A 57,671-nucleotide genomic window follows, 5' to 3' on the forward strand; every position below is an offset into this window, starting at 1 on the left:
GGCCGTCCGGGCCGCTCGACTCGAGATCGAGTTCGTCGAATTCGTTCGTCCTGCCGAGCGGCGCCCCTTCCCGCTTGTCGCGTCCGATGACCGCTTCCTGTTCGTTCAGCACCGTGCGGTCCCACTGTTCGATGAGCATGCGGATGCGCCGTGCCACCAGATAGGTGCCGCCTGCGAGCCACGGCCGGTCGTCGCCGGATGCCACCCACACCGACTCGGTGAGCGCCTGGGGATCCTCCGCCTTGAGGTTGTTGGTGCCGTCCTTGAATCCGAACAGGTTGCGGGGTGTGGTCTGTGACGTCGAAGTCGAGGAGGTGCGACCGAATCCCAGTTGCGACCAGCGCACCGATGCCGTGCCGAAGGCGACCCGCGCGAGGTTGCGGATCGCGTGGACCGCGACCTGCGGATCGTCGGCGCAGGCCTGGATGGCGATGTCGCCGCCGCTGCGGGCCGGATCGAGGTTGTCGGCGGGAAAGTGCGGCAGATCCACCAGCGCGGCGGGCCTGAGGTCGGCGAGGCCGAAGCGGTCGTCGAACAACGACGGTCCGAAACCGATGGTGAGGGTCAACCGGGAGGCCGCAAGGTCCAGTGCTTCACCGGTGTCGCTCGGCGGTCGGTATCCGCCGTCGCCGGTCGCGCCGTTCTCGGTGGCTTCGAGGCCGGCAGTCATGCGTTCGGCCATCGCGGTCCACGTCGTCAGCAACGCGATCAGTTCGTTGCGGTCGCGGGTGGTCACATCGAAGGTGACGAAGTGCATGCGATCCTGCGCGGGAGTGATGATCCCGGCCTGATGTTCGCCGCCGAACGGGACCACGGCGTCGGCGGCGGCGTCCTCGGAGGAGGGCGCGGTGACACGACCGACCACTGCCCCGGTACCGGCGAGAACCACCCCCGCACCCGCGGTGCCGAGCAACCGACGTCGCGAGATGCCTGAGGGGGAGTCCGGTCGGGTCATAGTCCTGCGGCTTCCGCCACAACCCCTTGCACCTTGCTGACCTCGGCGGACAAGGCATCGATCAGTCGCGACAGTTCCTGGCGCTCCGGTTCGGGGACGGTGTCGTACGAGACGAAGCCTTCACCCTCTCGATACCGGGCCAGCGCTGCGTCGAGGTCCGCGAACCGGGCGTCGATGGCAGCACCGAGCGCCGGGTCCTGTTCGTCGAGGATCGGACGCAGTGCCGCGACCGCGGCCTGCGAACCGTCGACGTTCGCCTGGAAGTCGTACAGATCGGTGTGCGAGAAGATGTCCTCCTCACCGGTGATCTTCGACGTGGAGATCTCGTCGAGCAGCCCCTGCGCGTCGCCCGCGATGCGGGTCGGGTCGATGACGTAGTCCTCCGCGTTCACCAGACCTGCCAGCTCGGCGACGTCGGCGACGAGCCGGTCGGAGATCGCGCCGGTGTCGGGTTGCGGACCGGTCACCCACAGGTCCTTCTCGAGACGGTGGAAGCCCGTCCATTCCTGCCCCGGCTCGAGGTCGGCCTCACGCAGGTCCAGGCGCGGATCCAGGTCGCCGAAGCTCTCGGCCTCGGGTTCGATCCGTTCGAAGTAGGTGCGGGAGAGCGGGAACAGCCGCTTCGCCTCGGCGATGTCGTTCGCGCGGACCGCTGCCACGAACTCACCGGTGGTGACGACCAGCGCGTCGGTCTGGCTCCTGATGTAGCGGCGGTAGCCGTCCGCTGCCTCCGCGAGTTTCCCGTCGGCGTCCGTCGCCGCCTGCGAGTCGCCGGTCACGGTGAACGGTCGGCGAATACCGTCGCCCACCATGCCCGGCCGGCACGACAATTCGTAGTCGCCGGGTTCGGGGATGTTCACGATGAGTTGCCGGGTCAACCCCGGACCGATGTTCTCCACTTCGCCCAGTGCCCGGTCACCGGCCGCGAAGACGTAGAACTCGGTGACCTTCGAACCGTTGTTGGTGACGGCGAACGTCGAATGCCCCGTGACCCCCTCGGCGGCGGATACCTCGCAGGACGAGTCCGTCGCGGTGACCGACACGGCGTCCGTGTCGGAGGTCGCCTTCTCGGTGCACCCCGCAAGGGCGAACGGAAGGACGGCGGCCGTAGCGAGGAAGCAGGTGGTTCGGCGCATCTACGGAACCTTTCGAAGGCGAGATCGTGAGGTCGGGGCGGGATCACGTGGCGGCGGGTTGCTGCACCGATCGCGCATGCCGGTCGGCGGGGACGGGCCGGAGGAAGAGGAACAGGACGACCACCAGATAGGTGAGCCAGACGGCGAACTGGAGGACCGTCGGATCCGGGCGCAGGTTGAGGATGCCGCCGAGAACCGTGCCGTACCAACTGCCGGAATCGTAGTGATCGGAGACATCGAAGAGGGTCGCCGTGGCGCCCGGTAGTACACCGCCGATCTGCAGGGCCCGCACCCCGTATCCGAGAATTCCCGCAGCCACGACCACCAGACAGATCCCGGTGAGCTTGAAGAACTTCGCCATGTCGATCCGGACCGCACCGACGTAGAGCAGGACGGACAGCACGACGGCGAGTGCGATGCCGAGCAACAGGCCGACGAGTGGCCACGGGCTCCCTGCGGTGTTCTCGGCGTATCCGACCATGAGCAGTGCCGTCTCGAGGCCCTCCCGGCCGACGGCGAAGAACGCGAGGGACAGGACGGCGGAGGGCCCCACGATCAGGGCCTTCTCCATCCCGGACCGCAGTTCGCCGGAGATCGAGCGAGCAGCCGTACGCATCCACAGCACCATCACGGTGACGATGACGACCGCTACGAGGGAGGCGATTCCGGCGGCGATCTCCGCGGCGAGACCGTCGAGGGTGCTGGTACCGAGATGGATGATCAGGAACGTCGCGGCCACCATCGCGATTGCGCCCCCGACACCGCACCACACCCATTTGAGTGCGTCGCGGCGCTCCGCCCGGACGAGGAAGGCGACGAGGATGGTCACGACGATGCCGGCTTCGAGACCTTCGCGCAGGCCGATCAGGCCGGAGCCGGCCAGCTGGGTGGCGACGGAGGGCGCATCGGCGGCGAGCAGCGTCATGAACGCACCTACTCAGGTAAGGCGAACCTTCGATTCTGGAACGCCAACATACACCTGGAAGATGCTGCTGCGGGAGGGGCTTTCGGCCATCGCTTCACGGGAGGTGTCGGCGCTCGGGCGGAGTGCGGTTCGCCCTGCGTTGCGACAGGTCGATCACCGGCGCGATCGTGCGCGGCGCCTCGTGGAGGTCGCGGGCCGCGGCGACGCGGCCGAATACGAGGGCGACCACCGGGGATGCCGTGAACCATCCGAGCAGCGGCCAACCGATCCATGTCATATCCGGAGAACGGTTCGGGCGCACGGAGCGTTAACGGATCCGGTGCAGTTCACCCGGTGGTTCACCCCTCGCATGTCACTGCAGGGGCGTGTGAATACGGAAGTGACGAAATGGAGCGGATATCAGGACTTCGAGGATTCGAATGCGTCCATATCGACGAATATCAGCCGTCCGTCGTCGAGCGCCACGGCCCAGCGGCGTACGGGCGCCCAGTCGCGACCCAGCTTGTCGCCCACGGCTTCCTGTGCAGGACCGAAGTCCTCGACGATCGTGCCGGGGCATGCCTTGTCTCCCGCGACACCCGCGCGTACGACGACCTTCGAGCCCACAGCGGGCTTCGGAGGAGTATTCGACGATCCGGCCATAACTCGAATCATGCCATCAGTGGAAAGAAATGACCGGGCAAACACGGATTATCCGCATCGGGAGAATGCGGAGATTCGGGCGTAATATCCCTTTTGCGTGATTATTTCCTCGGGAAACGACTTCGCCCACGCCGGGTCGGCGTGGGCGAAGAGGTTCTCGAATCGGAGAAACAACGGTCGGTCAGCGCAGTGCGAGTTTCTCGCGCGCCTGATCGACGAACTCGGAATCGACCATGAGGTCGTAGCGGGAGGCCTCGATGCTCTTCCTCGAGACGAAGTCGCGGCGTCCCCCGGTGCTCCAGTGGGTGAAGAAGCCGAGTGATCCGCCCCATACCGCGCCGAAGGCGACAGCGGCGAGGATCACGGTGGCCATGCCGGTCGCCGGCAGGAGCAGTGCCAGGAGCAGGCCGAAGAGCAGGCCCGTCCAGACGCCTGCGGCGGCGCCGCGGAGGGCGGCCCTGCCGTTGGTCATGCGGCCTTCGATGTGTTCGACGGTGGTGACTCCCTGGCCGACGACCCGCAGGTACTCGACGGGAAAACCTTCGTCGGACAGGTGGTCGATGGCCCGCTCGACGGCGTCGTAGGTGCGGTAGCTCTCGAGGACGGTTTCGGATTCGGCGAGGTGCCCGGGTGTCGGTGCGTAGATATCTGTCATGCGTTCCCCTTCGTCGACGATTGGAACGATACGCTCATCGTAGCGTATCGTTTCGTAGTGTTTGATTCGGGGTCGCCTCTTCGGGGAGACTCGGGAATCCTGCGGGTGTATGCCCGCGCGAGGAGGATGTAGACATGGTCGGCGAGGTCGAGACGGAGTCCGTGGCCCTGACGCCGCGGCGTCCCGTCAAGGAGCGTGCCGGGACCGACGCACGCATCGTGAAGGCCGCGCTCGAGATCCTGCGCCTTCACGGACCCAACCGCGTCACCGTCGAGGCGGTCGCGGCACTGTCGGGCGTCGCGAAGACGACGATCTACCGGCGCTACGCGAACCGCGAGGAGATCCTCGACGCGGCGTTGCACTCGCAGGTCGCCTCACCGTGCGTTCCCGACGGGCTGTGCGTCTACGACCGCGTCAAATGGACCCTCGAGCTGATCCGCCGGGGACTGTCGAACGAGGTGGGCATGGGCAGTGTCAGCGCACTGCTCACCGACCAGGAACCCGGATTCACCGAGTCGATCCGCGAGATCATCAACGCCCGCAGCGAGGTCGTCGCCGACGTGCTCCGCACCGCGATCGACTCGGGCGCGATCCGCAAGGACCTCGACGTCGACACCGCCGTCTCGATGCTCGTCGGCGCGTATCTCGGCGCCTACCTGCGTCACGGCGAGGTGGGGGAGTCGTGGGCGGACGAGGTCGTCCACATCGTCTGTCCCGAACTGGAACCGGACACGAAGGGGCAGCGATCGTAGGTCGGCCGCCGCGGGTCGATCGGCCGTAGGCTCGACCCCGTGACCGAGTCGAGTCGATGCGTGGTGGCGGTCGTGGGATCGCTGAACCTCGACCTGACGGTCGTCGTGGCACGTGCTCCCGAAGAGGGCGAGACGGTACTCGGCCGGCATCTGCGCACCTATCCGGGAGGCAAGGGCGCGAACCAGGCCATCGGTGCGGCACGCCTGGCTCCCACCGCCATCGTCGGCGCCGTGGGCAGCGATCACGCCGCCGACGTGCTGCGCGGCGTGCAGCAGAGGGCCGGCGTCGACACATCCCATCTGCGCACCACACCGGGCCCGACCGGCCGGGCCGTCATCGTCGTCTCCGACGACGGACAGAACCGCATCGTCGTCGTACCCGAGGCCAATTCACTGCTGAAGGCCGAGGACGTGACCGCCGCACTCGATGCCCTCGATCCCGCGGTGGTGCTCACCCAGCTCGAACTGCTCCCCGCCGTGACCTGGGCCGCCGCCCGGTGGGCGCGCGATCACGACCGCCGGTTCGTGCTCAATCCGAGCCCGGTCGTCGACCTGGACGAATACGTCCTCGCCGGCGCCGATCCGCTCGTGCTCAACGAACAGGAAGCCCTGCACTACGCGGGTCTTCCCGCGGGGACCCCCTTCGACGAGATCGTGACCCGCCTGCTCGAACAGGTGCGCACCGTGGTGATCACCCGGGGCGGGGAGGACGTCGTGGTCGGAACCGAGGACGCGATCGAACACCTGCGGGTCCCGCAGGTCGACGTCGTCGACACCACGGGGGCGGGCGACCACTTCGCCGGCACGCTCGCTGCGCTGCTCGGCACGGGGGAGGACCTGTTCGCGGCAGCGCGCCGGGCCTCGGCCGACGCCGCCCGGCTGGTTGCATCCCGCCGCGCCGATCGCTGAGACGGCGGTAGCGGGAACCGCGTCAGGGCGGCGGAAGCAGCTCGCCCTTGCCGCTGCGCAACCAGCGGCCGGGAAGCCGGCCGGCGAGGTCGCCGAGCGGACCGACGGCCCCGCGCAGCAGCTCGACCGTCTCCTGCAACATGTCGATGCTCGCGTTCATCTGCGAGATGCCGGGCGTGAGATGCGCGAGTGTCTCCGAGAGCGAGACGATCTGATCGAGCGGACCGCCCTCGGCGAGCAGTCGTTCGAGGGCACCCCGCTCGGAGAGCAGGACGTCGAGCACGCCGCCCTGGGCGAGAGCCCGCTCGACGACCCCACCGGGCCGGATCGCGACATCGACGATGCCGCCCGGCGCGGTGAGCCGTTCCACCGCACCGTCCTGGGCGAGCAGCCGCTCGAGCGGGCCGTCGTGCGCGGTGAGGCGATCGAGCAGACCCTCTTCGGACACGAGGCGGTCGAGGGCGCCGTCGTCGGCGAGGATCCGGTCGAGAGGACCGCCCGGTGCGGTGAGCCGGTCGACGGGCCCGCCCGGTTCGAGCAACCGATCGAGCAGGCCACCCGGCTCGGTGAGTCGATCCACCGGCCCACCCGGCGCGAGCAGCCGGTCGAGGGGACCACCGGGACGCAGCGCGTGACCGAGTCCGCGGTCCTCCGACGTGAGCCTCGAGATCTGCTGCAGCAGGCCCACCGAGCTGCGGGTGTCGGGCAGGCCGACCGCGCCGAGCGCGGAGTAGGTGGTGGGCGACACCGCGACCCGCACGGTGCCGACGACCGTTTCGGCGACGCTCAGGGCGGCCTCGGCGGCGGTCAGACCCACACGCACCGGCATCACGAGTACGGACCCGAGGTTCATGGAACCGACTGTAACGGTCAGTGTCCGAGAACGTCAGTGTCGGAGAACGTCAGTGTCCGAGAAGGTCAGTGCACGAGTTTGAGACCGACGACGCACAGCACGATGCCCGTGATGAGTGCGATCTTCAGCAGGGAGGCGGCCTCGGTGCCGGTGACCATCGCATATCCGACCGTGAGGGCGGCGCCGATACCCACCCAGACGGCATAGGACGTCCCGACCGGCAGCGTGCGCAGGGCGTAGGCGAGTCCGGCCATGCTCAGGACGAGAGCGACGACGAACACCAGTGTCGGTGTGAGCCGGCTGAAACCGGCGGATCTGCCGAGGGCTGTGGCCCACACGGCTTCGAGGACACCGGAGAGGACGAGAACGATCCAGGCCATGACGTACAACGCTCCTGCACCGTCTTGTCGCTGGCCGGGTACGGTGCGCTCGTCCGGGAGGCCGACCGGCGGCCACCTCCGTCGAGGTTAGGAATTCCGGGCGAGTATTGGCAAATTGCTCAGGACACGCGCAGCAGCTGTGATTCCTGCGCAATCACGGTGCACGAGCATCCGCCGTCCAGTTCGGTGCAGTCGAGAACGAGGGTGTGCCGCACGATCTCGAAGTCGACGCAGTCGGGTTCGGTGCAGGCGACCGGCGCGCCGGCGTGGATCACGAGGGTGCCGTGGCAGTGGTCGAGATCGTGGTTGCACTGTGAGCACGTCATGCACCACTTGATAGCACTGTCGTCGGACAGGTTCTCCGACGCGGGTCGTCGTGCCGTCCGGTTCGTCCGGTGCGCGGGCCCCGACGTCCCACGACTATCGTGAGCACGCGCAACAACCAGGTATTGCCGACTCGGGGAGGAGTCACACATGGGGATCACGGACGTGGTCGGGAAGGCCGCGCGGAACGCGTGGTCGTTGTTCGTCGCCGACGGAATCGCGCCGCCCCATCACACTCCCTCGGTGGTCGTCGGGGACGGTCGCCACCGCACGCTGCGTCGCTTCGGCCCGGAGAACGCCGGTCCGCCGGTGCTGCTCGTGACCCCGCTCGCCGCCTCGCCCACCTGCTTCGACCTGATGCCCGGCCAGAGTCTCGTCGAGCACCTCCTCGAGCTCGGCCGCAGCGTCTTCCTCGTCGAATACGGCGAGATGACCTCCGACGACCGCGACCTCGGACTCGAGTTCTGGATCGACGAGGTCATCCCCGAAGCGATCGCCCGCACGTCCGAACTGTGCGGGAACCGCGAGGTGGACGTCGTGGCATGGAGCATCGGCGGCACGCTCGCGATGCTCACCGCCGCGGCACATCCCGACCTGCCGATGCGGTCGCTGACGGCCTTCGGCAGTCCGCTCGACTACTCCGCGATCCCGCTGATGGCGCTGCCCCGGCTCGTCGGCCGGTTCGTCGCCGAGCCCGCACTCGGCCTGCTCGACGCCGTTTTCGGCGGAGTGCCCGCACCCATCGTCCGCACGGCCTACCGCCTCACCGCGATCGAACGCGAGATCCAGCGTCCGTGGTTCGTCGCGACGCACCTCGCCGACGCAGAGAAGCTCGCGCGGATGGAACGCGTCGACCGGTTCCAGGACGAGATCCACGGCTACGCCGGACGCGTGTTCCACCAGCTCGCGACGAACGTGACGGTCGACAACCAACTCGCCACCGGACGACTGCACCTCGGCGACCGGGTCGTCGACCTCGCCGACGTCACGGTCCCGGTGCTCGCGTTCGGCGGCGAGGACGACGTGCTCGCCCCGATCCCGGCTGTCGAGCCCGTCACGAGGCTGCTCGTCGGCACGCAGGTGCGCTTCGTCCGCGTCCCGGGAACGCACCTCGGCATGCTCACCGGCAGCGCCGCGCGCGACACCTCGTGGGTCGAACTGGACGCCTTCCTCCGCGAACCCACGAACAGCAACGCGCCGGCCGCCACGCTTCCCGTCGAACAGGAAGTCGTGACGACCGGCGCGTGAGTGCGGGCCGGTGAGTGCTACCGGCTAGTGCGTTCCGGTGGTCTCGGGGACCGACGCCTCCACCGCATCCGGCTCGGGCTCCGGGGCCCGCCGGACGAACAGCGAGCCGACGACGGCGATCACCGCGATCACCGCGCCCCATGTGAAGGCGCCGTGGACACCGTCCGCGAGGGCACCGGCGGGATCGCCGGCGCTCTCGGCGCCCGCGACGGTCGTGCGGGTCAGCACCGTGATGAACAGCGCCGTACCGGCCGCGCCGGCGACCTGCTGCATCGTGCTGACGATGGCACTGCCGTGGGAGTACAGCCGTCGCGGCAGCGCCCCGAGTGCCGAGGTCAGCAGCGGCGAGAACATCAACGCGAGGCCGATGTTGAGCAGCACGTGCCAGGCGATGACCGTGCCGATCGCGGTGGTCGCGTCGAAGGTCGTCATGCCCCACATCGCGACGCAGGCGATGATCGCGCCCGGTGCGACGAGCGGCCGCGGACCGAACCGGTCGAACAGGCGTCCGACGATGTAGCCGAGCAGACCCATGACCAGACCGCCGGGCAGCAGCATCAGGCCGGTGGTCAGTGTCGACTGACCCAGGACGTTCTGCAGGTAGATCGGCAGCAGGATGAGGGTGCCGAACAGCGACATCATGCTCACGGACACGAGTGCGACCGCGAGGGAGAACGCCGGGGTGCGGAACGCGCGCATGTCCAGCAGCGCGCCGTCGCCGAGGCGGATCTGACGCAGGACGAAGACCGTCAAGGACGCGATGCCGACGACCAGCGGCAGCCACGGTGGCATGAGCGGATCGCCCTCGGCGGCCTCACCGAGACTGCTCAGACCGAAGACGAGACCGCTGAACCCGAGGGCCGACAACACCACCGACGGAGCGTCGAGCGGCACCGCGACCGGTTCGGTGACGTTGCGGATCCAGCTCAGGCCGAGCGCCGTCGCGACGACCGCGATCGGCAGCACCAGCCAGAACATCCACCGCCAGCTCAGCTGGTCGAGCACGACGCCACCGATGGTCGGGCCGACCGCGGGAGCGACCGCGATGACGATCGAGATCACGCCCATCGTGCGTCCGCGACGATCGGCGGGAACCAGATTGAGCACCGTCGTGAACAGCAGCGGCAACATCACCGCGGTGCCCACGGCCTGGACGACACGACCCAGCACGAGGACCGGGAAGATCGGGGCGCTCGCGGCGATCAGGGTGCCGAGCAGGAAGCTGCCCATCGCGATCGCGAAGACGGTGCGCAGCGACAGCCGGGTGAGCAGGTAGCCCGTGATCGGGATGACGACGGCCATGGTCAGCATGAACGCCGTGGTGAGCCATTGGGCGGTGGCCGCGCCGACGTCGAACTCGACCATCAGCTTCGGCAACGCGACGCTCATGATCGTCTCGTTGAGGATGACGACGAATGCGGCCCCGACGAGAACGGCGATCAGCAGACCGGCGCGCGGTGCGGCAGCGGCCTGCGGCTCGGCCGTACCGGCCGGGGCTGGGGAACTCGGTGGAGTAGAAGACACGAGGAACTCAACGGGATACCGGTCGGAATTGTTCCGCCGATATCCCGTCGAGCGGAGATCAGTCCGGGACGTGCTCGCCGTGACCCTGTTCGCGCAGCGCGTCCTTGATCTTCCGATGCGCGCGGTCGAGCGATTCGGGCGACGGATCCTTCTCGGCCGTCGCGAAGTCGAAGTCGCCGAGGGAGTAGGCGGGGAAGACGTGCAGATGCAGGTGGGGGACCTCCAGGCCGGCGATCATCAGGCCGGCGCGCGGGGCGTCGAAGGCGGCGGTGACGGCGCGGCCGAGGATGCGGGCGACGTCGTTCACCTTCGCCCACAGGTCGTCGTCCACGCTCTGCCAGTGGTCGACCTCCTGCCGCGGCACGACCAGCACGTGCCCCTCGGTGAAGGGGTTGATGGTCAGGAAGGAGACGACGTCGTCGTCCTGCCAGACGAAGCGGCCCGGCAGTTCACCGGCGATGATCTTGCTGAACACGGAAGTCATACCGGGAGGATAAGGGACACCTGGTTCACCGGAGCTGTTCCCCGACATCGGCCGCGGCGACGGTGAGGACGAGCAGCGGCACGACCTTCTCCGGTGCGATCCGGTAGCGGTTGCGGCTCTCCTGCTCGACCACGCGCGCAGCCGACAGTGCCCGGAGATGGTGGTAGAGCCGGCCGGTCGACGTGAGGTCGGTGGCCTCCTGGAGTTCGGTGGCGGTGGCGGGACCGCGCAGCAGGGTCCGCACGATCGCCAGTCGCGCGGGGTTGCCCAGCGCGTCGAGGACGGCGGCGACGGGAACCGGATCGAGCGCGAGGGATGCACCCGCGTCGTACTCGATGTTCCAGCGGACGTTCCCGTGCAGGGAGACCGCGCCCCCGTAGGTCACGAACCCGGTGCCCGCCGCCACGGGACCGGCACCACCGGGACCGTCCCCGGCGCCCGGGCGGGTCGCGTCGCCCTCGAGGATCCGCACACGGCGTTCGAGATCCGCGAGCCGGGCCTCGTACTCGTCGTTCACGTCGCCGTCGCTCACATCGCGCAGCGTATCCGCTCGAGGAAATCGGGATCGTTCGCTGCCGCGGCGAGCATCTCCTGGTGGGCGAACGATTCGAGGGCTCCCGCGTAGTCGCTGTCCGACATGCCGGACGCGAGCATCACCGTGGTCGCGATCGTGCCGTCGTCGCGGCGGAAGGTGATCGCGTCGGTGAGGACGCCGGGCAGGCTGCCGCCCTTGAAACCGATTCCCTCGAATCCCGGAAGCGGGGACGGTTGCCATTCGAGGTGGGTGCGCGCGAGGTCGCCGCCGGCACCGAACGAGCCGTCGGCGATCGCGCGATGCAGGGCGGTGAGTTCGGCGGCCGATCCGGTGTTGTCGAAGCGCTGGACGCGGTCGACCCGGGCGAACAGATCCTCCGGCACCGGGTTCTGCGCCACTTCGGTGCGGTAGGCCGGGTCGGAGGCATAGCGGCGCGCGGCGTCCCGGACCGCCGACGAGTCGTCGAGTGTCGGGTCGAGCAGTGCGAGCGTGTTGCCGAGCATCGTCGGTGGCGTGAAGTCGTCCCAGCCGCCCTGGGCAGCGGCCTCGCGCAGGGCGTCGTCGCCGAGCCGGTCGCGCAGGTAGTCGGGGACGGCGTTGTCGCTCTCCTGGATCATCGCCGACACCATCTCGTCGAGGGTGACGGTGTCCTCCGGGTCGTTCACGCCGAGGCGTTCGAGAGCCCGGGGGTGTGCGCCGCCGTCGGTGCCGGGGAGATGCCAGCGTTCCCAGTCGGCGAGCGGTACGCGTTCGTCGGGGGAGAGTTCGCCGGCTGCGACGGCGCGGGCATAGGCGGCGAGATGCACGACCTTCACTGCCGACGCGAGCGGTTGCCGCTCCTCGGGTCGTTGTTCGAAGGTCCCGCCGTTGCCGTCGTCGACCGCGATGGCGACCGTGTCGGAGTTCTCGGCGAGGTAGCCGATCCAGCCTTCGGCGGTGGTCACGTCGGCGGCGGGGGTGGGCACGCATTCACCGGTCGGCGCGGAGGCTCCGGCACCGGAAGATGCGGCGACGTCGGGCTCCGAGGGGTCGGTCTGTCCGCATCCGGCGAGTGCGATCACGACGCTCGTCGCGGCGAGGGTGGTTCCGATCCTGTTCGGCATGGCGATATCCGTCCGTGTCGGGGTCGTTAGTTCGGAATTTCGAACTTACGAAATAACGATAGACCGGCCGGGTGGGCGTGTCGAGAGCTCACGGCGACTCCGACGTCGCGAGCGGTCGTATCGTCGGGCTCATGGGAGGTGACGGGAGCGTGCGGGAGGCGCCGCTGCGCGTGCTCGTGGATGAACTCGTCACGCACGTCCTCGTCGGGCTTCCCGCGGATCGGCGCACGGTGGTCGGTCTGTGTGGGCCGCCGGGTGCCGGGAAGAGCCGCGCCGCGGCGCTGCTCGTCTACGCCCTCCGGTGCGCGGGGGTCTCCACCGGGCAGGTGCCCATGGACGGCTATCACCTGTCCAACCGGCAGCTCGACACCTTCGGCGCGCGGGACCGGAAGGGAGCACCCGACACCTTCGACGTCGCCGGCTTCCGCGACATGCTCAGCCGGGTGCGGCAGTGCCGCGACGAGACGATCTACGCCCCGGATTTCTCGCGGCCGCTCGACGAACCGATCGCGGCGGTGCACGCCGTGCCGGCCGACGCGCGGGTGATCGTCACCGAGGGCAACTACCTGATGTTCGAGACCGGGGGATGGGAACACATCCGCCCGTTGCTCGACCTCGTCATCTACATCGACACACCCCGCCGCACGCTCACCCGACGTCTCGTGCGCCGGCACCGGCACCACGGGCGGGACGACGACGGAGCACGCGAATGGGTGCGGACCGTCGATCTGCCCAATGCGGAAGCCGTCCAGCGCACGCGCTCCCGCGCCGATCTCGTGTGGAGACCGGTCCCGTAGTCTGTCCTGCGTGCGCGTACTCGTTATCGGCTCCGGTGCCCGTGAACATGCTCTTGCTCTCGCTCTGTCCCGCGACCCGGGCGTGACCGCCGTGCTGGCCGCGCCGGGCAACCCCGGTATCGCGAACGTCGCCGAGCTGTTCCCGGTCGACGCGGCCTCCGCCGACAGCGTCGTCGCCCTCGCCACCGAGCAGAAGGCCGACCTCGTCGTCATCGGTCCCGAGGTCCCGCTGGTCCTCGGCGTCGCCGACGCCGTCCGCGCCGCGGGCATCCCCTGCTTCGGACCGTCGGCCGCCGCTGCACGCATCGAGGGCTCGAAGGCGTTCGCGAAGGACGTCATGGCCGCCGCCGGTGTGCGCACCGCCCACAGCGAGGTCGTCGACAGCCCCGCGACCCTCGACGAGGCGCTCGACCGGTTCGGACCGACCTGGGTGGTCAAGGACGACGGTCTCGCCGCCGGTAAGGGCGTCGTCGTCACTCCCGACCGCGCCGCCGCCCGCGACCACGCCGCCGAGATCCTCGAGAACGGGCACCCCGTCCTGCTGGAGTCCTTCCTCGACGGCCCCGAGGTCTCCCTGTTCTGCCTCGTCGACGGTGAGACGGTCGTGCCGCTGCTCCCGGCACAGGACCACAAGCGTGTCGGCGAGGGCGACACCGGCCCCAACACCGGTGGCATGGGCGCTTACACGCCGCTGCCGTGGCTGCCCGAGGGCAGCGTCGAGCGGATCGTCTCCGAGGTCGTCGAGCCCGTCGCGGCCGAGATGGTGCGACGCGGATGCGGTTTCTCCGGACTGCTCTATGCGGGTCTGGCGATGGGCGCCGAGGGCCCGGCCGTGGTCGAATTCAACTGCCGTTTCGGCGACCCGGAGACCCAGGCCGTGCTCGCCCTGCTCGAGTCGCCGCTGGGCGAGGCCCTGAACGCGGTCGCCACCGGCACGCTCGCCGAGCTCCCGCCGCTGCGCTGGAAGGACGGCGCCGCGGTGACCGTGGTGCTCGCCGCCGAGTACTACCCGTCCACCCCGCGCACCGGCGACGTGATCACCGGCGCCGAGGGCGACACCGTGCTGCACGCCGGCACGAAGCGTCGCGACGACGGTGCACTGGTCTCCGCAGGTGGGCGCGTGCTCAACGTGATCGGTGTGGGTGCCGACCTCGCGTCCGCGCGCGAGGCCGCTTATGATCGGCTCGCCGACGTCAAGCTGCCGGGCGGTCACTTCCGCCGCGACATCGGTCTGGCAGCCGTCGAGGGCCGGATCTCGGTCTAGCCTTTCACCCGCGTCCTTCACCTTGCACCTACCGGGTGTATGTTGCACACTCGGTGCATCTTTGATGCCGCCAGGGGTGACTGCATGGTTTCTCGAAGACGAACGCCGACGCCGGACCCGACACCGCTACGGCACCACCACGTCGTCGTCCACGGGCTGCCGGACGACGTCCTCGTCGAGCGCGACGTGCCCATCCGCACGGGCGACGGCACCGTACTGAGAGCCGACGTCTACCGCCCTGCCGACTCCGGTGAGCACGACCGCTGCCCCGTGCTGGTCGCCGTCACCCCCTACGGCAAGGACGCCGGCGTCGACCGCTATCCCGTCGACTTCGACGACCTCGCCGAATCCGGCAACCACGTCGGCGATCTCGAGATCAGCGACTGCACCTCCTTCGAAGCACCCGACCCCGCCTACTGGGTTCCTCGCGGCTACGTCCTCGTCGTCGCGGACATGCGCGGCCATCACGCGAGCGGCGGCCGCCCCCGCCTGCTGCTCGGCCGGGCCGCGCTCGACTGCGCGTCCGTCGTGGAATGGGCCGGTGGCCAGGAGTGGAGCAACGGCCGCGTCGGTCTCGCCGGCGCCGACTATCTCGCCACGCTGCAGTGGTACACCGCCGCGCTCAACCCGCCCTACCTTGCGGCCATCGCACCCTGGGAGGGTGTAAGCGACCCCTGCCGCGACATCCTCACCCAGGGCGGCATCCCCGAGACCCGCTACAGCGAGTTCTGGTACAGCGCGATGAACACCGGCGCCCGCTGTGGCGCCGCCTCCCTCCGGCGGTTCACCCCGTGGTTGCTGCGCCGGTTCCCCGACTTCTTCCGTCATGTCGCCCCGCCGCCCCGGCTCGAGGACGTCACCGTGCCCGCCCTCGTCGGCGTCGCGTGGTCCGATCAGGGCCCGCGCGCCCGCGGTTCGGTCGAGGGCTACCGCCGCATCGGGTCGGAGCACAAGTGGCTCTACACCCACGGCCGGAAGATGTGGCAGACCTTCTACGGCAACGAGGCCCTCGACTACCAGCGACGATTCTTCGACCGCTTCCTCAAGGACGAGGACAACGGCTTCGAGGACACCCCGCGCATCCGCCTCGAGACCCGCCACGACCTGCGCACCTATTCCGAACGCCTCGAATCCGAGTGGCCGGTGCCCGACACCCGCTACGTCGCACTCCACCTCGACCACGCGAACGCCGACCTGAGCACCACCCCGTGCGAGAGCCGCCAGTTCCGCCGCACCTTCCCCGTCGCGGGCGACGAACTCGTCTTCACCCACACCTTCGACGAGGACACCGAGATCACCGGGCACGCGGCGCTGCGTCTGTGGGTGCAGGCGAAGGACGCCAACGACATGGACCTGTTCGTCGGACTCGCCAAGCGCGACGAGCACGGCCGCGACGTGTGGTTCGAAGGCCACGGTGGATACGAGAAGGGATTCGTCGCCCATGGGTGGATGCGGGTCTCGCGCCGAGCGCTGGACCCGGAGGCCTCCACCGCCTACCGGCCCGTCCACGACCAGAAGAAGTACTGGCCGTTGCTGCCCGAGCAGATCGTGCCGGTCGACATCGAGATCATGCCGCACAGCACCTTCTTCGAGGCCGGATCGAGTCTCGTGCTCGTCATCGCCGGCCACGACCTCGACGAGAACCCGCGCGTCGGGCACGACCGCACCATCAACAAGGGCTTCCACATCGTGCACGCCGGCGGACAGTTCGACTCGCATCTGCTGTTGCCGGTCGTGCCGCAACCGGAGCCGGAACCCGACGAGACGGCCGCCGACGCGGAGGTCGTGCCCGCGAAGGTCGTCGACCGTCAGGACTATCCGATCGCGTGGGGCGCCCTCACCCGACTTCAGCGCGTCCGGCTCTGACGAACGACGCGCGCGTACTACCGTCGTCGACGTGCGCCCCGAATCCCAACGCTCCGGTATCGAGACGTTCCATGTCATGGATGTGTGGAAGGCGGCTGCCGAGCGGCAGCGCAGCCACGGCGACGTCCTGAGTCTCGCCGCCGGACAACCGTCGACCCCCGCACCCGCTCCCGTGCTCCGCGCCGCCAACCTCGCGATCGACGCCGAACTGCTGGGTTACACGGAGACCTTCGGCATCCTGCCGCTGCGCGAGGAGATCGCGGCGTACCACCGCCACAAGTACGGCATCGACGTCGACGCGGACGACGTCGTCGTCACCACCGGCTCCTCCGGAGCCTTCACGCTGGTGTTCCTCGCGGCCTTCGACGTCGGCGACACCGTGGTCGTCGCCCGCCCCGGTTATCCGGCCTACCGCAACACCCTCGCCGCGCTCGGCTGCCGCGTCGTCGAACTCGACTGCGGCCCGCAGACCCGTTACCAGCCGACCGTCGCGATGCTCGAGGAACTCGACGCTCCGCCCGCGGGAATCGTCGTCGCCAGCCCCGCCAACCCGACCGGCACGATGATCGAACCGTCCGAGCTCGCGGCGCTCGCACGCTGGTGCGACGAGCACGGCAGTTTGCTCATCTCCGACGAGATCTACCACGGCATCGAGTTCGGCACCGCCCGGTCCGAGACCGGTGAGGGCACCGGATCACCGGCGACCTCCACGGCGTGGGCGACCTCCCGCGACTCGGTGGTGATCGGCTCGGTGTCGAAGTACTTCTCGATGACCGGCTGGCGGCTCGGCTGGATGCTCGCGCCCGAGACGATGCGTCCGGCCCTGCAGCGACTCGCGTCGAACATGACGGTGTGCCCGCCGTCGATCTCCCAGTTCGCGGCGATCGAGGCGTTCGGGACCGAGGCCCGCACCGAACTCGACGGGCACGTCTCCCGCTACGCCGTGAACCGGGAGCTGCTGCTCGAAGGGCTGCCGGATCTCGGCATCACGAAACTCGCACCGGCCGACGGCGCCTTCTACGTCTACGCCGACATCGGCCATCTGCTCGACGGCGAGAACTCGACAGCGTGGTGCGCGCGGCTGCTCCACGACACCGGTCTCGCGCTCGCACCGGGCGTCGACTTCGACACCGTGCGCGGCGACGAGACCGTGCGACTGTCGTTCGCGGGATCGACCGCCGACGTCACCGCGGCGCTCGACCGGCTCGCGGGCTGGCTGCCCGTCTCCTGATCACGGGACTGCCGCGGGGCGGTCACCGCCCGTCGGCGATGATCCGCGCGATGTTCCGTTCGGCGAGCGCCGCGATGGTCAGCGACGGGTTGGCGGTGCCGGTGCTGCCCGGGATCAGCGCGCCGTCGACGACGTAGAGGCCGGGATGACCGTGCACGCGGCCGTAGCCGTCGGTCGCGTCGCCGAGCACCGCACCACCGAGCGGATGCGCCGTGAAGGTCGCGTTGACGTCCTCGGCCATCGGCGATGCGCCCGGAATCGTGCCCCCGGCCTGCGCCATCGCGTTGTGCACGACCCGCAGGGCATCGACGCTCTCGCGTTCGCCACCGGCCGGCCAGTTCAGGACCGCGCGATCGGCACCCGGGTCGTACGCGAAGTCGGCGCGGGTGGGGTCGAGGGTCATGCCGAGGGAGGCGAGCATTCCGACGTCCTTCGCGGTGCCCGCGACGAACCAGTTCTCGAGGCTCAGCGGCAGACCGGACTCGTCGACGATGCGCGACGCCGACGGCGCGCCCTGGTCGCCGCCGAAACCCTCGGTGAGCGCGAACGAACGGACGAGCACCGCGTCGCCGTTGGTGCCCCAGCCCCGCCCCACACGCTCGTCGAGGTTCGGCAGCGAACCGGTGTGCCGCGCCTTGACGAGCAGTTCGGTGGTGCCGATCGATCCGGCACCGAGGACGAGACGGTCGCACGTGATCGTGGTGGTGCGCAGCACCGCACCTGTCGGATCGACGGCCTGTACGTCGAGCCAGTAGCGGCCGTCGCCGTCCTGACCGACCGCGAGCACCCGGTGACCGTGGCACACCAGGGTGCGCCCGGTGGCCTCGGCCGCCGGGATGTAGTTCTGCGTGAGATCGAACTTCGCACCGTTCGAGTTGCCGAGATTGCTCTCGCCCGCGACGGCCGAGCGGCGGACCGAGCCGGCGAGTTCGGCGCGCACGACGTCCCAGTCCCAGATGCCGTCGATGCGGTGCGGGCTGTAACCGGCGGCGCGTGCGTCGTCGTCCCACCGCCGCGAGTGCGCGAACTCGGCGGCGTTGTAGATGTCGTCGGGCATCGGATCGAGGCGCAGCATCGAGCGCACCTTCGGGTACCAGGTGGACGCCATCTCGTCGTAGGAGAGACGGCCGCCGAAGACGTGCTCGAAGAAGTGCCGTTCGGGAGCGATCATCACGCCGGTGAACACGATCGATCCGCCGCCCACCGCGGCGCCGCGCCACACCGACATGTTCGGGTAGTCGACCACGTCGAGGACGCCGGCGAAGTCGTCGCACACCACCGGGATGCCCGTCGGGCCGGTGAACCGGGTGCGGTGGTGGTAACCGCGACCGTCGGCGAGCAGGTCGGTCGTGAAGATCTCGCGGTGCGGGTCGCGGGGCCAGCGCATGCCGCGCTCGAGCATCGTGACCCGGTTCCCCGCCTCGGCCAGGCGCAGCGCGGCGACGCTCGCCCCGAAACCGGAGCCCACCACGACGACCTCGGAATGCTCCGGCGGTGCGGGCGGTGGAACGAACAGCTCGGGCACGAGACGGCGGTACTCGTCGACCCCGACGGGCAGCGCATCCGCACGCGGGAGGCCGACACCGGACAGACCCGGGGCCGCGGCGCCGGCACCCGCCAGGGCGGCCCCGAGAAGCGAGGCCTGCAGAAAGCGTCGACGTCTCATCCGGTACGGCTCCGATCGTTCGATGACCTACTCGCGGGGCGGCGCCCGCCGAGGACTCGACACGCGCGGGCGGGCGCAATGGTACCGGTTGGTCTCCAATTCCGTTTTCCCCTGGTGAGACGCTCGGGACTGTCACCATGAGAAGGTGTCGATTGCTGCGACCCCGAAGGGCGAACGGCGCCGTCAGGCGCTCGTCGAGGCAGCGGCCGACCTCATCCTCGAAGGGGGCATCGACGCCGTCCGCCACCGGGCCGTCGCGACCCGCGCGGGCCTGCCGCTCGCATCGACCACCTACTACTTCCAATCGCTCGACGACCTCGTCGCGTGCGCGGTCGACTACAACAGCGAGCGGGAACTCGACACGATGCGGGAGCGTGTCCGCGACATCGAGCCGCTCCCGCGCAGTCTCGAGGGCACGGCCGATCTCATCGTCGACCTGCTGATCGGACCGCGGGACTGCGACGGCGGCATCGACCGCGAGCGCCTGATCTCCCGGTACGAGCGGTGCGTCGCGACGGCCCGCTATCCGGAACTGCGCGACGTGCAGGTACGCATGCGCGAACAGATCGACCATCTGCTCACCGACCTGCTCGAACGCTGCTGCCGATCGGTGCGGCCCCGCGAGGTGCGCCGGCTCGTGGCGGTCGTGGACGGCGCGGTCCTCGGCGGACTGGGCGAGCTCGATCCCGACCCGCGCTCGCTCGCGCGCGGCATCCTGCTCGACGTCGTGGAGAGCGTCGCGCCCCCGGTCGAGGATTGAGGTCGGGGAATACGGGAGCAGGCCCGGACCGTAAACTCACTTCTGTGAGCCACATCCCCAACGTCCTCGCCACCCGCTACGCCAGCCCCGAACTCCGGGACCTGTGGTCGCCCGAGTACAAGATCGTGCTCGAGCGGCAGCTGTGGCTCGCGGTGCTGCGGGCGCAGGCCGAACTCGGGATCGACGTTCCCGCCCAGGCGATCGCAGACTACGAACGCGTGGTCGAGCAGGTCGACCTCGAGTCCATCGCGCAGCGCGAACGCGTCACCCGGCACGACGTCAAGGCTCGCATCGAGGAGTTCAACGCCCTCGCCGGTCACGAGCACGTCCACAAGGGCATGACCAGCCGCGACCTCACCGAGAACGTCGAGCAGCTGCAGATCCTGCGGTCGCTCGAACACGTCCACTCCCACGGTGTCGCCGTGGCCGCACGCCTCGCCGAGCGCGCCACCGAGTACGCCTCGCTCGTCATGGCCGGCCGCTCGCACAACGTCGCGGCGCAGGCCACCACCCTCGGCAAGCGTTTCGCGTCGGCCGCCGACGAACTGCTCATCGCGCTGCAGCGCGTCCGGGAACTGATCGCCCGGTACCCGCTGCGCGGGATCAAGGGCCCCATGGGCACCGCACAGGACATGCTCGACCTGCTCGGCGGTGATTCCGCCAAGCTCGCGCAGCTCGAGCAGAAGGTCGCGCAGCATCTCGGCTTCGCGAACGTCTTCACGAGCGTCGGCCAGGTCTACCCGCGTTCGCTCGACCACGACGTGCTCTCCGCGCTCGTGCAGGTCGGCGCCGGTCCCGCGTCGTTCGCCCACACCATCCGGCTCATGGCCGGCCACGAACTCGTCACCGAGGGCTTCCAGCCCGGCCAGGTGGGCTCGTCCGCCATGCCGCACAAGATGAACACCCGTTCGTGCGAGCGCGTCGACGGCCTGCAGGTCGTCCTGCGCGGCTACGCGTCGATGGCCGCCGAACTCGCCGGTGCGCAGTGGAACGAGGGCGACGTCTTCTGCTCCGTCGTCCGCCGTGTGGCCCTGCCCGACGCCTTCTTCGCGATCGACGGCCAGATGGAGACCTTCCTGACGGTCCTCGCCGAGTTCGGCGCCTACCCGGCGGTGATCGAGAAGGAACTCGTGCGGTACCTGCCGTTCCTCGCGACCACCAAGGTCCTGATGGCCGCGGTCCGGGCCGGGGTGGGTCGCGAGACCGCCCACGAGGTCATCAAGGAGCACGCGGTCTCCGTCGCACTCGCGATGCGCGAGGAGGGCCGCGAACCCGATCTGCTCGACCGTCTCGCCGCCGACGACCGGCTTCCGCTCGACCGCGCCGCGCTCGACACGGCACTGGCCGACCGGGAGGTCTTCGCCGGAGCCGCGGTCGCGCAGGTCGAAGCGGTCGTCGCGGCGGTGCAGGATCTCGTAACGCAGTATCCGGAAGCGGCGAAGTACACGCCGGCGCCGATTCTCTAGGAAACCGATTCAGCAGGAATCACGGGAGCCGACTACCGGGGGGAGTGTCCGATGGGGGTGGCGGTATCAGCAGGGGAGGACGAAGTGTCGGTGAAACCGGGAAATACGGGTCGGGTGCGTGACGCAGCGCGAACACGCACCGCGCTGCTCGATGCGGCGCGCGAGGTGTTCCTGCGCGACGGATACGCGGCGGCGGCCACCGAGGAGATCGTCTCGGTCGCGGGGGTGACGCGCGGTGCGCTCTACCACCACTTCGCCGACAAGCGCGATCTGTTCCGCGGCGTCATCGAACGCCTCCAGAAGGAAGCGGAGAGCTCCCTCGTGCCGGCCGAACCGGTCGACGACGCCTGGGAGGGTTTCACCCAGGCCGTGCTCGCCTCACTCGACGCCGTCTACGACCCCGCGACCCGCCGACTGCTGCTCATCGAAGCCCCCGCGGTCCTCGGCTGGGCCGAGGTCCGCGAGACCCACCGGCACTCCTCGCTGAAGGCCATCGAGCGCATGCTCGTCACCCTCGACCCCGAGACCTACGAGGCGTCGCCCACGCGGACGTCGGTGCTCGCGCACCTGCTCGTCGCGGCCGTCGAGGAAGCGATGCTGTGCCTCGCGCACAGCGACGATCCGGTACGCGACCGTCCCGAGGTTCAGGGCGAACTGCTGCGCCTGCTCGAATCCGCCCGCGGACCCGCACGTACGGAGGAGTCCACGCCACGGTGACGGACTGCATCTTCTGCGCCATCGTGGCCGGGCAGTCGCCGGCCAGCGTCGTGCTCGACGAACCCGACGTGCTCGCATTCATGGACATCCGCCCGTTCACCCCGGGGCATCTGCTCGTGATCCCGAAGCGGCACGCCTCCGGACTGGCACAGCTCGATCCCGACGACGGAGCGAAGGTGTTCGCCGCCGGGCAACGGATCGCCACGGCGATGCGCGCGTCCGACCTCCCCATCGAGGGCGTGAACATGTTCCTCGCCGACGGCGTGGCTGCCGGCCAGGAGGTCTTCCACGTCCACCTGCACCTCGTGCCGCGCAGGGCCGGGGACGGCTTCGGGATCCGCGCCGACTGGCGGACACCGAACCGGACCGTGCTCGACGGCACGGCCGCCACCATCCGCACCGCCGTGGAGACACACCGGTCGTGATGCAGTGACAGGTGCATACGTTCAGCCGATCGCGCCGGTCGGCGGGTCTCTCGCGTGGTCGGCACTGGTGGCGGTACTCCCGCTGCTGACCATGCTCGTCCTGCTCGCCGTCTTCCGTCTGCGGTCCCATTCGGCCGCAGGCATCGCGGTGGTCGTGGCCCTCATCGTGGGCACCGCCGTCTACGGCATGCCGGTCGGATCCGCGCTCAGCGCCGGTGTCGAGGGTGCGGTCTTCGGTCTCTTCCCGATCATGTGGACGGTGGTCAACGCCGTCTGGGTGTACCGGCTCACCGTCGAATCCGGGCACTTCGACGTCCTCACCCGCGCGTTCGGGCGAATATCCCCGGATCCGCGGATCCTCACCATCGTCATCGCCTTCCTGTTCGGCGCGCTGCTCGAGGCGGTCGCCGGCTTCGGCACCCCCATCGTCGTGTCGACCGTCGTGCTCATCGGCGCCGGTCTGCCGCCGGTGCGTGCAGCCGCGGCGTCACTGCTCGCCAACTCGGTCGTCACCCCGCTCGGAGTCATGGGCACACCGATCCTGACGATGTCGCGCGTGTCGGAGATCCCGATCGACGAGATCGGACCGGTCGTCGCGCGCCAGGTCTGCCTGCTCGCGGTGTTCGTCCCGCTCGTGCTGGTCGCGGTGATCGGCGGATGGCGCGGTGTCCGCGAGACGTGGCCGGTCGCGCTCGTCGTCGGACTCGCCTTCGGCGCCGCCCAGTTCGTGTGCGCGAGCTACCTCACCGTCGGGCTGAGCAACATCGCCGGTGCAGTGGCCGGTCTGCTCGTGCTGCTCGTCGCGGTGAAGGTGCACCCCACGCATCGGGAGGCCCGCCGGGCCGCGGCCGAGCGGATCCACGACTCGCGGCGACGCGTCGTCGAGGCGTTCGCTCCCTACGCGCTGATCGTCATCGTCTTCCTCGTCAGCCGGTTCGGTCCGGTGGCGTCGCTGCTGTCGAACGCGAGCCTGTCCTTCCCGTGGCCGGGTGTGGACGTGACCACGGCCGACGGGGACGTTCCCACCGCGGAGACCTTCACCATCGATCTGCTCACGGCTCCGGGCAGCCTCGTCTTCGTCGCCGCGCTGCTGTCCATGCCGGTGCTGAAGGTCGCGGTGGCCGACGCGGTGCGGTGCTTCGTCGCGGCGGTCGTGCAGTTGCGGTGGTCGTTCGCGACGGTGACGGCGGTGCTCGCCCTCGCGTACGTGATGAACCTGTCCGGGCAGACCGCCACGATCGGTGGTTTCCTCGCCGGTGCGGGCGTGGCGTTCGCGCTGTTGTCGCCGGTGCTCGGCTGGCTCGGCGTCGTGGTCACCGGCTCGAACACCGCCTCCAATGCGATGTTCGGCAGCCTGCAGGTCGCCGCGGCCCAGCAGTCGGGACTCGACCCGACCGTGCTGGTCGCGGGGAACATGGCCGGCGGCACCACCGGCACCCCGATCGCACTGCAGAACCTCGCGCTTGTGTCGTCGGTGAAGGGACTGTCCGGCAAGGACGGATTGCTCATGCGCCGGATCTGGCCATTGAGCATCGCCGGTCTCGCGGTGCTTGCCGTCCTCGTGTGGCTGCAGTCCACCTCCGTACTGGGCTGGATGGTGCCTTGACGCTGCAATTGTGCAGTGACGAACGTCGGCGTGCCGTGAGTGCCTGTTTCGTCGGGGTGCACTAGCGTTGTCGGAGTGGTTCGTGCACAACCGATACTGACCCCCCTCACCGAAGCGGCGATCTTCCTCGTCGTCACCGTCGACGAGGGCGCAGAGGACACCGTGCGGGATCTGCTCGAGGATCTCTCAGGCCTGCGCCGCTCGGTCGGTTTCCGCATCCCGGAGGGCGGTCTGTCGGTCGTCACCGGCATCGGCTCGGACATGTGGGACCGGCTGTTCGACGGCCCCCGGCCCGCCGGACTCCATCCGTTCGTCCCGCTCGACGGCGGTCGGCACCGGGCCCCCTCGACCCCCGGCGACCTGCTGTTCCACCTCCGCGCGTCGACGATGGACCTGTGTTTCGAACTCGCCGCGAAGATCAACGATCGGCTGCGCGGTGCGGCTCGGGTCGTCGACGAGACGCACGGCTTCCGTTATTTCGAGCGCCGCGACCTGCTCGGCTTCGTCGACGGAACGGAGAACCCCGAGGACGACGAGGCCGTCGACGCGGCCCTGGTCTCCGACGAGGATCCGGACTTCGCCGGGGGTAGCTACGTCATCGTCCAGAAGTACCTGCACGACCTCGCGTCGTGGAACTCGCTGACGGTGGAGGAGCAGGAGCGGGCGATCGGCCGGACCAAGCTCGACGACATCGAACTCGACGACGAGACCAAGCCCGCGAATTCGCACGTCGCGCTGAACGTGATCGTCGACGAGAACGGGGTCGAGCAGCAGATCGTGCGCGCGAACATGCCGTTCGGCAGCTTCGGCGCCGACGAGTTCGGCACCTACTTCATCGGTTACTCGGCCACCCCGGAGGTGACCGAGCAGATGCTGCGCAACATGTTCCTGGGCAGCCCACCCGGCAACACCGACCGCATCCTGGACTTCTCCACCGCGGTGACGGGCTCGCTGTTCTTCTGCCCCTCGCTGGAGTTCCTCGAAGATCTTCCGCCGTCACCGGCGGATATTCCCTCCCACGACGATTCGAGTGCCTCGACCGCCGGCCGGCCGGCCGACGGATCACTCGGAATTGGCGCTCTGCGAAGGAGTTCGACGCTGTGAACAATCTGTATCGCGACCTCGCCCCGATTTCCGAGGCAGCATGGACCGAGATCGAGGAGGAGGCCGCGCGCACCTTCAAGCGGCACGTCGCCGGACGCACCGTCGTCGACTTCTCCGGACCGCACGGCACCGACTTCGCAGCGGTGGGTCTCGGCCGCACCCGCGAGATCGAGCCCCCGGCCACCGGAGTGCGGGCACGCCAGCACCGCGTCGCGCCGGTCGTCGAACTGCGGGTGCCGTTCACGCTGTCGCGCGAGGAGATCGACAGCGTCGAGCGCGGTTCCCGCGACATCGACCTCGACCCCGTCAAGGAAGCGGCCCGCCAGATCGCCTTCGCCGAGGACCGCGCGATCTTCGAGGGCTACGCGGCCGCCGGTATCGAGGGCATCCGGGCGTCGTCGTCGAACCCGTCCCTGCAGCTGCCCGACGATCCCCGCGACTTCCCGGAGATCATCAGCCAGGCGTTGTCGCAGCTGCGACTGGCGGGTGTAGGCGGCCCGTACTCGATCCTGCTCGGCGCCGACGAATACACCAAGGTCAGCGAGACGTCCGATCACGGCTATCCGATCCGCGAACAGCTGCGCCGCCTCATCGACGGCGACCTCATCTGGGCCCCGGCGATCGACGGTGCGTTCGTCCTGACCACGCGCGGCGGCGACTACGACCTGCAGGTCGGCCAGGATCTGTCGATCGGCTACCTCTCGCACGACGCCGAGACGGTGAACCTGTACTTCCAGGAGTCGTTCACCTTCCTCGTCTACACCGGCGAGGCCTCGGTTCCGCTGGTGCCGACGACGCTCGAACTCCCGCACTGAGCCGGTCCCGGGGCGTCCGCGCGTGCGGCGCCCCGGGTCACCGACCGTCCGGCCGGATCGCGACGGCGCCGGCGCGGGTTTCCCCACGATCGTCCTGCTGTGCTGGGTGGCCTTCGGTCTCGTCCTGGCGTTCGTGGCCTCGCGTCGAAAGCCGGCGTCGGACTCGACGCGAACCGAATGACCTGCGACTTCCCCAGCGATTTCGCTAGAAGTATGTACATGACCACTCTTCCTGTCGCCATCGCCCGGGCGCAATTGTCACGACTGGTCGACGAGGCCGAGCCCACACACGAGCGATTCGAGATCACCCGTAACGGGCACCGCGCCGCGGTGCTTCTCGGTGCCGACGATTACGACGCGATGCAGGAGACGATCGCGGTGTTGTCGGTTGCCGATCTGCTGAGGACGCACATCGCGGGCCGAACCGAGGTCGAGTCGGGAGACGTCGTCGATACGGAGGAGCTGAAGCGACTGATGCGTGACGACCGGTCGTCCGAGGAATGAGCGCCGCACGGTCGAGGTCACCGCGATTTCGCACCGTGCCGATGCGTATCGATAGAAGACGGTCGGACAGTGCTGCCGCGAGCCGTCGGGGTTGCGGCAGCTACCGATCTGTCAGAGTGCTCCGGCCTTCAGTGCCGCCGCGTTGACGCGGACGAGCGCGGCGTGCAGGTCCTGGAGTTCGTCGAGTCCGACACCGAGGGCGTCGACGACCTGTCCCGGCACCGACTCGGCCTCGGCACGCAGCGCCCGTCCGGCGTCGGTGAGCTCGAGGACGAGTTGCCGTTCGTCGGCCGCGCTGCGCGCGCGGGTGAGCAGGCCCAGCGCCTCGAGTCGCTTGAGCAGGGGAGACAGCGTGGGGGAGTCGAGCTGGAGCAACTGCCCCACCTCCTTGCTCGTCAGCGGCGAACGTTCCCACAGAGCAAGCATGACCAGATACTGCGGGTGGGTCAGGCCCAGCCCGTCGAGGATCGGTCGATAGACCGCGAGCACGGCGCGGTTCGCCACGGCGAGCGCGAAACACACCTGCCGCTCGAGCGCGAGAGGATCATCGCCGGAAGCGGAGAGATGGGTGGCCGGGGACTCGACGCTCATGAACCGACGATACCGAACCGGTATATCCCCGCCCGGGTTCTCCCTGGTGCGACGATGCTCACGGCTCGTAGTCGGGATAGGTCGTGTGCAGTCTCAGGTAGCCGGTAACGTTCTCGCCCAACCACCCTTCGCTCTCCTCTGGCGTCACGCCGTCGCAGACCGCGTCACCCTCGATGCAGATCCGTTCGACGGCGATCGTGCCGAAGTCGTCGCGACCACCGCCGAGCGTGATGCCCGGGACGACCTCGCCCGGAAACAGTGTTTCGACTCCCCGGGTGTCACGCGGGTCGGAGTACAACACACCGCTGATCCGCTCCGGCGGCACCGAACCGTCGGCTGCGATCTCGGCGAGGACGTCGCCGGCGATCGACGCGCCCTGCGAGTAACCGAGGACGACGAGTTCGCTGTCGGGGCACGAGCCGTGCCGGACGGTGATGGTCTCGCGCAGGCGCTGGTGCCCGATCCTCTTGGACTCGTCGTAGGCGAGACGACCAGATCCCTCGCTCGACCCGGACTCGGGCACCGGGACCACGACGGCGGGATAACGGATGTGCTCGACCACCGTGCCGGGTGCCGCGTAGCGCGCCGAGATCTTCGCGAGGGGCGAATCGGGATCGATCGAATCCGGGGTGTCGAGGTTGCGGGTTCCGTCGACCGCGATGACGAACCGCTCCGGGCACGGACGGAAGGTCTCCGCGCCGGCGGTGGACGCGGTGCCGGTAGCGGCAGCGGCGGCGACAGGTCCGGTCAGGCCGAGGGTGAGTCCTGCGATGATCGCCAGGACACGACGACAAACGAAGTCGGACATGGCAGTCTCCTGTGATCGACCCCGACACCGATGACTACCGCACGAGAATATCGTCCGATTTGACGTATTTCTCGCCGGAGAACCGCTACTCCGAGTGTAGTTGGTTACAAAGTCGCAGACCGAACGTTCGGAATTCCGGCACGGTTCGGTCAGGCGAGTCCGGTGCTCCGCAGGGTGATGTTGAGGCGCCCAGCGGTGAGTCCGCAGCGGGCGCTACCGGTGTCCGGATACACGACCGGCACCCCGTGGTAGGCGAACCGCGACGGCCCGCCGAAGACGAACAGGTCGCCGGATTCGAGACGCACGTCGGTGTACGGCCGGCCGCGCGACTCGGTGTTGCCGAACCGGAACAGGCAGGCATCCCCGAGGCTGAGCGACACGATCGGCGCGCTCACCCGCTCGTCCTTGTCCTGATGCATGTTCATCCGCGCGTCGCGGTCGTAGAAATTGATCAGGGCGGTATCGGGCTCGTACCCGTTCCCGACCGCCGGATCGTCGTAGGCATGGGCGACGGCACGCCGCCCGAGTTCGACGAGCCGGTCGGGAAGCGGGGGAACGGGAGCGTCGTCGACGTCGACCGCGGTGCGGGTGTACCGGTAGGGCGACCAGTGCCATCCGAGGCACACCGTGCTCACCGACATCCGTCCGCCACCCGGCAGCAGGGTGTGCCGCATCGGCGCCGGTGGGCGCGCCCATTCGCGACACAGCTCGACGAGCTCGCGCTGTTCGTCCGGGCCGAGCCAGTCGGGCACGTGCACGGCGCCCGGCGCGATCTCGCGTCGCGGACGGGAGACGGAGAACAATTCGTCCATCCCGGGTGCTCGACCTTCCGTGCGTGTGAGCGGTACCTACAGCCGGTGATACGTGTAGACAGGTTCCGTACCAACTGTGCCGCACGGGACGGCACTGCGATTCGACGGGGAGGTAACAGCGATGAAGGTCGAAGGCAGAGTGGCCGTCGTGACCGGCGGGGGCGGCGGAATCGGCGGCGCCATCGCTGCCGGCCTCGTCGAACGGGGTGCGCGAGTGGTGGTCGCAGACCTCGACGAACACGCGGCACAGCGCGTCGTCGCGACGCTCGAGGAGAAGACGCCGGGCAGCGCCGTGGCGGTGGCGGCGGACGTCTCCGACGACGAGCACATCCGCGGGCTCGTCGAGCGCGCCGAAGCGGAGTTCGGTCCCGTGGACATGTACTTCGCCAATGCCGGTGTCACCGGTGTGCCGGGCCTGGAGATCGAGGACTCGGTCTGGGAGCAGTCCTTCGACGTCAACCTGCGCGCACACATCCGGGCGGCGCGACTGCTGGTGCCCCGCTGGGTCGAACGCGGCGAGGGCTATTTCGTCAGCACGGCGTCGGCGGCGGGCCTGCTCACCCAGATCGGCTCGGCCACCTACTCGGTCACCAAGCACGCGGCCGTCGGTTTCGCCGAGTGGTTGTCGGTGACCTACGGCGACAAGGGCGTGCGGGTGAGCTGCCTGTGCCCGATGGGCGTCAACACACCCCTGCTGTACTCGGGGGACGCATCCGGGCATGCACTCGGCGAACTCGCCACCCGGGCCGTCACGACCGCCGGTGCGGTGCTCGAACCCGCGGACGTCGCGGAGACGGTGTTCGCCGCGATGGAGGAGGAGCACTTCCTGATCCTTCCGCACCCGGAGGTCCTCGAGATGTACCGGAACAAGGGCGCCGACTACGACCGGTGGCTGCGCGGCATGCGTCGCTACCGTCAGGCCCTCGAGGAGTCGACTCCCACCGATTCGTGAAATCGGTGCCCCTCCCGCCGGTGGTGTCCTAACGTCACCGGTCATGACATCCGTCGACACCGTTCGCGGCCCCCTCGACACGGGCCGTCTGGGCAGAGTCCTCATGCACGAGCACGTCTTCGTGCTCGGCGAGGAGATCCGCAGCAACTTTCCCGACTACCCGAGCCCGTGGGACGAGGACGAGCGTGTCGACGACGCGGTGGCGAAGTTGAAGGCGTTGTCGGAGCGTGGCATCGACACGATCGTCGATCCCACGGTGGTCGGTCTCGGCCGGTACATCCCGCGCATCCAGCGCGTCGCCGAACAGGTGGACATCTCCATCGTCGTCGCGACGGGCCTGTACACCTACAACGATCTGCCGTTCCAGTTCCACAACGTCGGGCCGGGGCTGCTGGTGGACGGACCGGAACCGCTCACCGAACTGTTCGTGAAGGACATCCGCGAGGGCATCGCCGGCACGGGGGTACGTGCAGGAATGCTCAAGTGCGCCATCGAGCTTCCGGGCCTCACGCCGGGCGTCGAACGCGTGATTCGGGCGGTGGGGCAGGCGCACGTCGAGACCGGCGTGCCGATCACGGTGCACACCAACCCGCACACCGGATCGGGGGAGGTGGCGCAACGCGTGCTCGCGGAGGAAGGTGTCGACCTCACCAAGGTGGTCGTCGGGCACAGCGGTGATTCGACCGATCTGGATTACCTGCGCCGGATCGCCGACGCCGGTTCGATTCTGGGGATGGACCGCTTCGGCCTCGACCTGCTGTTGCCGTTCGAGCAGCGCGTCGACACGGTGGTCGCGCTCGTGGAGGCCGGTTATACCGAGCGCATGGTGCTCTCGCACGACGCGGCATGCTTCATCGACTGGTTCCCGCACGACGTGAAGCAGGCCGCCGTGCCCAACTGGAACTACAACCACATCAGCGACGAGGTGCTGCCGGCCCTGCGCGAACGGGGCGTGACCGAGGAGCAGATCACCACGATGCTCGTGGACAATCCGCGGCGGATCTTCGAACGGTAAGAATGCTCAGGCCGCGTCGTGCAGGACCAGGCCGAGCGTGCGACGCAGGCCGGAACGGACGGTGCTCACGCCGTGCCGGACCGGCGCCCGCGACCATCCGCGTGCCGAGCGGATCGGTCGGTCGCGGGTGGTGAAGATCAGCGCGTGGCCGCGCTCGAGCACGGTGACGGTGCCCCGCGACTGCGCGCGGGGCCGTTGTTCGACCAGCAGGAACTCACCGCCGGTGTAGTCGACGCCCGCCCGGTCGAGCCCGATCACGACCTGCAGGGGGAACACGAGGTCGCCGTAGAGGTCGCGGTGCAGGGCGTTCCAGTCGCCGGTGGTGTAGCGCAGCATCAGCGGGGTGGGGTCGGTCTGGCCGGCCGCGTGGCACATGCCCAGCCAGTCGTCGAAGTCGTCGGGCCAGGGTGCCGGATCGCCGAGGCGTTCGGCCCACGAGCGCGCGACGCCGAGCAGCTGCCGGTAGAACGCCGAGCGCAGGTGTGCGACGGCGTCGGGGACGGGTGGGCCGAAGTACTTGTAGATGCCGTGCCCGTATCGGTAGCGGCTCATGTCGACCGTGGTGCGGAAGCGGGCGTCGTCGTCCCACAGGGCCGCGAGCTCGGCGCATTCGTCGTCGCTCAGCAGCGGCCCGGTGAGGACGCAGCCGTTCTCGTCGAGCTCGTTCGTCAGCTCGGGCAGGTTCAGTGCGTCGACGCGCGACTGCAGATTCTCGATGGTCTCCACGGGCTCTCCTCGATCGGCCGGACAACACGGGCACAGGCCCTCGTAGGGAAGACGTCGCCGCCGTCGGAAATGTGAGTACCCGGAACCGGAAAGGATCAGCGCGGCCGGTCGTCGACGAGTTTGTGCAGCAGATCGGACAGTCGCGCGCGTTCCTCGGCGCCGAGCCGGTCGAACATCTCGACGGCGTCGGCATCGCGGGCGGAGGCCAGCTCGGCCCGGATCCTGCGGCCCTCGTCGGTCAGCCGCACGCAGACCGCGCGCCGGTCGGCGGGATCGGGGAGCCGCTCGGTGAGACCCCGCGTCTCGAGGCGGTCGACGACCTCGGTGGCCGAGCGGGGGACGATGCGCAGTTCCTTGGCCACGACGCCGAGGCGGATCGGGTCGTCGGCGCGTCCGATGACGTCGAGGGCCCGGTACTCGTGGGGTGACAATCCCCACGGCTGGAGGAGGTCGTGCCAGCGTCGGCGCAGCGTACGCGTGGTGGTGAGGAGCAGATCGCGCAGTGCGACGGGTGAATCCGACATAGTCCTCACATTACCTCACTTGACGGTTGCCACTCAATGAGGCAACCTCAATAAGTACGAAACACGAACCACGAATCGAGGTGGCGCACATGATGCAGCCCCCACCCACACTCGGCGGCAAGCCGGGCAGCCGCGGCAGGATCGACAAGAAGGATCTCGAACAGCTCCGCGAAGCCCCGGTGAGCCTGCGCCGTATCGGCGCCCTCTTCGCGCCCTACCGGTGGAAGATCACCCTCGTCGTCGCGCTCATCATCGCCTCGTCGGTGATCTCCCTCGCGACCCCCTTCCTCGTCCGCGCCGTCATCGACGACGCCATCCCGCACCAGAACGTGAGCCTGCTGCTGTGGGCGGTCGGTGGCATGCTGGCCGTCACCGTCGCGAGCTCGCTCCTGTCCGTCGTCCAGACCTGGATCTCCACGACCGTCGGCCAGAACGTCATGCACGGTCTGCGCACCCGGGTCTTCTCCCACCTGCAGCGCCAGTCTCTGAACTTCTTCACCCGCACTCGCGGCGGCGAGATCCAGTCGCGGCTGACCAACGACATCGGTGGCATGCAGTCCGTGGTCACCAACACCGCGACCTCGCTGGCGTCCAACGTCACCACCGTCGTCGGCACGGCGATCGCCATGGCGGTCCTCAGCTGGCGACTGGCCCTGCTGTCCCTGATCGTGCTCCCGCCGGCCATCTGGCTCACGCGCCGGGTCGCGCTCATGCGCCGCGCCGTCACTGCCCGTCAGCAGCGCCGCCTCGCCGACATGCAGTCGCAGATCGACGAAGGACTGTCGGTCAGCGGCGTGCTGCTCGTCAAGACGCTGGGCACCGGCCCGGCACTGTCCGACAAGTTCGCCCGCACATCGGAGGAACTGGCCGATCTCGAGGTGCACGCGCAGTTGTCCGGCCGCTGGCGCATGGCCACGATGAACATCGTCTTCGCGGCGATCCCCGCGGTCCTCTATCTCGTCGCCGGTCTGCCGGCCACCTCGGGCGGCATGACGATCGGCACCCTGGTGGCCTTCACCGGACTGCAGGGCGCGCTGTTCCGGCCGCTGATGAGCCTGCTCGACGTCGGTGTCTCCGTCACCAGTTCGCTGGCCCTGTTCAGCCGCATCTTCGAATACCTCGACCTTCCCGTCGACATCGACGACCCGCGCGATCCGGCGCCCGTCGACCCGGCGACCGTCGCCGGCCGGGTGCGGTTCGAGAACGTGAGCTTCCGCTACGAAGGAGCGCACCGCAACGCGCTCGACGGGATCGACCTCGACGTCCCGGCGGGGGCGCAGGTTGCGCTCGTCGGTGAGACAGGCTCGGGCAAGACCACGCTCGGCTCGCTCGTCGCACGACTGTACGACCCGGTCGAGGGGCGCGTGAGCATCGACGGTGTCGACCTGCGCGACATGCGGCTCGCCGATCTCGCCGGACTGGTCGGCGTGGTCTCGCAGGAGACCTACCTCCTCCACGCGACCGTCCGGGAGAACCTGCGCTACGCGAAGCCGGACGCGACCGACGACGAGATCGAGGCCGCGGCCCGCGCCGCGCACATCCACGACCTGATCGTCTCGCTGCCGGACGGCTACGACACCGTCGTCGGCGCCCGCGGACACCGCTTCTCGGGCGGCGAGAAGCAGCGCCTGGCGATCGCACGCACGCTCCTGCGCGACCCGCGTGTCCTCGTGCTCGACGAGGCGACCAGCGCCCTCGACAACGACACCGAGCACGCCGTGCAGCAGGCCGTCGACGCCGCGCGCAGCGGACGCACGACCATCACCATCGCGCACCGGCTCTCGACCGTGCGCAACGCCGACGAGATCGTGGTCCTCGACCGGGGCCGCATCGTCGAACGCGGAACGCACGACGACCTCGTCGCCCGCGGTGGCCGCTACGCGACCCTCGCGGCCCGCGCCGAGCGAGGTGAGACCGTCCCGTCGTCGCGGAGCGAGATCAGTCCTTCAGAGTGGCCGCGAGAGCGCGCCGCAGTTCGTTCCGGCTGATCTTGCCCACTCCCGTGACCGGGAAGGCGTCGACGAACTGCACCTTGTCGGGGATCTTGTACTCGGCCAGCCCTCGCTCCCTCAGGAACTTCTTGAGCGCGAGGGCCTTCGGCACTTCACCCTCGGTGACGACGAAAGCGCAGGTGCGTTCGCCGAGATACTGGTCGGGCATCGACACCACCGCCGCGTCGAGCACGGCCGGGTGCGCGATCAGATGGTTCTCGACCTCCTCGGCTGCGATCTTCTCGCCACCGCGATTGATCTGGTCCTTCGCGCGTCCCTCGACGACGATGTAGCCGTGCTCGGTGAGCCGGACGATGTCGCCGGTGCGGTAGAAGCCGTCCGGGGTGAACGCCGTCGAATTGTGTTCCGGCGCGTTGTAGTAGCCCCGGATCGTGTACGGGCCGCGGGTGAGCAGGTGACCGGTGGTGCCCGCGGCGACGGGTTCGTCCGCGTCGTCGACGACGCGGATCTCGTCGTCGGGGCTGATCGGCCGGCCCTGGGTGGTGACGATGGTGTCCTCGTCGTCGTCGAGCCGGGTGTAGTTGACGAGACCCTCCGCCATTCCGAAGACCTGCTGCAGCGTGCAGCCGAGTTCGGGGCGAACGCGTTTGGCGGCCTCGGCCGGGAACTTCGCGCCACCGACCTGCAGTACCTCGAGCGACGACAGGTCGCGTTCGGTGCGGGCCCGCGCCGACAGCCACGCCTGCGCGAGGGGCGGGACGAGCGACGCCATCGTCACGCCCTCGCTCTCGATCAGGGCGAACGCGGTGTCGGGGCTCGGATCCGGAGCGAGGACGACGGTGCCGCCGGCGTGCAGCACACCGAGGATGCCCGGCGAGCTCATCGGGAAGTTGTGCGCGGCCGGCAGCGCGACCAGCATGCGGGTGTTCTCGTCCACTCCGCAGATCACCGCGGACTCGCGCACGGAGTACAGGTAGTCGGCGTGGGTGCGGGGGATGAGCTTCGACGTTCCGGTCGTGCCACCCGACAGTTGGAGGAAGGCAACGCTTCCGGAGTCGTTCTCCGTGATCGGAGCGGGTTCGCGGTCGCGCAACGACCCGAGCGCGGTGAACTCCTCGGCCTCACCCGCGACCACGACCGCCGGCGGATTCTCCATCTCCGAGGTGACCTGCCGGGCGAGCACGCGGTAGTCGAATCCGCCGTGTTCGGCGGCGATCACGTACGCTGCGGCGTCGCTGAACCGGCAGAAGTAGCCGATCTCCGACGCGCGGTGTGCGGGCAGGGAGAAGACGGGGAGCGCGCCGAGGCGGAAGACCGCGAAGAGCACCTCGGTGTACTCGACGATGTTCGGCAACTGCAGGACGACACGGTCGCCCTTCCGGACCCCGAGGTCGGCGAGACCGGCGGCGATGCGGGCCGAGGCGTCGTCGAGTTCGCGGTAGGTGATGTGCCGCCAGGTGCCCGTCGCGTCGTGTCCGACGACGGCGGTGCGATCGGCGAACCGGGCGGCGCGGGCCGGGAGGAACTCGCCGAAGGTCTCGCTCGTCCAGTAACCGGCTGCGCGATACCGCTCGGCGAACTCCTCGGGGTAGCGGGCGGTGTCGACGAGCGGCGTGCGCTCGAAACCGGTTGTCACGGAACGGTTCCTTTCGGGATGCGGATCGATGTCGGGTCGGTCGGGCCGGTCTGTCGGTCAGGCGCGGAGGGTGGCGCCGCCGTCGATGTACAGCGCCTGCATGGTGATGTGGCGAGCACGGTCGGACAGCAGGAACTCGATGGCCTCGGCGATGTCGGCGGGCTCGGCGATGCGGCCGAGGGGGATGCCGACCTTGAACTGCGACAGGTCACCCTCGATGGCGCTGCGGGCGCCCGCGTCGTCGTTCGGGTCCTCCCACAGCGAGCGCTGCATGGCGGTGTCGGTGGAGCCCGGGGCGACGATGTTGGCGCGGATCCCGTACTGCGCCAGTTCGAGTCCGAGGATCCGGACGATCATCGTGGAGGCGGCCTTGGACGATCCGTAGGCGCCCATGCCCATGCGCGGCACCCCGGCGGAGTTCGATCCGACGACGACGATCGAACCCGACCGCCGCTCCCGCATGGCCCGTCCGACCGAACGCAGGACCGACAGCAGGCCGGTGACGTTGACGTCGTACATGTGCTGCCAGTCCTCGGGATCGGAGTCGAGCACCGATCCCGTGGTGAAGACACCGGCGACGTGCGCGAGATGCTCGATCGGTCCGTGCTCGGATTCGATGCTCTCGACGACGTAGGCGACGGCGTCGTGGTCGCGGATGTCGACGGGGTAGGTGGGGACGGAGCCGCCGAGCAGGGCGGCGGTCTTGCGCAGTCCCTCGGCGTTGCGGTCGGCGAGTACGAGACGGTGGCCGGCACGCGCGAGGACCTCGGCGGTCGCGCGGCCGATGCCCTGCGCGGCCCCGACGACGAGCGTGACGGGGGAGGGTGCGGTATCGGTCATCGGAGTACTCCCAGTGCATCGAGGACGGTGCCGAACTTGACGGTCGTCTCGGCCAGTTCGTCGGCGGGGTCGGAGTCGGCGACGATACCGCCCCCGGCGTACGCCGTGAGCCCGACACCGTCGGCGTCGAGGACGGCGCAGCGGATGGTGACCAGCCACTCGCCGTCGCCCGCGGCGTCGCACCATCCGAGCGCACCGGCGTAGAAGCCCCGGTCGCCCTCGGTGGCGAGGATCAGATCGCGGGCCGCGGCGGTCGGCGTGCCGCAGATCGCGGGAGTGGGGTGCACTGCGAGTGCGAGATCGAGGGCCGTGACACCCGGATCGCGCAGGCGACCCTCGATGGGAGTGCCGAGATGCCACAGCTGGCGCGTGCTCGTCACGGTCGGCTGCTCGGGGATGTCGAGGTCGACGCACAACGGTTCGAGCGCGGTGCGGATCGCATCGATCACGTGTGCGTGCTCGGCGAGGTTCTTCGCAGACCCGGCGAGTTCGTCGGCTGTCGCCCGATCGATCTCGGGGTCGCGATGACGCGGTGCGGATCCGGCGAGGGGGTGGGCGGTGACCCGATCGCCGCGACGGCGCACGAGCACCTCCGGGCTCGATCCCACCAGGTGACGTCCCGTCCACGCACCGCCGGCGGCGGTGAGGTCGACGAGGAAGCCGTTGTGCAGCGGATCGTTTCGCGTGAGAGCGACGAGGAGGTCGTGTGGGGTGACGGGCCGGTCGGCGCGCAGAGCGAGTGCCCGGGCCAGGACCACCTTGAGCAGGTCGTTGTCGTCCGAGCGGAGCAGGCGCAGTACGGTCTCGACCCGATCGATGTGCTCGCCCTCCGACGGCAGTGCACCTGTGATCGTGATCGGGGGCAGGTCGGCGGCCGGAGCGTCGTAGTGCACGGGGGAGTGATGGAGTGTGTTCGGAGCGGTCAGTGCGGCCGGTCCGTCGGGTGCGAAGGGCAATGCTCCGACGATCGCGGCGGCCTGTCCGGTGCGCAGGGCGTCGGCGGCGACGGACGCGCGGTCGAAGCGTGCGCTCACGCCTTCGGCGACCACCGTGCCGTGCGGGCGGGACAGGACGAACGGGTGCGCGACGGGCCGCTCGGCCCGGTCGGTAGCGGTTGCGCCGAGGACCGGCACTTGCATTCTCGTACCTTCCGGTTGAGGAGGTCTGCTGGCAGGACCGCGCCACAGGACACACGATCACTGAGCAACATATACGGTAAGCCTAACCTTTGGTACTGTGCCCTCCGGCGCCGCAGCGCGCACATCAGCGGATTCCGTTCCCAGCCAATCGTTTCGATCGAAGGAAAGAGGATCTCCAGTGCCCCTTGCCGGCCCGGACGCCTCACGGCTCGCCCTGTCGCGCGCACAGTCGGGCGTATGGTTCGCCCAGCAACTGAACCCCGACAACCCGCTGTTCAACACCTCGGAATGTATCGAACTGCGAGGCGCGGTCGACGAGGAAGCGCTGGTCACGGCGGTTTCCGCGGCGGCCTCCGAGGCCGAGGTGCTGGTCGCCGGGTTCGAGACCCTCGCCGACGGTACAGTCGTCCAGATTCCCGGTGCGCGCACGCTCGATCTCGCCCCGACCGTCGACCTCACCTCTGCGGCGGACCCCTGGCGGGCGGCCCACGAGTGGATGGCGCGCGACCTCGAACGGCCCGTCGACCTGTCGGTGGATCCGTGCGTCCGCGCCGCGGTCCTGCGACTCGCCGACGATCACGTCCTGCTCTACCTGCGTGCCCACCACATCGTCCTCGACGCCTTCGGGTTCTCGCTGTTCAACCGGCGCATCGCCGAGCGCTACACCGCCGCTGTGGCCGGCACGGAAGTTGCTGCCGCACGGTTCGATTCGGTCGAAAAGCTGATACGGGAGGAATCGGACTATCGCGACTCGGCCGACTTCGACGCCGACCGTGACTTCTGGAGCGCGTACCTCGACGGCGTGGACGAAGCGGTCGCCCTCCGGCCCGGCCCGGGTGGCATCGCACGACGCTCCCGTGGCGCGCGCTTCACCCTCGACGCCGACCGCCAGCGCGGTCTGGTGGCCCTGGGCAAGGAGGTCGGTGCGAGCTGGGGCGACGCGGTCACCGCGCTCGTCGCCGCCTACCTGCGCGGAGCGACCGGCCGCGAGGACCTCACACTCGGTTTCCCCGTCATGAACCGGCTCGGCAGCGCCGCACTGCGGGTGCCGATCACCGCGGTCAATGTCGTTCCGCTGCGCCTGAATCCGACCGCCTCGGCCACGCTCGTCGATCTCGTAGCTCAGGTTCGCGACGGAGTGGCGCTGTGCCGCAGCCACTATCGTTACCGCACCGAGGACATCCAGCGCGACCTGCGACTACCCACCGGATCCCGCGGCGTCATCGGCCCGTCGGTCAACGTCAAGCCGTTCGGCGACTCGCTCCGGTTCGGCGACATGCGTGCGGCCGTGCACTCGGTGGCCCGAGGACCCCTGCAGGACTTCATGGTCACCGTGCGGCCGCTCGACGGCAGTGCCGGACTCGAGGTGTTCGTCGACGTCGACGCCGACGTCTACAGCGAGGCGGATCTGACGATCCACACCGAGCGACTGGAGATGCTGTTCGGCTCGGTGGCAGAGCGGGGTCTGCACACCCCGCTCGCGCAGGTGTCCGTCCTGACCGCCGACGAGCGACGGACGATCCTCGACGACTGGAGCCACAGCCCGGACATCCCGTTCGACCCCGACCTGACCCTCGTCGACCTGCTGCGAGAGAGGATCGAGGCGGCCCCCGACGCACCGGCCGCGGCGGACACCCATGTGACGCTCACCTACGCACAGTTCGGCGCCCGGGTGCACCGTCTGGCCCGCCACCTCGCCTCGAGCTTCGATCTCGACCGGCCGCACGCGCGGGTCGCGCTCGCGCTGCCCCGCACCGTCGACGCGCTGATCGCCATCCACGCCGTCCTCGAGACCGGCGCCGCCTACGTCCCGCTCGACGTCGACCAGCCCCTCGAACGCCTCGCCCACATCCTCGGCTCCACCGACCCCGTCTGCGTCCTCACCACCCGCACGACCGACGACCGGGTCGCCGAGGTGACGGGGGCGCCGCAGCGTGTCGTGCTCGAGGATCTCGACCTCGACGCCGTGTCCGACGCTCCGCTCGACGACGCGGAACGCGGTCCGCTGACACCCGACTCGATCGCCTACGTGATCCACACGTCCGGCTCCACCGGCAGACCGAAGGGCGTCGTCGTACCCCACCGCGGGCTGGTCAACCTGTTCCACAGCCACCGCGCCCAGGTGTTCACCCGCGCCGCCCGAGAGGCCGGCCGCAAATCCGTCCGCCTCGGACTGGCCTGGTCGCTCGCGTTCGACGCGTCGTGGCAGCCGCTGCTGTGGATGCTCGCCGGGCACACCGTCGACATCGTCGACGAGGCGACCCAGCGCGACCCGGCGGCACTCGCACGCCGCGCCCTCGACGAGGGATGGGATTTCGTCGAGTTCTCACCGAGCCAGCTCGAGCAGTTCGTCGACGACGGCCTGTTCCCGGACGGCACCGTGCCCACCCTCGGTTTCGGCGGCGACGCCGTCTCCGAGCGGTTGTGGAGCCGCCTGCGCGAACGCCGGGGTGCGGCCTTCAACTTCTACGGCCCCACCGAGTGCAGCGTCGACGTCCTCGTCGCGGAGGTCGCCGACGCCGAGACACCGGTCGTCGGCCGCCCCGTCGCGAACCTGCGCGTCCACGTCCTCGACGCGGGACTCGCCCCCGTGCCGGCCGGAACCGAGGGCGAGCTGTACGTGGCCGGACCGGGCGTGGTCCGGGGATATCTCGACGCACCCGCCCTCACCGCCACGAGGTTCGTCGCGAATCCGTACTCGGAGGACTCCTCCGGTCCGTACGCCCGCCTGTACCGCACCGGCGATCTCGTGCAGTGGACCGAGGACGGCCGGCTCGTCTACCGCGGCCGGGTCGACAACCAGGTCAAGGTCCGGGGATTCCGCATCGAACTCGGTGAGGTCGACGCCGCCCTGCTGCGCATCCCCGGCGTGTCCCGCGCCGCGACCGTGGTGCGCACCGATCCTTCCGGCACCGCGCAACTCGTCGGTTATCTCGTCGGTCAGGACGTGCCCGAACCGGTCGAGGCCCGCCGTCTCGTCGCCGAGTTCCTGCCCGGATACATGGTTCCCGCGGCCCTCGTCGTCCTCGACGAGATGCCGTTGACCTCCAACGGCAAGCTCGACCGCAAGGCGCTGCCCGAACCGGACTTCTCGTCGATGGTCTCGTCCCGCGTCGCGGAGACCGAGACCGAACGGGCACTGTGCCGCATCTACGCCGAGATCCTGGGGCTCGACACGGTGGGCGCCGACGACGACTTCTTCGCCCTCGGCGGGCACTCGCTCAGCGCCGCGAAGCTGCTCGCCCGGATCCGCGACGAGCTCGGTGTGGAGCTGCCGATCCGTACGGTCTTCGACCATCCGCAGGTCGTCGCGCTCGCCGTCCACTGCAGCAACGGTGCGGACACCGCCCCGGACCGGCCTGTGCTCGTCCCGCGCGGTGGGACCGATCCTGCACCCCAGTCCCTTGCTCCACTGTCGTATGCGCAGCAGCGGCTGTGGTTCATGTACCGCATGGAAGGGCCCAGCCCTACCTACAACGTCCCCATCACCGTCGACCTGCACGGACCCGTCGATCCGGATGCTTTGCGGCACGCGGTCTCCGACGTGCTCGCACGCCACGAGAGCCTGCGCACCGTCCTCGTCGACCGCGACGGCGTGGGGATGCAGCACGTGCGCGGAACAGAAGAGATCGCAGTTCCTTTCGCGGTCGAGGCCGTCGACCGCGACGCGCTCACCGGCCGCCTGCACTCCGAGGCCCGGCACGCGTTCGATCTCGAACGCGAGATCCCGCTGCGGATCCGGTTGTTCACGATCGCGCCCGACGAGCACGTGATGCTCGTGCTCGCCCACCACATCGCGAGCGACGAACTGTCCACGCCGCTGCTGCTGCGCGATCTCGGCAGCTTCTACTCCGCGCACGTACGCGGCGACTCCCACGAGCCGGCACCGCTGCCCGTGCAGTACGCCGACTACGCGATCTGGCAACGGGAACTTCTCGGCGACCAGGGCGACGAGAACTCGCTCGCTGCACGACAACTCGCGTTCTGGCGCGAGGAGCTCGAGGGCCTCCCGGCCGAACTCGACCTCCCCGTCGACCGTCCGCGCCCGGCCGTGGCCTCCTACGCGGGTGGCGGTGTCGAGCACCGGGTCCCGGCCGGCCGCGCGGCGACGATCCGGGAGGCCGCCCGCACGACCGGCACGACGATGTTCATGATGGTGCACGCGGCGGTCGCGGTCGCACTGTCGCACAGCGGCGCGGGAGAGGACATCCCGCTCGGCTCGCCCACCGCGGGACGGTCCGCCCCCGAGCTCGACGATCTCGTCGGCTTCTTCGTCAACATGGTGGTGCTGCGCACCGACCTCTCGGGCGACCCCACGGTGCGCGAGCTGCTCGCCCGGATCAAGGACACCGACGTCGCGGCATACTCGCACCAGGAGGTCCCGTTCGACCGCGTCGTGGAGACGCTCGAGCCCGAGCGCAGCGCCGCCCGGCACCCGCTGTTCCAGGTGATGGTGCAGTACCAGAGCCCGCCCGCGATCACGGGATTCGACGAGCTGACGCCGACACCCTCGTTCGTCGCGAACGACACCGCGATGTTCGACCTCACCTTCGACGTCATCGAGGAATCCGGCGGCGGTCTGTGCGTGCGCGTCGAGTACGCCCGCGACCTGTTCGACGAGTCGTCCGCCGAGGCCTTCGCCGCGCGGGTCGAGCGGGCGTTCGCTGCCGTGTGCGCCGATCCGGACGCGAGACTCTCGCAGCTCGATCTGCTCACCGCCGCCGAGCGAGAGGTGCTGCGTGCCGGTGATGCCACCGCGCTCCCGGATCCGTCCGGCCCGCGTAACCTGCCCGCACTGTTCACCCGCTCCGTGGAGCGCTACGGCGACGAGACCGCGCTGGTCACGCCGTCGAGCCGCCTGACCTTCCGCGACCTCGACGCCTGGTCCGACCGGATCGCCCGTCACCTCGTCGCCGACGGGATCGGTCCCGAAGACATCGTGGGACTGAGTCTTCCGCGGGAATCCGTGCTGGTCGCGGCGATCCTCGGCGTGTGGAAGTCGGGAGCGGCGTATCTGGTGCTCGACCAGGAACAGCCGGTGGAGCGGAACGAGTACATGCTCCGCGACGCCGGTGTGGGTGTCGTACTCGATGCCGACGCGGTCGGATCGATCACCGATCACCGCCCGGACGTGCACCTGCCGGTCGTGCATCCGGACACCACCGCCTATCTCGTCTACACCTCCGGATCCACCGGCACCCCGAAGGGCGTGGTGGTGCCGCACCGCGGTGTCGTGAACCTGTGGGAGACGGTGCGCACCCGTACCGTCGGCGATCCCGCGACGCGCCGCCGCACCGTGCTGCTGAGCTACACCTTCGCGTTCGACTCGTCCGTCGAGCCTCTCCTCGCGATGCTGGGCGGCCACACCGTGCACGTGCTCGCCGAGGACCTCATGGCCGATGCCGAGGGCATCGTCCGGTACGTCCGGGAACACCGCATCGACGCGCTCGACTGCGGTCCGGTGCTCGCCGGTCGACTGCTCGCCGAGGGACTCCTCGACCCCGCCGCACCGCATCGTCCCGAGTCGATGGTGCTCGGCGGCGAAGCGGTACCCGGTGACCTGTGGACGCAGCTCGCCGCGGAAACCGATGTGCGTGTGAGCAACATGTACGGTCCGACGGAATGCACCGTCGACGCGACCGGCGTCGTACTCACCCCGGGAAGCATCCCGAACATCGGAACCCCGATCCACGGCGGCCGGGTGTACGTCCTCGACGCGTACCTGCGGCAGGTGCCCCCGGGCGTGCCCGGCGAACTGTATGTCGGTGGTCCGCACGTCACTCGCGGTTATCTCGGCCGGAGCGCGCAGACCGCGGGACGGTTCGTGGCCGACCCCTTCGACGCCGACGGCGAGCGTCTGTACCGCACCGGCGATCTGGTGCGCTGGAGGGTCTCCCGGACCGACGGCCCGGTGCTCGACTATCTCGGCCGGACCGACGACCAGGTGAAGATCCGCGGCTTCCGCATCGAACTCGGCGAGATCGAGACCGTGCTCGGCGGCCATCCCGCGGTGAGTGCCGTGGCGGTCGTGGTCCGCGAGGACGAACCGGGCCGCAAACGGCTCGTCGCCTATGCGGCCGGAACGGCGGACCCCGACACCCTCCGGATGTACGTCGCCGACCGGCTGCCCGACCACATGGTTCCCGCCGTCACGGTCGTGCTCGACGAACTGCCGGTCACCCGCAACGGAAAGATCGACCGCAGAGCGCTTCCCGAGCCGGTCTTCACCCCGGCCACCGAGAGTCGCCTGCCGGCGGACGAACTCGAACAGCGCCTGTGCGAGCTGACGGCGGGGGTGCTCGGACTCGACGCCGTGGGCCCCGACGACGACTTCTTCGCTCTCGGTGGCGATTCGATCGTCTCCATCCAGTTGGTGTCCGCGGCGCGCGCCACCGGGATCCGGTTCACTGCACGACACGTCTTCGAACACCGCAGTCCGGCGGGACTCGCCCGCGTCGCAGAGATCGAGGACGGACCCGGGACGGTCGACGTCGAGGCGGCACTCGGGGAGGTCCCGGCAACCCCGATCGTCCACGACATGCTCGACCGCGGTGGACCGTACGCCCGCTACGCGCAGTCGCGGCTGCTCCTCGCGCCCGCAGGACTGACGCTCGAGCGGCTGACCGACGGCGTCCAGGCGCTGCTCGACACGCACGACGCCCTGCGGGCCGTCTTCGATCCGCAGGCACGCACGTTCGACGTCCGCCCGGTCGGTTCCGTCGATGCCGGGGATGTCGTGACCCGCGTGGATATCTCGAACTCGACCGACCTGCAGGAGGTGATCGTCGCCGCGACCGGGACCGCCTACGCCGAACTCGATCCCACCGCCGGCGCGCTCGTGCGCGTGATCTTCTTCGACGCCGGTCCCGACGCGCCGGGGCGGGTGTTCGTCGCGGTGCACCACCTCGTCGTCGACGGTGTGTCGTGGCGGATCCTGGTGCCCGACCTCGCCGGTGCGGTCGACGGTGTCGCCCCGGTCCGCGCAGGTACGTCGCTGCGCCGCTGGGCGCGGGGACTGCTCGACGGGGTGCCGGCGCGCAGATCAGAACTGTCGCTGTGGCGGCGGATCCTTGCCCCGGCGGGACGCGTGCGTCTGGCGTCCGGGGATCCGGATCCCGTGCGGCACACCATGGCGGACACCGCGAAGGTGCAGGTCGAAGTTCCGTCCGAACTCACCGATGCGCTGCTCACCACCGTGCCCGAGCGGTTCCACGCCGGCGTCGAGGACGTCCTGCTCACGGCTCTGGCGTTGGCGTCCGCGCGGGTGTGCGGCGACGGGGCGGTCGCGGTCGACCTCGAAGGACACGGCCGGGAGGAACAGGCCGTTCCGGGGGCGGATCTGTCGCGCACGGTGGGCTGGTTCACCACGCTCTATCCGGTGCGCCTCGACGTCGGAGGACTCGACGTCGCCGACGCGTACGCCGGGGGCGCGAGCGCGGGCGACGCGCTGAAACGCGTGAAGGAGCAATTGCGGGAGATCCCGGACAGCGGAATCGGATTCGGGATGTTGCGACATCTCGACCCGGTGGGTGCCCCGGAACTCGCGAGCGTCGGTGCCGTGGACATCGGATTCAACTACCTCGGCCGGTTCACGCTGGGTGAGACCGAGGGGCAGGCATGGGCCGGTGCCCCGGAGAGTTCGGCGCTCGGCGGTGCCACCGAAGCCGACATGCCCGTGGCACACGCCGTCGAGATCGGTGTGCTCACCGACGATTCCGGAGCCGATCCGATGCTGCGCGGAATGTTCGGGTACAGCCCCGATCTCGTTCCTGCGGAGACGGTGTCGGCGTTGGCCGACGAGTGGGTCGCGGCGCTGCGTGCGCTCGCCGGGCACGCGTCGGACGAGGACGCGGGCGGGTTCACACCGTCCGACCTCACGCTCGACGACCTCGACCAGTCGGAGATCGACGATTTCGCGCTCGAATTCGGCTGAGGGTGGAGCGCTTGGCGGGGCGGTCTCTTTCGGTTAGCCTAACCAATCGTGACCGGGGCAACGCGCCCCGGCGAGAGACTCTGGGAGTACAACGATGCGCGTTCTGGAACGCAAGCGCGCGCGGGGCGCCGCGGCGCTCGGCGCGGCAGCTCTGCTGGCCGTCGGACTTGTGGGATGTTCGAGCGACGGCGACAGCAGCAGCGCGGAGAGCGGCACCGACTCCGCCGCGACGCGCACCTTCGAAGCGCAGAACGGCAGCATCGAGACCCCGGCCGACCCGCAGCGGATCGTGTCCTGCGGCTACGCGACCCTCCCGCTCATCCAGGCCGGCGCGAATCTGGCCGCCGTGTGCGAGTGGAGCCGCGAGCTCGACAACATGGACGAGGAAACCCTCGCCGCCTACGAGGCGCTGCCGAAGGTCGCTCCCGACGGTGCCGTCTCGGAACTCAACTACGAGGCCGTCACCGCCGCAGATCCCGACCTCATCATCATGGGCGTCCCGGCCCGCGTGCAGGAGCAGGTCGACGTGGCCAAGCTCGAGGCGCTCGCCCCGGTGGTCTTCGTCGGACTCACGGTTCCGGGCGAGTGGCGTGAACTCGGTGAGCAGTACGCCGATGCCGCGAACGTCAGCGACTCCTACGGGGAGTTCAAGGAGGAGTACGAGACTCGCGCCGCCGAGATCGCCGACAAGTACGCCGGCTCGCTCGGGGGCCTGAAGTTCGCCGGCGTCTGCGGTGTGTGCGGTACCGAGCCCGGTGAGTTCTCCCGCGAGTACGCCTCGTCGTACACCACCAACCTGTTCGACGATCTCGGACTCGACTTCTACGGTGAGCCGACCGATCCCGAAGAGGTTCACTCCGAGTACCTGTCGGTCGAGCAGCTGCCCGAGAACCTCGGCGAGGCCGACGTGATCGTCTACGGTGTCAAGGCCGACGGTTCGCTGCCGCCCGAGCTGGAGGAACTGTTCGCCTCCCCGCTGTGGCAGGATCTGCCCGCCGTGAAGGCCGGCAACCTCGTCGCCGTCAAGCACTCCAGTGCGGCGACCTACGAAACTGCACTGCTGGCACTCGATTCCATCGATGCCGAGCTGGAGAAGCTTCCGGCCAACCAGAGCCAGGAGTAGGCGCTGCTGCGGGCCCGCCCCGCACCACCGACCGAACGGCCCCCGACGTCCCCGACGCGGGGGCCGTTCGGCGTCCGTGCCCGAAATGACCGTCCATACCGAAAGCGACAGATGACCCGTTCCACTGCGCTCGAAGACATCGTCCCGCTCTCGCCGCTGCAGCAGGGCCTGCTCTACCTGAGCACCGTTGCGGCGCCGACCGGCTCGACATCCGACGACACGGGTGCGACCGACCCCGACGCCTACACGGTGCAATCGGTGGTGCGGCTCTCGGGCGCGGTCGACGAGGGGCGGATGGCGGCCTCCGCCCAGGCGCTGCTCGACCGTCATCCGGCGCTGCGCACGTGCTTCCGTCCCCGTAAGGACGGCCGTACGGCGGGTCTCGTCGTGTCGGGAGTGGAGAATCTCTGGCGCAGCGAGGATCTGTCCGATCTCGAGCGCGCCGAGGCGGAACAGCGGCTCGCGAGGATCGTCGAGGACGACCTGCACCGATGGTTCGACCTCACGCAGCCGCCTCTCGTGCGCTGGACCTTCGTGCGGTTCGGCGCCGACGAGGTGCGCCTGCTGCTCACCGCCCACCACATCGTCGTCGACGGCTGGTCGTCCCCGATCCTGGTACGCGAGCTGCTCGAGATCTACGCTGCCGGGGGATCGGCGTCGGGTCTGCCGTCCGTACGCCCCTACCGCGACTACCTCGCATGGCTCGGGCGCCAGGACCACGAGGTCGCCCGGTCGCTGTGGCGCGAGGCGCTCGACGGTGTGACCGAGCCGTCGCTCGTGGCGCCGCCGGGTGCGACCCGTTCGTCGGAACGCTGCGCCGAACTCGAGGTACCGGTTCCCGATGGACTCGGAGCACAGCTCGCGGAGCTCACCCGCGCGAGCGGGGTCACCCTCAACACGGTGTTGCAGACCGCGTGGGCGATGCTCCTGTCCGGTCTGCTCGGCCGCGGCGACATCGTCTTCGGCGCGACGGTCTCCGGTCGCCCGCCGGAACTCGTCGGCGTGGAATCGATGGTCGGCCTGTTCATCAACACCGTCCCGGTGCGGGTGCGGCTCGATCCCGCCGCGACCGTCGCCGAGCTGCTGCGACGCGTGCAGCTCGAACAGTCGCGCACCGTCGACCACCAGTATCTGGGCCTGTCCGACGTGCAGCGCGCCGTCGGGATCGGCGAACTGTTCGACACCCTCACCGTGTTCGAGAGCTATCCCGTCGACCGCGACGCCCTCGAGCGAGCGCAGCGCGCCGGGGGAGTGACGATCACCGGTGTCGACGGACGCGACGCCACCAACTATCCGCTGGTCCTCACGGCCGGCATGTCCGACCGGCTCGTCGTCAAGCTCGACCACCGCCCGTCGCTGATCGACTCGGACGAGGCCGCCGCTCTGGGCGCCCGCCTCGTCGCGATCCTCGGGGCCCTGTGTGCCCGGCCCGACGCGCCTGTCGCCGACCTCGACGTCCTGCCGGCCTCGGAACGGGAACGTGTACTCGGAACCTGGTCCACCGCACCCGCGGCACCGTCGAGCGGCACCGTCGCCGACCTGCTCGCGCGCCGGTTCACCACCGGCGCCGACCGCCCCGCAGTAGTGTGCGGTGAGCAGGAATCGTCGTTCGGTGAGCTCGGAGCGGCCTCGGCGCGACTCGCGAGGCTGCTCGTCGACCGCGGGGTGCGACCCGACGACCGGGTCGGTCTCGCGCTTCCCCGGACCGGCGCCATGGTCGACGCGATCATCGCCGTCCTCACCGCCGGAGGCGCCTACCTGCCGCTCGACCCGTCCTATCCCGCCGACCGGTTGAAGCACATGATCACCGACGCGGTACCGCGTCTGGTGATCACCACCGAGACCGTGCGCGCGGGTCTCGGCGACGTGCTCGACGGGGCCGACGTGCTGGTCCTCGACGACCCGGACGTCGAGTCCGCACTGTCGGCGCTGTCGTCCGCTCCGCTCACGGATGCGGACCGGCGCGCTCCGCTCCGTCCCGGCCATCTGGCCTACGTCGTCTACACCTCCGGTTCCACGGGGCTGCCGAAGGGCGTGGCCGTCACGCACGCCAACCTCGCCGACCTGCACGCCGCACAGGCCGCCGGGCCCATGCAGGCCGCCGGTCGTGCGCCGCGTGACGGGCAGTGGCACGTCCTGCTCACCTACCCGTTCGCCTTCGACTCGGCCGTCGCCGCGCTCACCTGGCTCTTCGAAGGCCATGTGCTGCACGTGCTTCCCGATCAGTACCGCGCCGACGTCGACCACATCGTCGACTACGTGCGCACCCACGGCATCGACTACGTCGACACCGTGCCTGTGCTCATGAACCGCCTGCTCGACGCCGGTCTCCTCGAACCCGGCGGGCACGTCCCCGCGACCGTCACGGTGGGCGGCGAAGCGGTGAGTGCCGCGTTGTGGCAGCGCCTCGCCGCGAGCGACGTGGTGGCGACGAACTGCTACGGACCCACCGAGTGCACCGTCGACGCGACCTGTGCGCGCATCGCGGGGGAGACCGTGACGATCGGCGGTCCCACCCCGGGGACGAGCGTGCGGGTCCTGGACCACTGGCTGCGTCCCGTGCCCACGGGAGTGGCCGGTGAGTTGTACGTTGCCGGAAACGGCGTCACCCGAGGCTATCTCGGCCGGCACGGCCTGACCGCGACGCGTTTCGTCGCCGATCCGCACGGGCCGGCGGGTGCCCGCATGTACCGCACCGGCGACGTCGTGCGGTGGACGGACGACGGCACACTCGAATACGTCGGGCGCGACGACGACCAGGTCAAGATCCGAGGATTCCGAGTGGAACCCGGCGAGATCGAGACCGCGCTCACCGCGCATCCGGCCGTGCGGAACGCCGTGGTGGTCCCGCACACCGACGATCGGGGGACCACCCGCCTCGTCGGGTACATCGTCGGTGACGGACCCGATACCGCCGAGGTGCGGGCCGTGCTCGCCGGCCGGCTGCCGGACTACATGGTGCCGGCCGTGCTCGTCGCTCTTCCCGTCCTTCCACTGACGGCCAACGGCAAGGTCGACCGGAAGGCGTTGCCCGAACCCGACTTCTCGTCGCTGGCGGGTGCCGGTGAACCGCGCACCGAGACCGAGCGTACGCTGTGCGCCACCGTCGGCGACGTTCTCGGCCTCGACCGCGTCGGGGTGCACGACGACTTCTTCGCCCTCGGAGGCGATTCGATCGTCTCCATCCAGCTGGTGTCGCGGTTGCGTGCGGCCGGGCTGCGCGTGACGGCCCGTCAGGTCTTCGAACTGCGTACCGCCGCCGCGCTCGCCGCAGCGTGCGAGGCACCCGCCGAGGAGCCCCGGCGAGCCCGGACGGCGGCGACCGGCCCGGTGCTCGTCACGCCGATCGTGCACGAATCCCTTGCGTCCGGATCGTTCGACTCGCTGCGCCGGTTCACCCAGTCGCGGGTGCTCGTCGCCCCCGTGGGTCTGCGGGAGGCGGATCTCGTCGCGGGTGTGCGGGCGCTGCTCGCGGCTCACCCGATGCTGCGGTCGCGGTTCACCGTCGGCGACTCCGGACCGTCGTGGATCGTGCCCGAGGACCTTCCGGAGGCCGCGACGCTCGTCCGGCGAGTGGATGTCGCGACCACGGACCAGGTCTCGTGGAACGACGTCATCGCCGAGGCGTCGGCGGAGGCCGTCGACTGCCTCGACCCCGAGGCCGGGGTCATGCTCCGCGTGGTCTTCCTCGACCCGGGACCGCAGCGGGCCGGGCGCATCGTCGTCGTCGCGCACCATCTCGTCGTCGACGGCGTGTCGTGGCGGATCCTGGTGCCCGACCTCGCCGGTGCCGTCGACGCAACCACCCGCGGGGAGACCCCCGCGCCGGAGGACACCGGGACGTCCTTCCGGGAATGGGCGGAAGCGCTCGTCGAGGCCGCCTCGTCCGAGCGGATCACCGGATCGTGGCCGATCCGGGAATCCGCCCTCGCCGTCGAGGGGGCGCCCGCGGTGGGAAGCCGCCTCCTGGACCCGCAGCGCGACATCGTGTCGACCTCGGCGTCCGTCGAGATCGACGTGCCGATCGACGTCACCGAACGCATCCTCACCACGGTGCCGTCCGCCTTCGGTATCGGCACCGGAGATGTGCTGCTCGCGGCCCTCGCCCTCGCCGTCACCGACGTCTGCGGCGGATCCGCCCTGCGAGTGCATCTCGAGGGTCACGGCCGCGAAGAACAGGTCGTGCCCGGCGCCGACCTGTCGCGCACCGTCGGATGGTTCACCTCCCTGTACCCCGTGACGGTCGAACTCGGTAGAGACCGTGCGCTCGACGGCGGTGATCCGCTCCGGGCCGTCGCCCACGCGACCGAGTCGCTGAAGCGGATCCCCGACAACGGGATCGGCTTCGGTCTGTTGCGCTTCCTCGGTGACGACCGCGACCGCTTCGCGGGCTACCGGGCCCCGGAGGTGATGTTCAACTACCTCGGCCGGATGACCCTCGGCGACACCGCCGACTCCGCGTGGTCGGCCGCACCGGAGGTGGCCGCGCTCGGTGGTTCCGTCGACCCGGCCATGCCGCTCGACCACGTCCTCGACGTCAACGCGATCACGGAGGACGGACCGGACGGACCCGCGCTGTCGGCGGTGTTCACCTATGCGACCGGTGCGCTCGACGCCGATCGGGCCCGTCGGATCGGGCAGCGCTGGCTCGCGGCACTGCGCCTCCTCACCGACGCGGTCGCCAGCGGTGCCGAGGGCGCCCCCGTGCCGTCGATGCTCACCGCGTCCGGGCTGTCCGTCGACGAGGTGCTCGCGCTGCACGCCGAGGATCCGGACGGCATCGAGGACGTCGTGCCGCTGACACCCCTGCAGCGCGGCATGTACTTCCTGGCCGGACTGGACGAGCCGTCGGGCTCGGGCAGTGTCGCCGAGGGTGTCGATGTCTACACGATGCAGACCGACCTCGCCCTCGACGGTCGCGTCGACGCCGATACGATGCAGCGCTCGGTGCGTGCACTCGTCGATCGGCACGCCGTGCTGCGCACCGGATATCGACTCGGCGCAGCGGGTGAACCGATCGGCGTCGTCCGTCGTACCGCCGAACCGCACTGGGAGGTCGTCGATCTCGGGGACGTCGAGCCCGGCGAACTCGACACGCGGGTGGCGGAACTGCTCGCCGCCGACCGCGCCCGCAGGTTCGATCTCGCGGCCGCACCGCTGGTGCGCTTCACGCTGGTGGTCGCGGGACCGTCGCGGGCGCGACTGCTGTTCACGATGCACCATCTCGTCTCCGACGGCTGGTCCACCCCGCTGCTCGTGCAGGAACTCCTGCAGATCTACGCCGCCGGCGGATCCGCCGCCGGACTCGCGCCGGTCGCGCCGTTCTCGGACTACCTCGACTGGCTCGGCGAACAGGACGTCGCGGCCGGTGTCGAGGTGTGGCGCGAGTTGCTCGACGGTGTGGACGAACCCACCCTCGTCGCGCCGTCCGGCACGGCGCTGCGACCGGAGTTCCCCGCCGAACTGACGGTCGCCGTGCCGGACGGACTGTCGCGGCGACTCGTCGAGGCGAGCCGCGCACACGGCGTCACGGTCAACGGACTCGTCCGGACCGCCTGGGGTCTTCTCGTCGGATCGCTCACCGGTAGAACCGATGTCGTCTTCGGTGCGATCGTCTCCGGGCGCGTCCCCGACGTGCCGGGCGTGGAATCGATGATCGGCCTGTTCATCAACACCGTCCCGGTGCGCGTCCGCACGCAGGCGGAGGAGTCGATCACCGATCTCGTCACGCGCACGCACGCCACACAGAACCGTGTGATGGACCACCAGTACGTGGGTCTCGCCGACATCCAGCGTGCCGTCGGGATCGGCGAACTGTTCGACACCCTGCTCGTCTTCGAGAACTATCCCGTCGACCGCGACGCCCTCGACGCGGCGCAGCGGGACGGTGGCGTGCGGGTCGGCTCCGTCGGAGGCTCGGACGCGACGAACTTCCCGCTCGTGCTGGTCGCGGGACTGGAGGACGAACTGCATCTCGGCCTCGAATACCGGACCGATCTGTTCACCGAGGACGACGCCACCGTGCTGGGAGAGAGGCTCGTCCGCATCCTCGATCAGCTCGTCACCGAGAAGCCCGGCACCGTGGCGCAACTCGATGTGCTCACGGCCGCCGAACGCGCCGGTCTGCGCAGCGAGTGGTCGACGACCCCCGCGGCACCGTCGAGCGGAGCGGCGACCGTCGCCGATCTCCTGGCACGGCAGATCGCACGTACCCCGCACGCACCCGCGGTGGTCGCCGACGGCACGACACTGTCGTTCGCGGAACTGGGCCGGCGATCCGCGCGACTCGCGCGGCTTCTCGTCGACGCCGGAGTCGGGCCGGAGACGGTCGTGGGGCTCGCGTTGCCGCGGTCCGAGCACATGGTCGTCGCGATCGCGGCGGCGATCTCGTCGGGTGGCGTGTACGTACCGATGGATCCGTCCTATCCACAGGATCGACTGGCGCACATGGTGTCCGATTCGCGTCCGCAGGTGATCGTCACGGTCGCCTCGGTTCTGGACGGCATCGCACCCGTCGCCGGTGACACGCGGATCGTGGTGCTCGACGATCCCGACCTGCAGCTCGACAGATTCTCCACCGCCCCACTGACGGACGCCGACCGGCGCGGTGCGCTGCGCCCGCACAACGGCGTGTACGTCATCTACACGTCCGGTTCGACGGGGCTGCCGAAAGGTGTCGCGATCACGCACGCGAACCTGCTCAACCTGTTCGAGAGCCACCGCGCGGATCTCTACGTCCCGACCGTCGCGGCCGCCGGACGCGACTCCGTCGGCGTCGGGCACGCATGGTCGTTCGGTTTCGACGCCTCGTGGCAGCCGACCCTGTGGTTGCTCGACGGACACACGGTGCACGTCTTCGACGAGGACACCATGCGTGATCCCGAACGGATGGTCGCGTACACGCTCGAACACGAACTCGACTTCCTCGAGGTCACCCCGTCCTTCCTCGACCGCATGCTCGCGGCGGGACTGTACGAGAGCGGACACCGCCCCGCCTCCGTCGGATTCGGTGGCGAGGCCGTCAATCCGGCGTCGTGGCAGCGACTGCGGGGGGTCACGGACGGGCGGGCCTTCAACCTCTACGGCCCCACCGAATGCACCGTGGACTCACTCATCGGAGCCGTCACGGACGCCGACACACCGTGCCTCGGCCGGGCCGTGCACGGCGCCGGCGCCTACGTCCTCGACGCGATGCTCCGGCCCGTCCCGATGGGCGTGGTCGGCGAACTGTACGTCTCCGGTGCCGGCGTTGCCCGCGGATATCTCGGCCGGCCCGACCTCACGACGGTCCGGTTCGTGCCGAATCCTTTCGCCGACGACGGCAGTCGCATGTACCGCACCGGCGACCTCGTCCGGCGGGTCCGCGGTGCCGACGGCCGGCCCGTGCTCGAATTCCTCGGGCGCGGCGACGACCAGGTCAAGATCCGCGGCTTCCGGGTCGAACTCGGCGAGGTGGAGGCCGCGCTGACCGCGGTGCGTGGCGTGCGGGACGCGGTCGTGAACGCGCACACCGACACTCGTGGAGTGACGCGTCTGGTCGGCTACGTGACCCCGGACGGCGACGTCGATCCGGCGGTCGTTCGTGCCACCGTCGCCGAGCGCCTGCCCGACTACATGATGCCCGCCGTGGTGCTCGTGCTCGACACCTTCCCCGTCACCGCCAACGGCAAGGTCGACCGGAAGGCGCTGCCCGAACCGGACTTCTCGTCGCTGGTCGGCACCAGTGCACCGCGCACCGACACCGAACGGGTCCTGGCCGGACTCGTCGCGGACGTGCTCGGACTCGAACGGGTGGGCATCGACGACGACTTCTTCTCCCTCGGCGGCGACTCGATCGTCTCGATCCAGCTCGTGTCGAAGGTCCGGGCAGAAGGGCTGTGGATCACGACCCGTCAGGTGATCGAACTGCGCACCGTCGAGTCACTCGCGGCTGCGATCGACAGCGACAGCGGACAGAACCGTCCGGCAGCCGTCGGCGACGCCACGGGTGAGGTGACCGTCACGCCGATCGTGTGGGACACCCTCGAACAGTGGACCGGTCTGTCCCGGTTCTCGCAGGTGCGACTGCTCGTCGCGCCGGTCGGGCTCGCGCTCGACACGCTGCGGACCGCGGTCGAGGCGCTCGTGGCCGCCCACCCGATGCTGCGCTCGACCTTCCGGGTCGACGACGAAGGCCGACCGTCGTGGACGGTCCCCGTCACCGTTCCCGACCTCACCACTTCCGTGCGGCGCGTCGACGCCACCGGCCGGGACTGGGACGAGTTGTTCGACGAGGAACGCGAGAACGCCTACGCCGCACTCGATCCCGAGAACGGAGTTATGGTGCAGGTCGTGTGGTTCGACTTCGGGCCGCAGCAGGCCGGACGCGTCCTGATCGTCGTGAACCACCTCGTGGTGGACGGCGTGTCGTGGCGGATCCTCGTCCCCGACCTCGCCGACGCCGTCGAACAGGCCGAGCGTGGAGAGCCGGTGACCCTGTCGTCGAGCGGCACACCCTTCCGGGTGTGGGCGGACGAACTCGCGAAGGCCGCCCGCTCGGAGCGGATCACCGCGTCGTGGTCGGCCTGGCAGCGCGCCGTCGACGCCGACGAACCGATGCTCGGTTCGCGCCCACTCGACCCGGCACGCGACACCGTCTTCTCGACCCGGTCGACCCGCGTGCACCTGCCCGTCGACGTCACCGAACGGGTCCTGGCCGCGGACGTCGTCGACGACATCCTGCTCTCGGCCCTCGCCGTCGCGGTGGCGTCGGTTCGGGGCGGCGACCAGGTCCGTATCGACCTCGAGGGACACGGCCGCGAGGAGCAGGTGGTCCCCGGTGCCGACCTCTCGCGCACGGTCGGCTGGTTCACGTCGATGTATCCGGTGACGGTGGACCTGTCGGAGGTCGACGTGGCGTCCGCGTCCCGGGACACCGACGCCGCGGGCGCGGCGCTGCGCGCGGTGGCACGCGCGTCGCGGGAACGGCCCGACAACGGCATCGGTTTCGGCCTGCTGCGTCGACTGAACCCGGACTTCGGCGACCGCTTCGCCCGGTACGTGCCGCCGGCCGTCGTCTTCAACTACCTCGGCCGGCTCACGCTCGGCGAGGCATCCGGCAGCCCGTGGTCGGGCGCACCGGGCGCCGCCGCGATCGGCGGTTCGGTGGATCCGGACATGCCGCTCGACCACGTCCTGCAGGTGGACGCGATCACCGAGGACACCCCGGACGGCGCGGTTCTAGAATGCGAGTTCGCCGCCGCAGCGGACGTGGTCGACGCGGACACGCTCGCCGAGATCGCGCGGATCTGGCAGGACACGGTGCAGGTCGTCGTCGCCGCGAGAGAACTGACGGGCACCGCTCGATAGAGCGCAACCCGCCTGCACACATCGAAAGAAGGAGAACACCATGCTCGATCGCACTACCGTCCTCGCCGACACCGCCCGGATCCTGGACATCGACGTCGACGAACTCGACCCCTCGGCGAGCCTCGTCGACCAGGGTCTCGACTCCGTCCGGCTGATGGCCCTCGTGGAACAGTGGCGCAGCGCCGGCGTCGAGGTCGACTTCGTGGACCTCGCCTCGGCTCCCGACCTCGAGCAGTGGATCGCGCTGCTCACCCGCGGATGAGCGGGTGATCGTGGCCGTCTTCGAGAAGCTCCTCATCGACATCGACCCGCTGCGGACCAGCCGCGAGTTCCGGTACCTGTTCACCGCACGCGTCGTCTCGCTGTTCGGTCTCGGTTTCCTCATCGTGGCCGTGCCCGTGCAGGTGTACCAGCTCACCGGCTCGACGGCGCAGGTCGCTGCCGTGTCCGCGGTGATCGGTGTGACCACCTTCGGGGCCACCTTCGCGGGCGGGGTGCTCGCCGACCGGTACGACCGGCGGAACGTCATCGCCCTCGCCCGCGGCACCGCGGGCGTCGCCTTCGCGCTGCTGGCGATCAACGCGTTCCTGCCCGAACCGCAGATGTGGGCGATCTACGTGCTCGCCGTCGTCGACGGCATCGCGGGCGGGATCTCGGCGACCGCACTCATGGCCGTCACCCCCAGCCTGATCCCGCGCGACAAGCTCGCCGCGGCCGGCGCGCTCATGGCGCTCACCGCCGACCTCGGCTCCATGATCGGCCCGGCGCTCGGCGGTGTCGTCATCGCCGCCGGTGGTGTGGGTGTGGCCTACGCGCTCGCGGCGTTCACCACCGCGATCACCACCTTCTGCATCACCCGCCTGCCGTCGCTGCCCCCGACGCATGTCGCGGAGGAATCACCGCTGAAGTCGGTGGTCTCGGGCTTCCGGTACGCGGCACACAACCGCGTGGTGGGGCAGGTGCTGATCGTCGGGTTCCTCGCGATGCTGCTCTCCGGCTGGGCCGTGCTGATCCCGGAGTTCGCCGACGAGGTGCTCGGCGTCGGACCGTCGGTGGTCGGCCTGCTCTACACCGCGCCCGCAGTCGGAGCCGTGATCGGCTCGCTGACCAGCGGCTGGACCGGATCGATCCGCCGGTACGGGCTGGTGGTCTACCTGCTCATGGCGGTCTCCGCCGCCGGTCTGGTGGGTGCCGGCGCGACCGGGGTCCTCGCCGTCGTGCTGCTCGGCCTCGCCGCGCACGGTTTCGGCGACTCGCTCGCGGACGTCGTGCGGTACGCGACCGTCCAGCGCAACACCTCCGACGAGTACCGCGGACGGATCGCGGCCGTGTGGGGTGCGCAGGTGACGGCCGGTACCTCCGTCGGCGCGGTCGCGGCGGGCGTCGTGGCTTCGCTGGTGCCGATCTCGATGGCCCTGACCGTCTACGGCGTGGCCGGTGTGGTGATCATCGCGATCATGTTCGTCGCGACCCCGACGCTGCGGCGGTTCGAGGACGCGGGCGATCTCGAATCTGTGGGCTGACCTGCGGGTCGACGAGGTGGGGCCGGGTGAACCCGGCCTCACCTTCGTGTCATGCCCGTCCGTCGCGCGCCCACGCCTCCACGGCCGAATACCCTTCGCTGAC

Annotated in this window: 46 protein-coding genes and 1 riboswitch (2 of these 47 only partly in view); of the genes, 23 read left to right on the top strand and 23 right to left on the bottom strand. The window is 69.7% G+C overall.

Translation table 11 applies throughout. From position 1 onward, the window contains the following. The 6 genes from efeB to AC0LPE_RS03250 all read right to left on the bottom strand — a co-directional run. On the bottom strand, positions 1-955 hold the 5' portion of the coding sequence (gene efeB, locus AC0LPE_RS03225) for an iron uptake transporter deferrochelatase/peroxidase subunit (RefSeq protein WP_490605591.1). 302 nt of this gene lie to the left of the window's left edge; the window shows 955 of its 1,257 coding nt (coding positions 1-955); it begins with the start codon at positions 953-955; the stop codon falls past the left edge of the window. Continuing rightward, positions 952-2,091 carry an iron uptake system protein EfeO gene (gene efeO, locus AC0LPE_RS03230; RefSeq protein ID WP_088897526.1) on the bottom strand — a complete coding sequence of 380 codons (1,140 nt, stop codon included), beginning with the start codon at positions 2,089-2,091 and terminating at the stop codon, positions 952-954. The genes efeB and efeO overlap by 4 nt, the downstream gene beginning before the upstream one ends. 43 nt (positions 2,092-2,134) lie before the next feature. Continuing rightward, positions 2,135-3,016 (bottom strand): iron uptake transporter permease EfeU, encoded by an 882-nt coding sequence (efeU, locus tag AC0LPE_RS03235; RefSeq protein ID WP_088897525.1) that lies wholly within the window; start codon positions 3,014-3,016, stop codon positions 2,135-2,137. Positions 3,017-3,110: 94 nt separating this feature from the next. Beyond that, positions 3,111-3,293 carry a hypothetical protein gene (locus tag AC0LPE_RS03240; RefSeq protein ID WP_145692991.1) on the bottom strand — a complete coding sequence of 61 codons (183 nt, stop codon included), beginning with the start codon at positions 3,291-3,293 and terminating at the stop codon, positions 3,111-3,113. A 122-nt stretch (positions 3,294-3,415) separates the two neighbouring features. Continuing rightward, entirely contained in the window at positions 3,416-3,658 is a 243-nt protein-coding gene (locus AC0LPE_RS03245; protein WP_026061175.1) for a hypothetical protein, read from the bottom strand. A gap of 181 nt (positions 3,659-3,839) precedes the next feature. Further along, a complete protein-coding gene (locus tag AC0LPE_RS03250; RefSeq protein ID WP_490605592.1) occupies positions 3,840-4,313 on the bottom strand; it encodes a general stress protein in 474 nt (157 codons plus the stop codon). A 134-nt stretch (positions 4,314-4,447) separates the two neighbouring features. Here AC0LPE_RS03250 and AC0LPE_RS03255 point away from each other — a divergent pair, with 134 nt between their 5' ends. Further along, positions 4,448-5,065 (top strand): TetR/AcrR family transcriptional regulator, encoded by a 618-nt coding sequence (locus AC0LPE_RS03255; protein WP_490605593.1) that lies wholly within the window; start codon positions 4,448-4,450, stop codon positions 5,063-5,065. Positions 5,066-5,104: 39 nt separating this feature from the next. Continuing rightward, complete coding sequence (locus AC0LPE_RS03260; RefSeq protein ID WP_160873718.1) at positions 5,105-5,974, top strand: ribokinase; 870 nt, start codon at positions 5,105-5,107, stop codon at positions 5,972-5,974. Between the two features lie 22 nt (positions 5,975-5,996). Here AC0LPE_RS03260 and AC0LPE_RS03265 read toward each other — a convergent pair whose 3' ends face one another. From AC0LPE_RS03265 to AC0LPE_RS03275, 3 genes are all read right to left on the bottom strand, one after another. Then, the gene (locus tag AC0LPE_RS03265) at positions 5,997-6,827 is read right to left on the bottom strand and encodes an ABC transporter (RefSeq protein ID WP_088897521.1); all 831 of its coding nucleotides are present in this window, start codon (positions 6,825-6,827) and stop codon (positions 5,997-5,999) included. A 65-nt stretch (positions 6,828-6,892) separates the two neighbouring features. Then, the gene (locus tag AC0LPE_RS03270) at positions 6,893-7,207 is read right to left on the bottom strand and encodes a DMT family transporter (RefSeq protein WP_026061704.1); all 315 of its coding nucleotides are present in this window, start codon (positions 7,205-7,207) and stop codon (positions 6,893-6,895) included. Between the two features lie 13 nt (positions 7,208-7,220). Then, a riboswitch (guanidine-III (ykkC-III) riboswitch) is annotated at positions 7,221-7,286 on the bottom strand. 40 nt (positions 7,287-7,326) lie between these two features. After that, positions 7,327-7,533, bottom strand: coding sequence for a hypothetical protein (locus AC0LPE_RS03275; protein ID WP_145692993.1), 207 nt, complete (start codon positions 7,531-7,533; stop codon positions 7,327-7,329). Positions 7,534-7,681: 148 nt separating this feature from the next. Between AC0LPE_RS03275 and AC0LPE_RS03280 the strand changes: the two genes are divergently transcribed. After that, a complete protein-coding gene (locus AC0LPE_RS03280; RefSeq protein WP_490605594.1) occupies positions 7,682-8,779 on the top strand; it encodes an alpha/beta hydrolase in 1,098 nt (365 codons plus the stop codon). Positions 8,780-8,803: 24 nt separating this feature from the next. Here AC0LPE_RS03280 and AC0LPE_RS03285 read toward each other — a convergent pair whose 3' ends face one another. Genes AC0LPE_RS03285 through AC0LPE_RS03300 form a run of 4 tightly spaced genes read right to left on the bottom strand, consistent with a single transcriptional unit; the run spans position 8,804 to position 12,425 of the window. Next, positions 8,804-10,303: an MDR family MFS transporter gene (locus tag AC0LPE_RS03285; RefSeq protein ID WP_088897518.1), complete on the bottom strand. Its 1,500-nt coding sequence runs from the start codon at positions 10,301-10,303 to the stop codon at positions 8,804-8,806. 58 nt (positions 10,304-10,361) lie between these two features. Continuing rightward, positions 10,362-10,787: an HIT family protein gene (locus tag AC0LPE_RS03290; protein WP_006551872.1), complete on the bottom strand. Its 426-nt coding sequence runs from the start codon at positions 10,785-10,787 to the stop codon at positions 10,362-10,364. A 25-nt stretch (positions 10,788-10,812) separates the two neighbouring features. After that, positions 10,813-11,319 carry an ArsR/SmtB family transcription factor gene (locus tag AC0LPE_RS03295; RefSeq protein ID WP_231913212.1) on the bottom strand — a complete coding sequence of 169 codons (507 nt, stop codon included), beginning with the start codon at positions 11,317-11,319 and terminating at the stop codon, positions 10,813-10,815. After that, positions 11,316-12,425 (bottom strand): serine hydrolase, encoded by a 1,110-nt coding sequence (locus AC0LPE_RS03300; protein ID WP_064852814.1) that lies wholly within the window; start codon positions 12,423-12,425, stop codon positions 11,316-11,318. The genes AC0LPE_RS03295 and AC0LPE_RS03300 overlap by 4 nt, the downstream gene beginning before the upstream one ends. A gap of 131 nt (positions 12,426-12,556) precedes the next feature. Between AC0LPE_RS03300 and AC0LPE_RS03305 the strand changes: the two genes are divergently transcribed. The 4 genes from AC0LPE_RS03305 to AC0LPE_RS03320 all read left to right on the top strand — a co-directional run bounded on the left by AC0LPE_RS03305 (position 12,557) and on the right by AC0LPE_RS03320 (position 17,583). Continuing rightward, complete coding sequence (locus AC0LPE_RS03305) at positions 12,557-13,222, top strand: nucleoside/nucleotide kinase family protein (RefSeq protein ID WP_026061702.1); 666 nt, start codon at positions 12,557-12,559, stop codon at positions 13,220-13,222. Positions 13,223-13,232: 10 nt separating this feature from the next. Further along, entirely contained in the window at positions 13,233-14,486 is a 1,254-nt protein-coding gene (gene purD / locus AC0LPE_RS03310) for a phosphoribosylamine--glycine ligase (protein ID WP_160873721.1), read from the top strand. Between the two features lie 84 nt (positions 14,487-14,570). Further along, on the top strand, positions 14,571-16,352 hold the full coding sequence (locus tag AC0LPE_RS03315; RefSeq protein WP_490605595.1) for a CocE/NonD family hydrolase: 1,782 nt from the start codon (positions 14,571-14,573) through the stop codon (positions 16,350-16,352). Positions 16,353-16,383: 31 nt separating this feature from the next. Continuing rightward, on the top strand, positions 16,384-17,583 hold the full coding sequence (locus tag AC0LPE_RS03320; RefSeq protein ID WP_026061522.1) for a pyridoxal phosphate-dependent aminotransferase: 1,200 nt from the start codon (positions 16,384-16,386) through the stop codon (positions 17,581-17,583). A gap of 22 nt (positions 17,584-17,605) precedes the next feature. On the opposite strand, the gene AC0LPE_RS03325 is transcribed toward AC0LPE_RS03320, so the two are convergent. Continuing rightward, positions 17,606-19,249: a GMC oxidoreductase gene (locus AC0LPE_RS03325; protein WP_160873722.1), complete on the bottom strand. Its 1,644-nt coding sequence runs from the start codon at positions 19,247-19,249 to the stop codon at positions 17,606-17,608. A 145-nt stretch (positions 19,250-19,394) separates the two neighbouring features. Here AC0LPE_RS03325 and AC0LPE_RS03330 point away from each other — a divergent pair, with 145 nt between their 5' ends. From AC0LPE_RS03330 to AC0LPE_RS03365, 8 genes are all read left to right on the top strand, one after another. Beyond that, a complete protein-coding gene (locus AC0LPE_RS03330; RefSeq protein ID WP_490605596.1) occupies positions 19,395-20,009 on the top strand; it encodes a TetR/AcrR family transcriptional regulator in 615 nt (204 codons plus the stop codon). A gap of 44 nt (positions 20,010-20,053) precedes the next feature. After that, complete coding sequence (gene purB, locus AC0LPE_RS03335) at positions 20,054-21,475, top strand: adenylosuccinate lyase (protein ID WP_160873724.1); 1,422 nt, start codon at positions 20,054-20,056, stop codon at positions 21,473-21,475. A 114-nt stretch (positions 21,476-21,589) separates the two neighbouring features. Next, positions 21,590-22,192 carry a TetR/AcrR family transcriptional regulator gene (locus AC0LPE_RS03340; RefSeq protein ID WP_145692999.1) on the top strand — a complete coding sequence of 201 codons (603 nt, stop codon included), beginning with the start codon at positions 21,590-21,592 and terminating at the stop codon, positions 22,190-22,192. Next, positions 22,189-22,617 carry an HIT family protein gene (locus tag AC0LPE_RS03345; protein WP_016693979.1) on the top strand — a complete coding sequence of 143 codons (429 nt, stop codon included), beginning with the start codon at positions 22,189-22,191 and terminating at the stop codon, positions 22,615-22,617. The genes AC0LPE_RS03340 and AC0LPE_RS03345 overlap by 4 nt, the downstream gene beginning before the upstream one ends. A 4-nt stretch (positions 22,618-22,621) precedes the next feature. Then, on the top strand, positions 22,622-24,223 hold the full coding sequence (locus AC0LPE_RS03350; RefSeq protein ID WP_473242066.1) for an L-lactate permease: 1,602 nt from the start codon (positions 22,622-22,624) through the stop codon (positions 24,221-24,223). Between the two features lie 75 nt (positions 24,224-24,298). Further along, positions 24,299-25,327 carry a Dyp-type peroxidase gene (locus AC0LPE_RS03355; protein ID WP_490605597.1) on the top strand — a complete coding sequence of 343 codons (1,029 nt, stop codon included), beginning with the start codon at positions 24,299-24,301 and terminating at the stop codon, positions 25,325-25,327. After that, entirely contained in the window at positions 25,324-26,142 is an 819-nt protein-coding gene (locus tag AC0LPE_RS03360) for a family 1 encapsulin nanocompartment shell protein (protein WP_160873727.1), read from the top strand. Before AC0LPE_RS03355 ends, AC0LPE_RS03360 begins: the two co-directional genes overlap by 4 nt. Before the next feature lie 219 nt (positions 26,143-26,361). After that, positions 26,362-26,646, top strand: a complete 285-nt coding sequence (locus AC0LPE_RS03365; RefSeq protein ID WP_229567018.1) for a type II toxin-antitoxin system Phd/YefM family antitoxin — start codon at positions 26,362-26,364, stop codon at positions 26,644-26,646. A 111-nt stretch (positions 26,647-26,757) separates the two neighbouring features. Here the strand turns inward: AC0LPE_RS03365 and AC0LPE_RS03370 are convergent, their stop codons facing one another. From AC0LPE_RS03370 to AC0LPE_RS03380, 3 genes are all read right to left on the bottom strand, one after another. Continuing rightward, positions 26,758-27,237 (bottom strand): MarR family winged helix-turn-helix transcriptional regulator, encoded by a 480-nt coding sequence (locus AC0LPE_RS03370; protein ID WP_160873728.1) that lies wholly within the window; start codon positions 27,235-27,237, stop codon positions 26,758-26,760. A gap of 58 nt (positions 27,238-27,295) precedes the next feature. Next, positions 27,296-28,045 (bottom strand): cutinase family protein, encoded by a 750-nt coding sequence (locus tag AC0LPE_RS03375; RefSeq protein WP_145693003.1) that lies wholly within the window; start codon positions 28,043-28,045, stop codon positions 27,296-27,298. A 149-nt stretch (positions 28,046-28,194) separates the two neighbouring features. Then, entirely contained in the window at positions 28,195-28,857 is a 663-nt protein-coding gene (locus AC0LPE_RS03380) for an alpha-ketoglutarate-dependent dioxygenase AlkB family protein (protein ID WP_490605598.1), read from the bottom strand. A 121-nt stretch (positions 28,858-28,978) separates the two neighbouring features. Here AC0LPE_RS03380 and AC0LPE_RS03385 point away from each other — a divergent pair, with 121 nt between their 5' ends. Next, entirely contained in the window at positions 28,979-29,809 is an 831-nt protein-coding gene (locus AC0LPE_RS03385; RefSeq protein WP_059382437.1) for an SDR family oxidoreductase, read from the top strand. A gap of 43 nt (positions 29,810-29,852) precedes the next feature. Beyond that, positions 29,853-30,824, top strand: coding sequence for a phosphotriesterase (locus AC0LPE_RS03390; RefSeq protein ID WP_160873730.1), 972 nt, complete (start codon positions 29,853-29,855; stop codon positions 30,822-30,824). A 6-nt stretch (positions 30,825-30,830) separates the two neighbouring features. Here the strand turns inward: AC0LPE_RS03390 and AC0LPE_RS03395 are convergent, their stop codons facing one another. Next, positions 30,831-31,550, bottom strand: coding sequence for a 2OG-Fe(II) oxygenase (locus AC0LPE_RS03395; protein WP_145693005.1), 720 nt, complete (start codon positions 31,548-31,550; stop codon positions 30,831-30,833). Between the two features lie 95 nt (positions 31,551-31,645). Continuing rightward, positions 31,646-32,074 carry a MarR family winged helix-turn-helix transcriptional regulator gene (locus tag AC0LPE_RS03400; RefSeq protein ID WP_016693967.1) on the bottom strand — a complete coding sequence of 143 codons (429 nt, stop codon included), beginning with the start codon at positions 32,072-32,074 and terminating at the stop codon, positions 31,646-31,648. An 89-nt stretch (positions 32,075-32,163) separates the two neighbouring features. Here AC0LPE_RS03400 and AC0LPE_RS03405 point away from each other — a divergent pair, with 89 nt between their 5' ends. After that, the gene (locus AC0LPE_RS03405) at positions 32,164-34,062 is read left to right on the top strand and encodes an ABC transporter ATP-binding protein (protein WP_229567024.1); all 1,899 of its coding nucleotides are present in this window, start codon (positions 32,164-32,166) and stop codon (positions 34,060-34,062) included. On the opposite strand, the gene AC0LPE_RS03410 is transcribed toward AC0LPE_RS03405, so the two are convergent. Genes AC0LPE_RS03410 through AC0LPE_RS03420 form a run of 3 tightly spaced genes read right to left on the bottom strand, consistent with a single transcriptional unit; the run spans position 34,013 to position 37,641 of the window. Beyond that, on the bottom strand, positions 34,013-35,662 hold the full coding sequence (locus AC0LPE_RS03410; RefSeq protein ID WP_490605599.1) for a (2,3-dihydroxybenzoyl)adenylate synthase: 1,650 nt from the start codon (positions 35,660-35,662) through the stop codon (positions 34,013-34,015). The two genes, AC0LPE_RS03405 and AC0LPE_RS03410, sit on opposite strands and share 50 nt — an antisense overlap. A 57-nt stretch (positions 35,663-35,719) precedes the next feature. Then, positions 35,720-36,502, bottom strand: a complete 783-nt coding sequence (locus AC0LPE_RS03415; RefSeq protein ID WP_145693007.1) for a 2,3-dihydro-2,3-dihydroxybenzoate dehydrogenase — start codon at positions 36,500-36,502, stop codon at positions 35,720-35,722. Further along, positions 36,499-37,641 carry an isochorismate synthase gene (locus AC0LPE_RS03420; protein WP_490605600.1) on the bottom strand — a complete coding sequence of 381 codons (1,143 nt, stop codon included), beginning with the start codon at positions 37,639-37,641 and terminating at the stop codon, positions 36,499-36,501. The genes AC0LPE_RS03415 and AC0LPE_RS03420 overlap by 4 nt, the downstream gene beginning before the upstream one ends. Positions 37,642-37,819: 178 nt before the next feature. Between AC0LPE_RS03420 and AC0LPE_RS03425 the strand changes: the two genes are divergently transcribed. The 5 genes from AC0LPE_RS03425 to entS all read left to right on the top strand — a co-directional run bounded on the left by AC0LPE_RS03425 (position 37,820) and on the right by entS (position 57,568). Continuing rightward, positions 37,820-45,574 (top strand): amino acid adenylation domain-containing protein, encoded by a 7,755-nt coding sequence (locus tag AC0LPE_RS03425; protein WP_490605601.1) that lies wholly within the window; start codon positions 37,820-37,822, stop codon positions 45,572-45,574. A 94-nt stretch (positions 45,575-45,668) separates the two neighbouring features. Further along, positions 45,669-46,697, top strand: a complete 1,029-nt coding sequence (locus AC0LPE_RS03430) for an ABC transporter substrate-binding protein (protein WP_490605602.1) — start codon at positions 45,669-45,671, stop codon at positions 46,695-46,697. 111 nt (positions 46,698-46,808) lie between these two features. Next, positions 46,809-56,045, top strand: coding sequence for an amino acid adenylation domain-containing protein (locus tag AC0LPE_RS03435; protein ID WP_490605603.1), 9,237 nt, complete (start codon positions 46,809-46,811; stop codon positions 56,043-56,045). A 40-nt stretch (positions 56,046-56,085) separates the two neighbouring features. Further along, positions 56,086-56,307, top strand: a complete 222-nt coding sequence (locus AC0LPE_RS03440) for a phosphopantetheine-binding protein (protein ID WP_059382429.1) — start codon at positions 56,086-56,088, stop codon at positions 56,305-56,307. A 10-nt stretch (positions 56,308-56,317) separates the two neighbouring features. Next, positions 56,318-57,568, top strand: a complete 1,251-nt coding sequence (gene entS / locus AC0LPE_RS03445) for an enterobactin transporter EntS (RefSeq protein ID WP_490605604.1) — start codon at positions 56,318-56,320, stop codon at positions 57,566-57,568. Positions 57,569-57,617: 49 nt separating this feature from the next. Here the strand turns inward: entS and AC0LPE_RS03450 are convergent, their stop codons facing one another. Next, on the bottom strand, positions 57,618-57,671 hold the final stretch of the coding sequence (locus tag AC0LPE_RS03450; RefSeq protein ID WP_064064571.1) for a hypothetical protein. The gene runs 345 nt beyond the window's last position; 54 of the gene's 399 nt are visible here — the last part of the coding sequence; the start codon falls outside the window, past its right edge; its stop codon occupies positions 57,618-57,620.

The sequence above is a fragment of the Rhodococcus sp. S3 genome (assembly GCF_058211795.1).

Coding starts and splice junctions, on each gene's coding strand:
- efeO (WP_088897526.1), bottom strand. CDS start 2,091: ATGCGCCGAACCACCTGCTTCCTCGCTACGGCCGCCGTCCTTCCGTTC.
- efeU (WP_088897525.1), bottom strand. CDS start 3,016: ATGACGCTGCTCGCCGCCGATGCGCCCTCCGTCGCCACCCAGCTGGCC.
- AC0LPE_RS03240 (WP_145692991.1), bottom strand. CDS start 3,293: ATGACATGGATCGGTTGGCCGCTGCTCGGATGGTTCACGGCATCCCCG.
- AC0LPE_RS03245 (WP_026061175.1), bottom strand. CDS start 3,658: ATGGCCGGATCGTCGAATACTCCTCCGAAGCCCGCTGTGGGCTCGAAG.
- AC0LPE_RS03250 (WP_490605592.1), bottom strand. CDS start 4,313: ATGACAGATATCTACGCACCGACACCCGGGCACCTCGCCGAATCCGAA.
- AC0LPE_RS03255 (WP_490605593.1), top strand. CDS start 4,448: ATGGTCGGCGAGGTCGAGACGGAGTCCGTGGCCCTGACGCCGCGGCGT.
- AC0LPE_RS03265 (WP_088897521.1), bottom strand. CDS start 6,827: ATGAACCTCGGGTCCGTACTCGTGATGCCGGTGCGTGTGGGTCTGACC.
- AC0LPE_RS03270 (WP_026061704.1), bottom strand. CDS start 7,207: ATGGCCTGGATCGTTCTCGTCCTCTCCGGTGTCCTCGAAGCCGTGTGG.
- AC0LPE_RS03275 (WP_145692993.1), bottom strand. CDS start 7,533: ATGACGTGCTCACAGTGCAACCACGATCTCGACCACTGCCACGGCACC.
- AC0LPE_RS03280 (WP_490605594.1), top strand. CDS start 7,682: ATGGGGATCACGGACGTGGTCGGGAAGGCCGCGCGGAACGCGTGGTCG.
- AC0LPE_RS03290 (WP_006551872.1), bottom strand. CDS start 10,787: ATGACTTCCGTGTTCAGCAAGATCATCGCCGGTGAACTGCCGGGCCGC.
- AC0LPE_RS03300 (WP_064852814.1), bottom strand. CDS start 12,425: ATGCCGAACAGGATCGGAACCACCCTCGCCGCGACGAGCGTCGTGATC.
- AC0LPE_RS03305 (WP_026061702.1), top strand. CDS start 12,557: ATGGGAGGTGACGGGAGCGTGCGGGAGGCGCCGCTGCGCGTGCTCGTG.
- AC0LPE_RS03315 (WP_490605595.1), top strand. CDS start 14,571: ATGGTTTCTCGAAGACGAACGCCGACGCCGGACCCGACACCGCTACGG.
- AC0LPE_RS03325 (WP_160873722.1), bottom strand. CDS start 19,249: ATGAGACGTCGACGCTTTCTGCAGGCCTCGCTTCTCGGGGCCGCCCTG.
- AC0LPE_RS03365 (WP_229567018.1), top strand. CDS start 26,362: ATGACCACTCTTCCTGTCGCCATCGCCCGGGCGCAATTGTCACGACTG.
- AC0LPE_RS03370 (WP_160873728.1), bottom strand. CDS start 27,237: ATGAGCGTCGAGTCCCCGGCCACCCATCTCTCCGCTTCCGGCGATGAT.
- AC0LPE_RS03375 (WP_145693003.1), bottom strand. CDS start 28,045: ATGTCCGACTTCGTTTGTCGTCGTGTCCTGGCGATCATCGCAGGACTC.
- AC0LPE_RS03380 (WP_490605598.1), bottom strand. CDS start 28,857: ATGGACGAATTGTTCTCCGTCTCCCGTCCGCGACGCGAGATCGCGCCG.
- AC0LPE_RS03385 (WP_059382437.1), top strand. CDS start 28,979: ATGAAGGTCGAAGGCAGAGTGGCCGTCGTGACCGGCGGGGGCGGCGGA.
- AC0LPE_RS03390 (WP_160873730.1), top strand. CDS start 29,853: ATGACATCCGTCGACACCGTTCGCGGCCCCCTCGACACGGGCCGTCTG.
- AC0LPE_RS03400 (WP_016693967.1), bottom strand. CDS start 32,074: ATGTCGGATTCACCCGTCGCACTGCGCGATCTGCTCCTCACCACCACG.
- AC0LPE_RS03405 (WP_229567024.1), top strand. CDS start 32,164: ATGATGCAGCCCCCACCCACACTCGGCGGCAAGCCGGGCAGCCGCGGC.
- AC0LPE_RS03415 (WP_145693007.1), bottom strand. CDS start 36,502: ATGACCGATACCGCACCCTCCCCCGTCACGCTCGTCGTCGGGGCCGCG.
- AC0LPE_RS03420 (WP_490605600.1), bottom strand. CDS start 37,641: ATGCAAGTGCCGGTCCTCGGCGCAACCGCTACCGACCGGGCCGAGCGG.
- AC0LPE_RS03430 (WP_490605602.1), top strand. CDS start 45,669: ATGCGCGTTCTGGAACGCAAGCGCGCGCGGGGCGCCGCGGCGCTCGGC.
- AC0LPE_RS03435 (WP_490605603.1), top strand. CDS start 46,809: ATGACCCGTTCCACTGCGCTCGAAGACATCGTCCCGCTCTCGCCGCTG.
- AC0LPE_RS03440 (WP_059382429.1), top strand. CDS start 56,086: ATGCTCGATCGCACTACCGTCCTCGCCGACACCGCCCGGATCCTGGAC.